Here is a 57,671-nt window from a genome sequence, read left to right on the forward strand (position 1 = left end):
TCCGCCATTTTGAGTTGCTCAGTAGGCGTTGACCAGGTTTCGGTACCCGCAGGGTGGCCAACAGTAGTTTCAGGTATTTGACTGATATTGGTCACATACGTACCTGGTTCATTTGGATCCAATGCCTGATAACCAAGAGCATAATTTCCATCCGCAACTGCACCTGAACGTCCCACAGCGCTTCTAGTCATACCTAAATCATCAAAAATATTCATTTTAACGTACTCGTCAAAACCCACTCCTGATAGTTCTTCAATTAACGCCCCAAGATATGACCAATTGGGGTTGCTATAGTTATGAAAAAGGCCTGGGGGGTTCATTAAGCGAGACTGCTGCGGATAGACTGCTTTCATATAAGTTTGCAGCGATTCATTAGACTGCAAACCTGAATCGCGAAAACCCGATTGATGCGTTAAAAGGTGCTGAATTTCAATACCTTGCCAATCAAGTGCTTGGTCCCCCGGATATTGGATTTGAGGCAAAACATTCACTAAGTTGTCGTCAATTGCTATGCTGCCTTGCTCTATTAACTGCAATGTTGAAACTGCCGTAAACATCTTAGTTGTAGAGCCCAATTGAAAAAGTGTATCAGTGGTAACCGGTTCACCAGTACCTTTAACTTTTTCTCCAAACGCTTCGGCAAAAACCACATCGCCTTCTTGGTATATTGCAATTGAAATCGCCGCAGTATTATTGCTTGTTAAATCTTGCTCAATCGTCGTTCTCAATTGCGAGAATCGATCAGGTGATGGATTGGGATTTGGAGAAGGCTCGTTTGAATTCGAACCACCACACGCTGTTAGAAAAGCGGTAAAAAAGAGTGTTCCTACTAACTTGTACATTTGATATACCCGTAAACTAATTAAGTGTGGCAAGTATATCTGTGGGCTGTAGCCAATCCTGTTTGGAACTGTAGGGAAATTGTAAGCTAATTGTAAGCTTTGCTATATGTCGCCAAAACTCACAAATATTGACTACGAAACTAATTTGGCTTGGCATTAACAGGCATCGTTAATTTAACAACTGCCCCCAAACGCTCAAGTTCACAGTGTTGCGCAACCTCGCGTAACTCAAGTTCGAGATCACCTTTGGATAAGAAGGCAATTTGAAAGCCGTGCCAATCAATAACGCGTTGCACTATCGCTAAACCCAACCCGAAGTTTTCACCGTTTCTTTTTCTACTTGAATCAAGCCGAACGAAGGCTTCAAAGACTTTTTTTAAGTCTTGTTCGGGGATACCAGGTCCATCATCACAAATTATGCAAATGATTTTTTTGTGTCCCGAACTTTGTTCAACTCTGTTGAATAAATTCACAGTGACATCACTTTTAGCGTAAGAAATCGCGTTGGTGATTAGGTTTACGTACACCCGATACATCCACGAATTATCAAATGTGGAATGTTTATCAGAAATAACTGAATTGAGCCGTAAGGAGATTCCTTTGTTTTTTGCTATAGGTTTTAAATCATTAACGATAGCTTCAAGAAAATCGTGAACATCCGTAGCACGATGTTCTAGCTGCATTCCTTTTCTTTCCATACTGGCGTAATCGAGAAACGCGTTAAGCATACCTTCAATGTTATCAACGTCTTGCTCCATACGTCGCAAGTAGCCGTTCTTCTTATCAATGTCTGATTCACTGATGCTTGCGTCTAAAGCAAAGCGGAAGCAAGCCACTGGCGTCCGTAAATCGTGTGACAGGCTATTCGCAAGCAATCGATTTTCTTCGACCAGGTGCTCAATTTGAGAGGCCATTTTATTAAAGCTGTTCTCAAGTACGTTTATCTGGGAATACTTCGCAGGCTTAACACGCACACTTAAATTGCCTTTGCCAAACTCATTTGCGAAGTGGGTTAATTTTTTAAGTCGTTGAATTAAAGGCGACATCCACAAAACCACAGCTATGCTCACTCCAAAATAAAGCAATAACGTTAGAAATAGTTCTAACTCTCGGCCCTGCTCTGCACTGTTAAACTCAGTAAGCTTAAGTAAGTACTCTGGGTGATTTGCAAGTCGCTTTAGCTGAAATAACTCATTCTCTGATGCCAGCTGAATGCCAGTGGTTTCCAGCTCCGTGATGATGTCCTTATCGAACGCAAAATCGTCGATACTAACTAACAGTAGGTCAGTATCAAATTGTTGACTAAGGTTGGCTACGGTTGACTTTAATTGTTCATTTGGCACTTCGTTTAAATGATTAATGAAACCGTCTAAAAGAACGTTTTCGGAACTGTTTTGTTGATTGTTCTGGCTCGTTGAATAATAAACAAATTCATCGATAAGCCACCCAAAACCAAACAACGACAACGTAACCGTAAGAACAATGTGAATGATGAGTTTATTCATGATTTAAATTGCGCATTACATGCCAATACTTGTGCATTACCATGCATCAGGTACAAACAAATACCCCTTACCCCAAACGGTTTTTATGCGTTCATTTTCCTCAATGTTATCACCAAGTAATTTCCGCAAATTTGATACCATCACGTCAAAACGTCGATCTAATCCATCGTACTCTCGAGACTTCAACTCTTGAAATACTTGTTCGCGGCTTACTACTGTCCCGGCGTTCTCGGCAAGCAAACAAAGGAAGTCAAATAACCCAGTCGTTAAGTCAACACTCTTGCCATTTAAAACGACTCTTTTAGATGCTTTTTTTATCTCTAAGCCTCCAAAAATAAGCGCATTTTTATCTGAACTCTCAACAACTGTTACATTGCGCAATGCTGACTTAATACGAGCCAACAGAACCCGTGGTTTCACGGGCTTGGTAATGTAATCGTTTGCTCCTACTTCTAAGCCAATAATTTCATCTATTTCGTCGGCTCTCGCTGTCAACATTATGATAGGGATTTGGCTAGACTCTCTGACGCGTTTACAAACTTCAATCCCATTAAGTCCTGGTAACATTAAGTCAAGAAGTACTAAGTCAAAACTAGCGCCATTTAGGGTATCTTGTACAGCCAATCCATCAACGAGGTGCGTAACTGCAAAGCCTTCATTTTCTAAAAAATCCTTAACCCACTGCGCAAGTGCAACATCATCTTCTACTAACAAAACATTCGCGTAACTCGACATATGTTGCTCCTACCGTCAAATTGACTTTAAAACAAACGCCAACGGCGTCTTTTTTGTGATTCTTTGTAGACCCAAGTCACAACAATTGAATCGGTGAACAACACTTCTTTGCTCTCTACATCAATTAATGAATAACTACTGGTCTTGGATAACACAAATGATCCACTAAAATCGCCCGTTTCGCGTTTTGACCAACAAAAAATTGGTCGCTCTTTGTTTTCTTGATAAAGACAAACATTTCTCGGCGCTTGTAACGTCCATGAAAATACTAAGTCCCCATAGCAATTTTTACCTTTGGCAATAACAACACAGCTGGTTGGCTTGAGTTCAAACTGACCATAATGTGTAGTGTCGGCAGCAGCGGGTAACACGAAAACAAGTACTGAGAGTATCAGTACGTAATGATAAAGATGTCTACCTTTACCAAACATACATTACACCCAAACTAAACAGCATGTGTTGATTACGTTGGTATAGAGGACTGTCGCTGAATGCCTCTGAGTAATACTTATAGGTAAAACCCGATACAAAAACCCAATCTTGGCTTAGGGGGTATTGCGCCGATACGTCCAGTGACAAACGAACCCCGAAACCTGCCTCGTAAACAGGCCGATTTGCAGTTGCCTCCTCAAGCGATATTCCAGCATGATAATCAACGACCTCATTACTAAACAGTGTCGCACCTATACCAGCGTGCAATTCCCAATTATAGACTTGGTAGGCTTGTGCATAGTATCCATCGACAATCCACCCACCATGGGTAATGTTGAATGGATCACCTGCTACATCTATCCACCATGCCTGATTGTCACCATATCTCGTAATGCGAAAGCCTTGGTTGATTTCATCATCTCTGTCCCTGATCCCACGGAGTTCCTCAGATGGCTCATTCCTTAATAGATTACCCGTATCTTCGGATAAGCCATCTAGATATGATTGACCTAAAAGAAAATCTACCTGATAGTCGACATCATCAACCAATCGGTAACCGATTGATGAGCCTCGATTACTGCGGTTAGCCTGATTGTTTGCTTCAATGAAGAACCGATCATAATAAACATCGATACCCAAAGAAATATCGATGTAATCGATAAAGTCTTCTTGTCCAGGATCGATGAATAGTTCATTTTTAAACAGCGCATCCATTCGCAAATAAAGCGTATAATTCAGCTCCGCTTTTTCTTCAACAGAACAGCGTAATGATTCTTTACCACTGAACGTTTCATAATCATTCGCGACAGCCTGTTTATGCAAGAACGACGTGATTACCAAGAAGAATATACAAGCACTTAGATAGATTTGCTTGGCCACGTTGATTCCTAAGAGGTCATCACTTTCAGCCTCTACTGACTGTAAATTTTCTGAAAGCAAGCTTAATTTCCTCCTTTGAATAAAAGAGGTCTACGATTGATGCTCGATATCTAAACATGTAGTTAAAGCCTATATGCAGTGCGCAACGCTTCATTTCACTCTTTTAATCAGTTGGACAAAAGTAGACGTTACCACTTAGGGTGACATTTGTTTGAACTGACGAGCCACCTAGGTCCCGATGGAAACTTCCGGTTTGACCTGCTCGCTCAGTCAGAATAAAAACAACGTTCCCTCCCATTTTATGTGCTTGGTTCTTTAAATCGTGCCTGGCACCAGTTTCTAAATCTTCATTTGAGGTAAATTCTCCAGTGAAAAAATCCCCCTGACTTCCCGTGATGTCACCTAAAAATTGACATTCGCTTTGAGGCTCTATTGTCGTTAGCCTCACAAGACTAGCATTTGGATCTAACGGTTTTGACGTACAAGCAGTTATCACACAAACCACACCAACAATGAATACATTTTTCATTTTTTAACTTCTCTAAAAAAACACAAGATAAAGGTACAAGTCGTTGTAACAAAAATATATTTAAAGAATGTAATTTATTGTTAATTTATCACTTACATTTGTCTGAACAGCCCCATAAACTTTGACTCTTGAGGTCTGAGCATTAACTCCACTTTACCTTGGAGATTACAATATAAGTATTTACCAGTTCATACACACAGACGATACCTTAACCAAACGTTTCAAGTTTTTTGGGTTAAGTCTTGCAGATGCCTGCTGCGTTAAGTTTCCATATTTACTGTACTTGGCTTAAATGCATTGCATTTTTGAACGCGATGCCGGCCTTGGTTCTGTTAATAACACCAAGCTTTCTCAATACTGCAGATACATGCTGTTTAACGGTGGACTCAGAAATGGCCAGTTCGTAAGCAATCTGCTTGTTAAGCAAGCCGTCTGATACCATTCGCAACACTTTAAGTTGGTGAGGGGTAAGTTGCTTTAATCGGTTTGTGAAATCATCTTGGCCAGAGTGGCCATTCACATTCGATGCAGAGGCATTTGGCATCGTAGCTGATGCACTGTGAACTGAAGACGGGATCCAAGTTTCACCGTCTAACACCGTATTTACCGCGTCAATAATGCAATCGACCGAAGCTGATTTGGGTATAAAACCGCTTGCGCCTAACGCAAACGATTTTGCCATAACATCAGGCTCTTCTTGTGCGGTAATAACAACAACAAGTACATCAGGATAGAGCGCATGTACCTCAGCAAGGCCATTTAACCCTTCATTGCCTGGCATCGTGAGATCTAAGAAAAGCAGATCGATGTCGTCATTTTCTTCAAGACTAGTGAGCGTATCGGGGAACGTGGAAGTTTCTACAAGTTCGATATGCTCCACACTAGCTAACGCATGGCACATCGCAGCCCTGAACAGAGGATGATCGTCAGCAATCAAGATTTTCACAGACATAATGCTATCAACTTGTAACTACCTTGTTAATCAACATACTACCACGCCGGTAAAAAAAGGTTAATCTTATTGGCGTATCTGTTATTGCGTATCTGTAATTGGGTAAGGCTCCGCACCACGCCCTTCACTGCTCGACATATCCGCCGGCCAACACAATCGAAAGAGGTCGAGCAAACGTGAGCACGCCTAAGCGCAATGGCCTAGGCGTGAAACGTGTTGCTGGTCTTCTTCAGAACATACCGTTTAGAATCGATAACCTACCGTAAGGTGAACTGTACGTGGGTCACCGTAATAACCGATAAGTGTCGTATCGCCACCAAGGCCCGGACCAAAGTTACCTTCATCGTCTTGCGTGACAAAGTCATAACCACCAACCAAATACTCTTCATCGGTCAGGTTTTTGACGTGTAGTCCAGCATACCAGTCGCCTTCAACGCTTTCCCAGCGCGCGCTTAAGTTCACCATACCATAGGCATCTTGTTGAATAAGATCGCTGGTTTCAAAGATAAGATAATCATCGCGATAGTAGTAGTTGGCGTTGAAAGTAATATCCCCAAAACTCGTTTCTAGTAGGTAGTTGGCATTAAGATTAAAGGTATTCTCTGGCGTACTTGCTAGACCAATCAACGGAGGGATTGCATTGTTTTTCTTAATCTCAAAGTCAATATAACCATAAGCAACGTCAAACTGAAGGTTATCCGTGGCTACCCACGTCATCTCCAACTCGGCGCCTTTTGCAGCCGTTTCTGCAGCATTGCGCAGTCGCTGGTCAAGGGCTGTTGGATCAGACAAATCTCCTTCTACACCAATATACTGACGATCTTTGTGGTCGTAAGAGAACAATGTGATATTCATACGAAGTGCGTCGGTTAAGTCACTCTTCACACCCACTTCGAAGCTGTCAACGACTTCTGGTTCAACACCAGGCTCGTTAGTCTGAGCACGAGGGTTAAACGTGCCCGATTTGAAGCCTTGTGAATAGCTCGCGAAGAACATGGTATCGCGGTCCATTTGATACTCCACGCCCACTCGCGGGGTAAAGCGCGACCAACTTTCTACCGCTGGCGCGTCTAACACTTCATCGCCATCGGTGTCTGTCCCAAGTACTTGAGGTACTAATTGTCCTTCGGGACGCACGTACCCATCAATCCAGTCGGTATAAGGATAAACATTGGCGAATACCAGACCGTTATTTACAAACGCGGTCTTTTCTTCATCGGTGTATCGGGCACCAAGCGAAAGCGATAGCTTATCGGTTACGTCATAGTTCATCTGCGCATAGGCAGCCCAGCTTTCTGAGTTATTACAACCCGTCACTTCCCGCGTTAACCCTGAGGCACCAAGCGATTGACCTAACACACCTAAAATGGCATCAAAATTACCGCAACTCTCACCATCGTAAAAATAGAGCCCTGACACTAAGCTAAACGCGTTCCCGGTATAATTCGCTTGAATCTCGTGAGTATCATTACTGTCGTCGTACTCTGCCGGTACATCAAAAATAGGCAGAGGCGTATTGTCAAAATCAATGTTGGTAGGTGAATAGCTCTCTCTATGCGAACCAATATATTTAAGCTCTAAATCATCATTCACTCTGTATCGTGCCAGCCAGTTATAGCCTTCTAACTCAACTTTATTCCATGTAGGTAAGCTGGTGTACGAATCGAAAACCGAATCAGGCACGGGCGCATCAGTTAATATACTTGGGATTAAACGGTAGCCGCCTTTCGCATTTGATGTGTCTTCGGTCTTATCCCACCCAATACGGAAAAACAAATCTTCACTCGGGTGAACTTCAAGCGTTACACGGGCTGCCCAGAGATCTTTGTTATAGTTCTCTTTATCTTGATTGGGCAACGCGCTTACCAGATATTCGCCGAAGCCGTCGCGGTTTAAGTTGGCATAACCCACGCCTAGATACACCGTGTCTTCAATCAGCGGTATTTGACCTGTCACTTTGATATCACGCTGACTGTAACTACCTACCGTAGCTTCAACGTTCATCTGCGTATCGCCGGTCATTTCCTTCGTAACGTATTTAACCGCGCCACCAATGGTATTCTTTCCGTAAAGCGTCCCCTGCGGGCCACGTAATACCTCAATACGCTGTACGTCTAACAAATCAAGTACGGCCCCTTGTGGGCGAGCAATATAAACATCGTCAACATAAATACCCACGCCTGGTTCATAGCCCCAAAGCGGGTCTTGCTGACCCAATCCGCGAATAAATGCCGTCAGGGTGGAATTGGTACCGCGACTAGTTTGTAGCGTAGTGTTGGGCGAAAACTGCTGCACTTCAGTCAGCACGCTAATCCCTTTTTCGCCAAGTTCAACCGCACCAATAGACGTGATAGCTACCGGCGTTTCCTGTAGCGACTCTACAGTTTTTCGCGCTGTCACCTCAATGCGTTCTAATTTTCCTTTTTGCGCTTCGGCATCGGCATCAGCTTGACTATCCTGAGCGAATACTGGCGCTGTGCTTAAAACGCTAGCCACCGCTAGGGCACAAAGGCTGCGAATGGGGAGCTTAACTGAATCGCTTTTGCGTTCTACTGTGCTAACAGAGGCTGAATGTGATTGGTAGGGTAAAACCAAGCCATTTGTGTGTATTGATTGAGACATAGTGAGTCCTTGTTGTTCTAAGTTCTGGTCACTGCCGGATGTATTGCCTACGGTCAAAATCACTTTAGTTAATTAATTGTTAATAGTATGTAGTACCATCGTACTATGGGATTTTGATAAAAGTAACGTCAAACTTTATGTCTGTTATGAACGCTTTTTATCTGATTTGTATACACTTTGTGGTTTTGAGTGTAAGCAAATCTTAAATCGACTTAACTGTTTCGGATCATCTGCGGTCACAGATTTTTTAAGGAATAATAACTATGTTAAGTATGATTGGCTTAGTAGGCGGTCTGTTGTTGCTTATTGTTTTGACAATACGCGGAATGAACCTCTTTATTGCTGCACCTTTGTGTGCGCTTGTAGTTGCCATTACCAATAATATCGGCGTCTTCACCGGCGACGTAAACTTCGTTCAAACCTATATGAGTGGTTTCTCTGGCTTTATCGCCTCTTGGTTTTTCATGTTTTTACTTGGTGCGTTATTCGGTAAATTCATGGAAGACACAGGAGCAGCAGATGCTGTTTCTCGCTGGATTATCACCAAAATTGGTTACAAGCGTGCCGTATTAGCTGTTGTGCTAGCTTGCGCTATTTTGACCTACGGTGGTGTAAGCGTGTTTGTGGTAGCGTTTTCTGTTTACCCTATGGCGGTGAGTTTGTTTAAAGATGCCAATCTACCCCGTCGCTTCATACCTGCTGCCATGGCATTCGGGTCGGTAACATTTACGATGACCTCCGCGGGCTCGCCAGAAATCCAAAACTGGATCCCTATAAAGTATTTGGGTACCTCCCCTTTTGCCGCGTGGGAAGTTAGCCTTGTCGTCGCCATATTCATGGCATGCTTCGGTTACTGGTGGCTTGCTAAGATGATCAGAAAAGCCGTTAATAACGGCGAGGTGTTTGAAGCCAGAGCAAGCGACCCTGAAGTGCGAGACAGAGCGCTACCCCACCCGCTTACCGGAATTGTGCCGTTAGTCGTGGTGTTAGTCATTTCGTTTCTATTCCATGAAGAACTCGCTCAGCTTGCGCTTATTCTGGCGTTAGGCGGCGGCGTACTGTGTTTGCTGGCTATTAACTACAAACATTTTCACAGTTTACCGGTTGCCATAAATGCGGGTACCACCGGCGCATTGATCGCCATAGGTAACACCGCAGCTGTTGTAGGTTTTGGCTCTATAGCAAAAAACACCGAAGCGTTTCAAACAACAGTAGCGCTTATGACCCAAATTCCTGGTAACGAGCTTATTGGTGCCGCCATTGCCGTAAGCGTGATTGCAGGGTTAACAGGAAGTGCATCTGGCGGACAAGCCATTGCCTTACCCTTGGTGGCTCCGCATTACCTTGACCAAGGCGTAGAGCCAGAACAGCTACATAGAATTGTGTCTATATCATCAGGCGCATTAGATTCGTTACCTCACAATGGCTATGTGGTTACTACCATACGCGCCATTTGTAACGAAACCCATCAGGCTGCCTACTGGGCGGTTGGTGCGCTAACAGTTGTGGTGCCAGTTATTGGGCTTGCTATGGCCATTGGCCTGTTTAGCATTATGTAGCATTAGTCAAAGCCAACGATATAGTCGAAGACCGCATGACAAATAGGTCACTCTTGCAAAATATTGCCATCTGAAAATGCGGTCTGAGAAAAGGATAAGAAAGTATGAATTGGAACAAGACGCTTGCTTCCACGTTAGTGTGGAATAAGAGCAAAGGAATCAATAAGCTATTGAAACAGCTCAGCTCACAACGAGTACAGAAACCGTTAGCATTAGCAAACTTGGTTGAGGTGTTTTTAGTTAAAAAACAGCGCTCATTGGTAGGATTATTTGCCACGCTAATGTTGACGATACATTGTCAGGGCATTGCTGGCGAACTCGAAGATACATCGTCATTGCTCAGTTCTTCAAAAGCACCTTCGTCTGAGGCAGCTTCTTCCTCGCCGAGCGCTTCGCATTCCAATGCTTCGCTGATGGTAGAAAAACGCGTTTTTGAAATGCCTCATTTCACAACCTTTGGTGGTAAACAAATTAAAAACGTAAAAGTTGGCTGGGAGGCGTACGGAACACTAAATGATGCTAAGAGTAACGTTATACTGATTACCCACTATTTTTCTGGATCTTCTCATGCCGCTGGAAAGTACGATGAAAACGATCCAGCGCCAGGCTACTGGGATAGTATTATCGGCCCCGGCAAGGCGATTGACACAGACCGCTTTTATGTAATAAGCGTTGATACGCTGGCCAATCTAAATGCTTACGACCCGCACGTTATTACAACCGGTCCTACGTCAATAAATCCAGATACAGGCAAACCCTATGGCTTAGACTTTCCCGTCGTGACAATACGTGACTTTGTCAATGTTCAAAAAGCACTTCTCGAAAGTTTAGGCATTAGCAAACTGTATGCGGTTATTGGGCCTTCTATGGGCTCTATGCAGGCTATCGATTGGGCGAGCGCTTACCCAGACTGGGTTGAACGTATGATTTCAGTTATCGGCGCAGGTCAAAGCGATGCATGGACTACCGCGGCATTGGAACACTGGGCAACGCCTATCACTCTAGATAAAAACTGGAACAACGGCGCTTATTCCAAAGAGCAAGCGCCCCTTAATGGCTTAGCTGCCTCGCTCATGTTAATTACGCAAAATGCCCTTACCCCTTCTTTTTTCAACCAAACCGGCAACACGTTAGGGTATAAAAATGTTGAGTCGGCGCCGCTTAATGACATACGTCAATCACACAGTATTGTGAACTGGCTGCGTGAGCGAGCAAAGACCCGGGCAAAATCCATGGACGCAAACCACCTTTTATATTTGGTTCGAGCTTGCCAGCTCTTCGTTGCTGGGCATCAAGGTAATCTTGAGCAAGGGCTGGCGTCGATAAAGGCGAAAACGCTGTTTATTCCAGCTCAAACTGATTTGCTTCTTATGCCCTACTTATCGCAAAGTGCACACCAAGGTTTAACTTCAATGAATAACGACAGCACATTGGTTACGCTAAATGGCAAATTAGGTCATTTGGAAGGCGTGACGAATGTATCCGCTCAGGCTCAGGCTATTCGCCAATTTTTAGAAAATGATAAGGCAGCAATGCAATGATGAAATCTACCCCCTTTTTACGCCACGCGCTTTGTCTGTCTGTATTAAGCGCACTTGCCGTTAGTGTACCGGTGTTCGGTAACGAGTCATCTGCGCAAGACGCGCTCCCTTCACTCACCATTGATTTAAATAACGTTACCGTATCTGGCTTATCGTCAGGCGGTTACATGGCAACACAATTTCAGTTAGCACACAGCGACTGGGTAAAAGGCGTTGGCGTTATTGCTGGTGGCCCGTACTTCTGTGCACAAGGTGATATAACCACTGCCCTGGCACAGTGCGTGAACAAGGTAGAGGGAGAAATTAACCTTGAAGCGCTGAATGAAAAAGCCAAACAGTATGAAACTGAAGGAAAAATTGCGTCGCTTTCCAATATGAAAGACGCAAAAGTCTGGCTTTTCCACGGTACGCAAGACACCAGAGTGATTGCACCAGTGAGCGATTTATTATTTGAGCAATACAAATTGTGGACAGACACACAAAATATTGCCTATATCAATGACAAGCCGATGGCACACCTTTTTCCTACCCAAAACAATGGGGTTAACTGCATGAAGTCAGAAAGCCCCTTCATTGGGAACTGCGACTACGATGCAGCAGGTGCCATGCTCTCTCATCTTATTGAAAATGTTTCGACACCTGACGAGTCACTGTCAGGGCAAATTCATTCAATTGATCAGCAAAAAATAGCGGGGGGCGATGCCAAAACATTAGCAAGTGAAGGTTTTGTGTATGTGCCTGAAAGCTGTGCACAAGGCGAGCCGTGCAGAGCCCATATTAGTTTCCACGGCTGTAACCAGTATGCCGATGCCGTTGGCGATGCCTACACTACCCAAACAGGGCTGAATGAATGGGCTGATGACAACAATATTGTTGTGCTTTATCCGCAAACTAAGAAGTCGTTATTCATGCCGTTAAATCCACAAGGCTGTTGGGATTGGTGGGGCTATGCCTCTGGCGATTACGCCAACAGGAACGGCGCACAAATAAACGCAGTAAAACAGCTGCTGTTTTCATTAAATAGTGCACCTTCACTAAATAAATCCAACGGAAGTAACAATGACTAAGCGCACAATATTTATCACGGGTGGAGCAAGCGGCATTGGCTTTGGCATTGCTGAGTCAATGATGAAACAAGGGCACCATGTGATCATCGCCGACATAAACGAACAGGCAGCAAAAGAGGCTGTGACTCGACTTGCGCATTTAGACGGTTCGGCCAGCGCAGTAGCCGTAGACGTGTGCGATGCAGGGCAAGTCGCAGCGCTACCTGAGGTACTAGGGAAGCATACCGTTGATGTACTTATAAACAATGCCGGTATTCAGCACGTTTCACGCATAGAGGACTTCCCTGCAGATAAATGGCAGCAGCTTATAAATATCATGCTTGTTGGACCTGCTCTTTTAACCCAAGCTTTTTTACCTGCCATGCGTAAGCAAAATTACGGGCGCATTATCAATGTAGGATCTATTCACTCGTTGGTAGCCTCGCCCTATAAGTCTGCTTATGTAGCGGCGAAGCATGGGCTGTTAGGGTTCGCAAAGACTATCGCTCTTGAAACAGGAGATTGCGATGTAACTATCAATACCCTTTGCCCTGCCTATGTGAAAACACCATTGGTGGAAAAACAAATTGCAGCACAGGCAAAAGAAAATAACCTTACCGAGGAAGAGGTAATAACAAAAATAATGTTAGAACCCATGCCTAAAAAGCAATTTGTTAGCGTTGAAGAACTTGCAGATACCGCAAGCTTCTTAATGTCGCCCAGTGCTCGCAATATAACAGGGCAAACTATGGTACTTGATGGGGGCTGGACGGCTCGGTAGTTAATGTAAAAGTTTACTAGACAAATTCTTTACTTGCCATTCGATGAGAAACTTTGGAGGATAAGTTTTACAATTCGACTGGCAAGGACTTCCACGATGATAAAAGGAATCAACATTGTACACACTCAAGATTTAGCAACTCTGCTCGAAAGGTCGCAATCTGGTGACCGGCACGCGTGGAATACGCTTTTTGAAACAGTTTACCCGTCCCTCAAGCGAATTGTAGCCAATCGAATATCTCCTCACAGAGAACACATGACAATAAGTACCACGGAAATGGTTCATAATGTTTATCTCAAATTTGAGGGACAGCAACAATTTAACTGGCAAAACAAAGCACACTTTTTTTCAATACTGGCAAGAGTTTCCAGAAGAGTGGTTATAGATTACCTTCGCTCTAAGCAATGTGAGAAGCGAGGAGCAATGTTCACTATCGAGTCTTTTGAGCCCAACTCTCAACCCATCGACTACAGCGATATCGAGCTATGGCTAACTATCAATCAGCTCTTAGAAAGCCTTCACAAGCTAGATCCAGACATTGCTGAGCTAACTGAGCTTAGATTTTTCGTTGGGTTATCTTTGGAAGAAATAGCACAGCTAAAACAAATTTCGCTCAGCACTGCAAAACGAAAATGGAGGTTTGCGCAATCATGGTTCAACCGATGCCTAGATTGCGAGACTTCTTATGCTTGAAAACTCATATAAAAACGTCAAAGAATTGTTCATAGAATGTATCGACTTGGAGGATGATGATAGAAAGGTGTTACTAGAGAAACGTTGCCTTAACAATAAAGAATTGTATCGACAAGTCACTGAACTTTTGGAGAATGATAGAAAGCTTGCGAGTAGAAATAACCCTTTTCCTCTTAACAACACCATTTTAGACAAGTGCTTGTTCTCTAGTACACAGCAAACTTTTGGGAAATACAGAATTCTAAGATTGCTTGGGCAGGGAGGCATGGGAAGTGTATTTTTAGGAAAGCGAATAGATGGCGAATTTGAAAAGCAAGTCGCTATAAAAGTAAGCCAAATTCGTCTCAAAACCGCACATCATAAATCACTCTTTCGATTAGAAAGGCAAACTTTAGCCTCGCTTGAACACCCTTCTATATGTCGACTACTAGATGGCGGAACCACTGACGAAGGGGATCCATATATAGTCATGGAGTATGTTGAAGGCGTTCCTATTACCGAATTTTGTCGCAACAAGAAACTCTCGATTAGAGAGCGATTGGAGCTACTCCTTAAAGTTTGTGAAGGAGTAATTTACGCACATGCTCACTCCGTTGTTCACCGCGATTTAAAGCCATCGAATATTCTAGTAAACCACCAAAAACAACCAAAATTGATTGATTTTGGACTTGCTCGATTAAGTTCAAGTACATCAGATATTTCTAACGACAACGGTGACAACCATACACGTATATACACGCCAGAATTTGCCAGCCCGGAACAACTACTTGGGAAAAAGCTATCAATAGCAACTGATATCTATTCACTTGGCATTATACTTTACCACCTGATCTCAGGGAAAAGTCCTTATTCAACGAATAATTTTTCGGTTAGCGAGACGATCAAGGAAAGATTGTCTCCCCCACCATCAATAAAAATGGCTCGAATTGCGAGTAATACTTGGGATAAAGTATGGGACGAAAACTACAGAATTGACGAATTAGAAGCGATTCTGCGAAAAACACTATCCTATGAAGCTCGCCACCGGTATCAAACTGTAGAGCACTTCGTAAACGACATTAATTCTTATTTAAACCTCAGACCTATAACGGCAGTTAAACCTAACCTTCGAAATAAACTTTCGCTATGCTGTAAGCGCCATAGACTCGCCAGTGCAGCTTTCTTTTTCTCTTCTATTTTAGTTTCATCTTTACTCGTTGTATTAGTTTATAAAAACAGACAGCTTGCATACGAGAAAGACCTCGCTGCGATGGAAATAGCGAGGGCTGACACAATCAACCATCTACTTTTGAGTTCTTTTACACAGGTTGATCCCTATAATGCAAAGGGGAAAGCAAAATCCGCTAAGGAAGTGATTGTCGCAGCTAGTGAGGAAATACCGCGACTAAAAAATTTATCGCCTTACGTTCGATATTCACTTAATAGAAGTATTGGAGAAGTATTTCTAAACCTAGCAGACTTTGATAATGCTAAAAAGCATCTCAAACTCGCTCAACAAAGCGGACATATTAGTCTCCCCGATGATACTGCTAAAAATGCGATTGCGCTCGGCTTTGCAGAACTCGGACTGGGTAATTTAGATAACACTGATAAATATATAAATATTGCTTTGAAGAATATAAAAAAAATAAAACATAATGAATCTGCTCGTCTATCAGCCAATACCCACTTTTTACATGCGCGTTTATATCAAGAACGCACAGAATGGGAGGAAGCAATTACTTCACATTTAAATGCAAGTGAACAATACAAAAAGTTTGAATCAACCGGAAACGATGGCGCTATTCCTAATCGCATCTATCTTGCAAAAGCGTACATCAGTAATCGTGAATATGAAAAAGCAAATAAGCTACTTTCTTCATTGCATCAACAATTGGTGGACGACAAACTTTTGCAATCGCCTCACTTTGTTCAAGTTCAAGCAACACGAGCTCATCTGTATTGGTATCAAGATAGATGGTTGGAAGCAGAAGTTCTGCTTGAAAAGCAAATAACAGATGTATCGTCACTGTATGGCGAAAACTCGGATTTGGGGATAGATACAGTTGGTATGCTAGCGTCTGTAAAATATATGCTGGCGAAAAAGGTAGAATCAAAATCCTATCACAAATTATCTATTGAAATGACCGCTAAAAAATACGGTGAACGCCACATTAAAATGACGGGATTGTTGACAAATTATGGCAACTTTCTTCAAGCAACTGGCGATTACACTGAAGCAGAAGTCACGCTTGGCAACGCGATGGCGCTCTCTCTAGAACACTTTGGAGCGAATCACGATACAACTCAGTATTCCAAGTGGGTTCTTGGAATTGTTAAGGGCCGTCTGGGAAAACTGAAGTCTAGCATATTACTTATGAAGGAAGCAGAATCTGTTTTTCGTTCAAAATATAAAGACACCGAGTATCCAATATCAGAAATACAACAAACAATCGGTATTGCCATGTTTTTTAACCAAGATTACGAGTCAGCCGAAGCATATCTCCAACACAGCCAACGGAACGCTCTAGCTAGAGATGAGCCCAATCCAAAAGTTATAAAAGAGAACTTACGTTATTTGACCAAGCTATATGAGCGGTTGGAAAATAATGAAAAGTTATTATCGGCCAACCGCTTAGTAGAGTCTGCTCTAGAAAATTTAAAATCCGAGCACTAATCTATTAATCGAATATTATCTATCTACGTGTACCAACAAAATAGCCAAGCGTAGGTGAGTCATAAATTATCTGATTCACTTCGCCAGCTTCATTGCGTACAAAGCTAACGGATAAACCTGGGATCATTTTGCTAAAGAACTCATCGATAGCTTGTGGGTACATTTCAAAACCGTTGCTACCTGAAACTTGTGCGACCAATAGTTCTCCTTTGACTTGAATAGCGATTGAAACACCTGGAAAAAAGTCGTAAATGGCCTCATATTCACCTAGAACGTCATCTCCGAGATTGACTGATTTAATATCACTAAAAACGTGACGCAGCCCTTTATTGAAAGATGGTGCCACCATTGTGTTATGAGCTTCTCCTTCAATCGTTCTATCTTCAATAAGTAAACTAGGATAGTTTCTCGCTTCTAGTGTTTGTACCAGTGCGTTAAATGGAGACAACGTTGTTTCAATGGGCTCAAGTTCTCCGACACTCAGGAATAACTTAGCTTCCAAATCATTATTGGCATTTGCGAATTCTGCTTCTTCATTGAAGATCATATATTCATCCCAAGGAAGATAAGGCGAAGCAACAATATAGTTATCAAACATCTCTCGATAGTTGAACATAGTATGAAGCGCAAATAGTCCACTCATAGACCACGTTACTAACGTTTCTTGATCAGGATTTATGTTTAAGTATCGATCTATTTTTGGCATCAGTTCATTAACCAACATGCTCCTAAAGTTTTCAGCGCCGCCCGAGTTCGGATAATCGTCAACAGTGGTTGGTGAATAATCTCGAATACGCTTGGTACCATCAGGATCCAAGTCTTCATATCCAATACCAACAATAATGGAGTCTGGAACTGTAGTATTAAGCTTTAGTGAATGATGAAGTGCGTGAGTAAAGTAGTCGGCATCTAGCAAGTAAAAAACCGGATAACCTCCTTCCTTCCTTGAATCGTAATTTTCGGGAAGTAATACATAAATCTTATAAATTTCATCTACAAAGTTTGATCTGATCTTATGATGATATCCATTTTCAAGTACCAACTTCCTTTTGAAAAAGAAATGCTCACTTCTTTCGGGTGACCATTGCTTATTATTTTTTTCCTCTTTGAGCCCTGCTGTAGCAAAACTACTTGAAATCATAAGTAAAATTAAAGCTAACGTTTTCATTGTTATTCCTCTGTGAGTATTAAAGGCAATAATTACCTCCATATATAAACACGAGAATTGAAACAAAAAGGGGTCAGCTATTTTAGAATTTAATCTCTTTATTTTTAATTCGACTCATACTTTATTCAACATGAAAAATTCGTGTTTCTAGAAAACCAAAGAACGATTATGCTCGCATTAAGCATGAAGTAATCGCTATTCCCAAAGAGATACATAAATGGCAACCATTTCTTCAATGGTAGGTACACGTGGATTATTACCGGGAGAACCTGATGCCAGAGCTTGTTCTGCCATTGTTGACGTCGCTGCAAAAAATGCCTCTTTATCAATACCGAAGTCGGCAGGCGTAGGTACCTGCAAATCTGCATTCAGTGCTTTTAGTTCGTTGATAAGCTTTTGATTCGCCACCTCATCAGAGTCACTTTGGGTAGCAACACCCATGGCGCGAGCACATTGTGCATAACGCACTGATGCACTTGGAATAGAAAAGGCGGTAACCGCGGGCAACAACATGGCATTCGACAATCCGTGAGGCACATGGAACGCCGCACCGATAGGCCGGCTCATTCCGTGAACAAGAGCCACTGAAGCATTTGAAAAGGCAGTACCCGCGAGCGTTGAGCCCAGCATCATTGATTCTCTCGCCGTTTCATTTGTTGGGTCTGCAAATACCGTACGCAGATTAGGCGCAATTAACGCCATGGCTGATAACGCCTGTGCATCACTGTAAAGATTGGCTTTGCGGCTAACAAACGCTTCAATAGCGTGAGTAAGCGCATCAATGCCTGTATCGGCTGTCACGCGGGCAGGCAAACTTTGCGTTAATGAATAATCGACCAAGGCTGCCGTTGGCATAAACCCTAAACCAACACACAACATTTTTTCTGTGGTATCTTCGTCGGTGATAATGGTAAATCGCGTTGCTTCTGAGCCCGTTCCCGCTGTTGTGGGAATAGCAATGATCGGCAGTCCCGCTTCATCTACAACCCGCGGGAATTTGTAGTCACGCATTTCGCCGCCGTACTTACCCAAAATAGCGATGGCTTTTGCGCTATCGATGGGGCTTCCACCACCTAAAGCAATGATGCTGTCATAAGCGTGGGTTTTGAACGCATCCACACCGCGATAAATAGACCTCACCGTGGGCTCTGGCACCGTATCTGAAAATACATCGGCGCTTATTCCTGCCTCTTCCAGCACCTGTACCATGGCAGCACTATATCCCAACTCAACCATTACCTTATCGGTAACCAGTAAAGGTTTATGGCAGTTGAGTCCTTTTAGCGTTTCAGCAACCCGCTGACTCGCCCCTTTCCCTATGTGCATCACTCTTGGCAGAATAATTTGATGAGACATGTTTCCCTCGCTGCGAATTCTTTTCATCAGCATACCTAGTACAACGCCCAAAGCAATGACAATGTAAAAATAATGTTACCGCCCCACTACCTCTCCAGCTTTCCTCCAAATACATACAAATGCGTGGTTGTTTCCATTGCCAAGCGTTAATGGTTAATTATTAATATCACCGTACGTGAAATGAGTGATAAACTGATTAGAACTTTTCTGTGGACTACGATTATGAAGAAACTCGGTATGATTTCGTTGCTTATAGCAATTATCGCTATAGCGATATGGCAATGGCCGAAACCTGACGCTCCTTTACTTTCATCAAACAACGTCATGCCCGCCATGGAGAATTTGCCCGACAATTTCTTTGATACACAAGTAAACCCAGTACTAACGCAGCGCTGTGTTGTCTGCCACGCCTGTTACGATGCGCCATGCCAACTAAAGATGACATCTCCAGAAGGTATAGCCAGAGGTGCTAACAAAGAAAAAGTCTATGAAGGCACACGACTCACCGCTGCCCAACCCAATAGAATGTTTCTCGACGCCCACAACGTAGACGCATGGCGAGAGCGTGGCTTTTTCGACGTGCTCGAATCGAAAGAAAAACCTAACGCTTCGCCGACCCAATCTTCGGTGCTAGCGCAAATGCTTTTGCTAAAAAAACAGCACCCTTTGCCCAACACCGCTCATTTAGGTGACAATTTCGATATAAGCTTAAATCGACAAAACCAATGCCCAACAATAGATGAAATGGGCGGGTACATAGCAGGCCAGCCCCTGGGAGGCATGCCCTACGCACTGCCAGCCCTGTCGGATGCAGAGCACTCTACACTCATTCAGTGGTTAAACCATGGTGCGCCGTTACCTTTAACCAAAGCGCTCTCACAAGAACTGAATGAGAACATAACTGATTTGGAAGTATGGCTTAATGGGGATAGCAACAAGATGCAGCTTTCCGCACGCTATATTTACGAACACTTGTTTACGTCTCACCTCTATTTCGAAGATATTTCAGAAAAAGGTAAAACGCCTCAGTTTTTTAATCTAGTGCGCTCGCGTACACCACCCGGACAAGCGTTAGATATTATTGCTACTCGCAGACCCTTCGACGACCCGGAGGTCGAGCGCGTTTACTATCGTCTACAGCCAGTGCATTCAACTATTGTGAGTAAAACACATCAAGCGTACGCCATTAATAAAACACTGATGGATAAATGGCAATCGTGGTTTGTCGACGCAGAATTTTCTGTAGAAACATTGCCATCATACAACCCCCAGGTGGCAGCCAACCCATTAACGGCCTTTACCTTATTGCCAGTAGAAAGTCGTTATCGATTTATGCTTGAGCGCGCGCAAAACACCATTATGGGTTATATCAAAGGTCCCGTGTGCAGAGGACAAGTCGCGCTTAACGTCATTAACGATCGATTCTGGGTGTTCTTTGTCGACCCAGACATTGCAGCATCTGAAAAAGTAAATGCTTTTTACGCTTCTCAAAAAGAAAACCTCCACCTTCCCGCTGAAAAAGATAGCTCAGCCCTTGCGGTAAACTGGGTTAAATACGCAAAGCGCCAAGGCGAATATATGCGTGCAAGAACCACCTTTTTGAACAATGAATTCAAAAATGAAGAGCATTTGAGTGTGTCGAGTATATGGGATGGCGACGGCGGTAATACCAATGCCAGCTTAACCGTATTTCGTCATTTCGATAATGCCACAGTTGTTAAAGGGATGGTTGGCCAGCCCACTAAAACAGCATGGGTGATTGACTATGCCTTGTTAGAGCGCATTCACTATTTACTTGTGGCTGGCTTTGATGTTTACGGCAATTATGGCCATCAGTTATTGACCCGTTTGTATATGGATTTCTTGCGCATGGAAGGTGAATCGAACTTCCTTAATCTACTTCCTCCAACTACCCGCCATGACCTTCTTGACGATTGGTATCAAAACGCAAGCCCTGAACTTACCGATTATTTGGAAGGTGATATCAACAGTTTCGAACAACCTTCTGGCATAGCGTTCGAAACAGATAATCCTCAACAAGAACTTTATCAATTGTTATCGCAATACTTGGCCAAGGTTCAACCGAACGCCTCAACCTACAATAAACGTTTGCTATCAGCTGAACAGTTCGAAGCATTAGAGCGCTTAGATTCACTTCCTGCTCAACAAGCGACGTTGATGCCTGAAACTACCATGATTGTGATTCAAGACGACAAAAACCCAGACAATATTGATGTATTCACTGCCCTTAGAAATAGCGCGCATTACAATGTAAATAGCCTATTTGAAGAAGAGGAAAACCGAGAGCCTTCTAAAGATTCCATCACGCTAGTTCATGGTTTGTTGGGCAGTTACCCTGACGCATTCTGGTATATCAATGCCTCAGAGATAACGTCTTCGATTGAGAAGCTTAAATCCATTAAAAGCGAAGCCGATTACAAAGCCCTGCTCGACGATGTTGGCATGCGCCGAACCAACCCTAACTTTTGGGCGTTTAGTGATAAATTAATGCAATGGTCAAGCGAGCGCTATCCTATTGAAGGCGGTCTTCTCGACTATAATCGGTTAGAAGATCGCTAAACCTTGCGCTGTGTGCCGTTTTACGCTTTTCTTTTGCAAAAAACCTATGCTAATGTCCAACCATTGGAAATGAAAGGACATTAGCATTCCATGCCCTATCAAACCGTTGCTTTAATTGGAAAACCTCAGCACGCTGCAACCCACGACAGCCTGAACATTCTTGCCGACTATTTATTGGCAAAAGGCTGTAAATTATTGGTTGAGGAAAGTATTGCTGAAGAGCTTGAAACCGAAAACTTCAAAAGCTGTAACCTTGTCACTATTGGCAAAGAGGCTGACCTTGCCGTTGTGGTAGGCGGTGACGGCAGCATGCTTGGTGCAGCACGTGTGCTCGCTCGCTTTGACATTCACGTTGTCGGTGTAAACCGCGGAAATCTCGGCTTTTTAACTGATATCCACCCCGATGATATTGTTCAACAACTTGACCTTATTTTTAACGGTGAATGCGTAGTAGAAGAGCGCTTCTTACTTGAAGTAGAAGTTTATCGACACGAAAAGCTTAAAAGTAACAACTCTGCTGTAAACGAAGTGGTACTTCACCACGGAAAAGTTGCCCATATGATGGAATTTGAAATTTACATCGATGAGCAATTTGTATTCAGTCAGCGCAGCGACGGATTAATAGTAGCCACACCCACAGGTTCAACGGCTTACTCTTTATCAGCGGGCGGCCCTATTATAATGCCTAAGCTAGATGCGCTAACTTTAGTCCCCATGTTTCCTCACACACTTAGCAGCCGTCCAATCGTTGTTGATGCTGACAGTCAGGTATCGATGAAAGTATCAAAGGTTAATAGTGACTCGCTACAAGTAAGTTGCGATAGCCATATTGTTCTGCCGGTGCTACCTGGCGATGAAATTCGAATAAACAAAAGCGTAGACAAACTCCATCTTGTTCACCCTAAGGGCTACAGCTACTTCAATGTACTTCGTAAAAAGTTAGGTTGGGGTAGTAAGCTTTATTAACCTCCCTGCTCCATTTAGTTGATTCCGTGTGCATTTATTACATAAGCCTGTAGCATTTTCTTGATTGCTACAGGCTTGAAAAATAAAGATTTTTTAATCTTCTCTAATTTCCTTAACGAAAACCAAGACTTATAGAAATATAAGTTTTCGGCATACCTGTTGCACCTATTACAACAAGTCGTCAGCACACGGTCTTTGTTATTTGGCCTAAATGATGTTTCGCATCCCGCTGACTTATTTGCATTCAATAGGAGATATCATGAGTAACACCAATATCAAATTTACAGCCCCTGGAATGGATAACGATGCAGCTGCCAAAACAATCAAGGTATTGGATCAGCGATTGGTTGCACTATTAGATTTACAGTTAACGTTGAAGCACATTCATTGGAATGTAGTAGGACCAAATTTTATCGGTGTGCATGAAATGTTGGACCCGCAGGTAGATGCGGTACGCGAAATGACCGACACAATTGCAGAGCGAATTGCTACATTAGGTGGCGTACCGAAAGGTACACCAAAAGCCATTGTTGAAGGTCGCAGCTGGAACGATTATGAGTTGGGTAAAGGTTTAGTACTTGACCACCTTAAGGCGCTGGATGCCGTATATGACGGTGTAAATGGTGACCATAGAAAAGCGTTAGAGCTTTTAGGTGAAATTGACCCAGTATCGGAAGATATGATTACCGGCCAACTTGCGGATTTAGAACAGTTTCAGTGGTTTGTGCGCGCACACATTGAGTCTGGCAGCGGTGAGTTACAGCAATAGAATACGTTCGCTGTGTTTGCAGATTGTAATCCGAACTATCTGCAATAGATTAAAGTTGTAATATTAAGGAGAGCTTCGGCTCTCCTTTTTACTGTTTGTCTTAATAAAACCAAAGGTAGTCAGAACGGCAAACTACTCTGCATGTATTCAAGAAATCGGTTTACTTCATAGGAGCACTTCACTACTGTTCTTTCAACCTACACAGCCTCTTTCAATTCCCCCTCCACGGCGAGTTCAAATATAGGTTACTCATAACCCCCCTTCACAATAAACAATCTATATATCTGATTTTATGAAACTTATCATCCACATCGGTTATTTTTAAATAAATTTTTTACGACTTAACTTTACACAACACAAATACTGTATATATTATCAGTTACTGTATATATCATCATGTTCAACTTTTTCGAGTGTGGTTATGTTAGCGCATCTTTCTATTTCAAATTTTGCTGTTGTAAAACAATTATCGGTTCAACTGGAAAACGGGTTGACTGCTATAACCGGCGAAACCGGTGCAGGTAAATCCATCGCCATTGATGCTTTAAGTTTGTGCTTAGGCGAGCGCGCTGATGCCAATGCGGTGCGAAAAGGCAGCGCAAAAGCGGAGATCATTGCTCACTTTTCTTTAAACGGCAATGTATTAGCTAAAGCCTTCCTCGATGAACATGAGCTCACCTCAGATGAAGATGAGAATAGCTGCTTTATTCGCAGAGTTATTTCAAAGGAAGGCCGTTCAAAAGCTTTTATCAACGGTATTCCCGCCTCACTTCAGCAGTTAAAAGGCTTAGGCCAGTTTTTGTTAGCCATTCACGGTCAAAATACTCACCTACAGTTGCTGAAAGAAGACCATCAAAGGGAATTAGTCGATGGTTACGCTAAGCACAACGACATATTAGTGCAAGTTAGAGAAACCTACTCTCTTTGGCGTGATAAGCAGCGCACGTTAAAGGCGCTTCAAGAACAAGCCCAGCAGCGCGAAGACAGAATTCAGCTGTTAACTTATCAGGTTCAAGAACTTGATGAATTCGCCATTGAAGAGGGTGAATTTGAAGAGTTAGAAATAGAGCACAAACGCCTGAGTAACGGGCAAAGCCTTTTAGAGCAAGCACAGACCAGCGTATACAATTTATATGAAAGCGATGAAGGCAACGCTCTGTCAGTTATACAAGGCAGTATTGAACGTTTAGGCGAATTAGAGACGCACGACGCTAGTTTAACGCCAATCATTGCAATGCTTAATGATGCAGCAATTCAAGTAGAAGAAGCGGCAGGAGAGCTACGTAGCTACTGCGATCACTTAGAGATCGATCCACTTCGCTTACAGCAAGTTGAGGCGCGCTATGCGAAGGCGATGGAACTTGCCCGTAAACATACTGTGATGCCAGAAGGACTTTATCAGCATCATCAAGAGCTAGCCGCAGAATTCAATGCTTTATCGGAACAGGAAACACTGTTAGGTACGCTTGAAAGCGAAGTAGAAGAAGCACGAGCAACGTATTTAACCGCGACCAAAGCGCTTTCTGAGAGCAGGCAACGTGCTGCTGGTAAGCTAAGCGAAGATATTGAAGTGCAAATTCGCCAAATGAATATGCCCCACGCAAAAGTGGATATTCAGATTCAATACGACGAACTTAAGAAGCCTGTGAGCACAGGTCTAGATACCGTAGAATTTAAAGTGTCTACCAACCCTGGTCAAGATGCAGACAAATTAGAAAAAGTCGTATCAGGTGGTGAACTTTCTCGTATAGGACTGGCTATTCAGGTTATCGCGAGCGGCCATCACGCTACCCCTACTATGATTTTCGATGAAGTCGATACGGGCATTAGCGGCCCAACAGCATCAATCGTTGGCGGGCTTTTACGTAAATTAGGTAAACAATCGCAAGTAATGTGTGTTACCCATCTACCTCAAGTAGCGGCACAGGCACATAATCAATTGTTTGTTACCAAGCTTACCGACGGGGAAAGTACTGAAACCCAGATGTTGGCGCTGACTAAGCAAGACAGGATCGATGAGCTTGCAAGACTATTAGCCGGTGATAAAGTAACCAAATCGGCGCTAGCGAATGCAAAAGAACTGCTTAAAAGCGCAGCATCGAACTAAAATGCAGTTGATTGGTCATAGTTGTCAATGTAGCATGCCTTCGCGCTTGCAATAAAACAGTCTCGAAATTCGCTTTAGCGAAGTTCATTGACACTAACAAAGGCAATACTGGACAAATTAACGCATGAAGTTGCAACACCTATTAGTAATTCTTGGTATCACACTAACATCAACCGCTTGTTCGAACTGGATTTATCGAATCGACGTTCCTCAAGGAAACTTCCTTGATCAAAGAGATGTGGAAAAGCTGCGCGTTGGAATGACAAAAGAACAAGTTATTTATGTACTAGGTAACCCTGTTGTTCAAGACTCATTCGACGATGACACTTGGTACTACGTTTACGATATGAAGCGCGGTATGAAAAAGCGTGGTGAAGATTTTCAAAAGCAAATGGTGATTAACTTTGTAGACAACAAAGTGACAACGGTTGAAGGTGACTTCGAGTTATCTGAAGACTTCAATACACCGCTTGATAACTAATTTTGCTTAAAAGGTAGCGTTTCTCGCTACCTTTTTGTTTCTAATACCCTTCATAAAAACGTCTGTTTTTTTAGAGATATATCGCTTACCTACTTGAGGTTTATATGGAACATAGTTTTTGGCACAGTAAATGGCAAAAGAACGAGATTGGATTTCACGAACCTGAAGGGAATGCACTTTTAGTAAAGTATGCGTCTTTTCTGTTTGGCGACGATAGTCCTAGCACATCTTTAAAGCGCATTTTTGTACCACTATGTGGAAAGACCCGTGATATTGGTTGGTTACTCTCCAAGGGTTGTGAAGTGGTTGGTGCTGAGCTAAGCGAAGTGGCTATTATACAGCTGTTTGAAGAGCTAGGTGAAGAGCCTACCGTTACCACTACTTCCAACGGTAAAATTTACGCTAAAGACGGTTTAACCATTTACGTGGGTGATATCTTTAAACTTACATCAAGCGACTTAGGTGACGTTACGGGCATTTACGATAGAGCCGCTTTAGTCGCGCTGCCTAGCCCGCTTCGCGAGCAATATGCTGCGCATTTAATGGCCATTACTCAATGCGCCCCCCAGCTAATCATTTCTTTCGAGTATGACCAGAATGAAATGGCCGGCCCTCCATTTAGCGTGAACGAAAAAACCATTGACGCTCTTTATTCAGTGGACTACAACATTCAAAGGTTAGAGCGCTCGGTGCTTGAAGGCGGTTTGAAAGGCAAAGTAGACGCTGATAATTTGGTATTTGCACTAACGGCGAAGTAGACTTTTTTAAAGTTTGTTGCCTATACAAAGCGTTGAAATGGTTGCTTTATAGTTTGCGTTTTAGCGCTGATTAACAGCGACACTTAAGCTGTTCATACCCACACCAGCTAATGCGACTTGCTTAAATAAATGACTAGAGGCCAAGTAGGGCCTCTATGCTAAACAATATTGCACCTATCAACCCGCCTACGATCGTGCCGTTTATGCGAACTTTTTGAAGATCGCGGCCAATATTCAACTCTACCTGTTCAGCCATTTCACGTTCATCCCAACTATTTATGGTGTCGCGAATGTGACGGGTTAGAAATTCAGCCAACTCAGGCGCCATATATTTAGCCGCTTCTCCAATGTGCTTATTGAACGCTTTTGCTAGCTCACTGTCTTGCGTTAACGTGGTACCCAAATCGTTTAAAAGGCTCGACACCTTTGTTTCTGCTTTACCATTTTGCTGTTCAAGAGACGTTAAAAGCCATTGATGAAACTTGGCCCATGATTGCTGAACATACGCGTTTAACGCTGGGTCACTAATAATTTTTTCCCGATAGCTGTTTACCTTTTTCTCCATTAACGGGCTGTGCTGTAGTTCGTAGAGGAATTCGTGTACTTGCTCATCAAATGCATGGCGAATGGGGTGATGCTCATCTTCGTATACATCTTCCAAAATACTTGAAACCGCTTTAACAGCTATGAGTGCCCCCTGCTCGCTTAGCCAACTAGACGGCAATAGCTTTTCAATACGACTGTATTCAGTTTTTAGCCAGACTACTAACGTATCTGCTATGTAGATTTGGGTTTCTGGCTCTGCAAGCAGTGAGGCCAATTTCCCTAACACCTTATCAAGCACTACCTGATGCTGGCGCTCTTTCGTAACGGCGCTTAACGAGGTTGCCATCAATTGCCTAAGATCAAGTTGGTTAATGCCCCTCTGTGCGGTTTTAGCGATAAACGCTTTCACAGGTTTGTCATCGAGCACGCGAAGAACGCCTGCAAAAGCATCGCATAGAAAGCGACTTAAACGGGTAGCGTTTCTATCTTGTGACAACCACCTTCCCGCGCCCTTTGCAGGGTCGCTGTCCCGAATTAGCTTCTCTATTGCTTCAGGATGAAAGAACTTTTCCTTAACGAACAATGATAGATTATTAGCAATAACAGACTTGTTACTAGCCACGATATTGGTGTGCGGAATGGGGTACTTCGCTGGAATTGGCTTAAATAATGCCGTCACTGCAAACCAGTCAGCTAGACCACCGATGAGCGCCGCCTCACTAGCCATCTTAATAAGCCCCAACCACCATGCTCCTTGCAAGTTTGGATAAAACTTGGGAAGTAAAACCGTTAAAACAAATACACTTGCGGCAAAAATCAAACAGGCCAATGCAAGCCTTTTAGCCTTATTCAATTGCGTGTACTTGTCCTGCATAAACTACTCCGTTTAAATTACTCGATTACCATCTTGGTCTATAAGTGGTGTGCCGTCTTCTTTAGCAAAAGGGCCTTGTGGCCATACAGGCAAAATATTCAGTACAGCTTCACTTGGCCGGCATAATTTCACTGTTTCTTTCGCGTTATTCGAATAAGAATTACCTTCAACTCTCCCAAGAGGTAAAGAAACTGCTTTTTCGTGTTCACCTTCGGGAATGCAAACAATAGGCCTATTCACTAAAACGGGATGTTCCAGCATCAATTCAAAGATGATTTCGTTACTCACTGTTTCATCAAGTAACCCTAATTCAGCAGCAGGCGACTTTGTTGTGCGAAGCGCTTGTCGAGGGTTAAGGTTAGCTGCATTCAATAAATAAGTTAGTTGTTCACGTTCCCACCCAACACGTAAATACTCAATAACCTGCACCTCATACCCAGCGGCCTTGATCACCGCCAGTACATTCCTAGACGTGCCGCACTCTGGGTTGTGATAAATCTTTATCATCGCCACCTAACCTCACTAAAAAATAAAAACCACATGTACCAACATACTATTAAAATTCGAGGACAGACACTCGCATAGGCTAACACCTTGCCTGTACTCGTTGGACACACACTCAAATAGCTACCTGTACTTCTTGGACACACACTCAAAAAAGCAGCTTGTAACCAAATACAATTCGAGGACGGACACTCACATAGGCTAAAACCTTGCCCGTACTCTTTGGACACACACTCAAATAGCTACCTGTACTTCTTGGACACACACTCAAAAAAGTAGCTTGTAACCAAAAAGATGTATTCACATTGAGTGTCTGTCCCCTTCTGAAATCCCTTCTGAGCCTAGAGCCATGTGGTACAAAATGGTCAAATTCGCCATCCGATGGCAGATGAAACTATAAAATTAGTCATTACACTATTAAGGCAGTCTCCCCCCTTTGGCATATTAAACTAACCTTTTGATTTAAAATACTTTTTAAGAGTGGCATGATACGTGAAATGTATTTTATAAATACACAATAAAATTTGTGTTTGATATTAATACCGTTAAAGCGTGTTATTAAGTATTTATAAAATAATCAAGGATATAAGAATATGAAAAAGTCTATTATTGCCAGTGCAGCTATGCTGCTATCAGCTTCATTACTTACGGGCTGCGTTATCCATGTTGGCGACGCTAGTGCATTAGAAGGCAGCGATTTCAGTTCTATTCTAGGCAATATTGACATCGCTGAAGGGAAGCACGCTGGCGATATTTCTTCTGTTAATGGCAATGTGGAAATTAGCGATCATGGTGGCGCGGATGAAGTCAGTATCGTTAACGGCAATCTTGAAATGGGTAGCCATGTGTCTGTCCGAAATATCGACATTGTAAATGGCGATGTAAATGCAGCTTCACACCTCAATGTGCTTAAGGGTGTAGAGACCGTGAATGGAAATGTTACGCTTCCTACGCAAAGTGCAATTGGCGGTAGCGTTGAAACAGTGAATGGAGACATAACAGCCGTCGATACAACCATTGAAAAACACATCAAAACACTCAACGGCGATATTACTTTGTCTGGCTCTTCTCACGTTTTAGGCGATATCGTATATAAGGAAAGTGAAAGCGCTTGGGGCAAGAAATCAGACAACAAACCTACCCTATCGATTAGTGCATCGGTTACTGTAGACGGCAACATTGTTTTGCACCGCCCTGTTACCTTAGACATTGAAAGCGACGAACTTAAGCAAAAAGTCATTGTAAGCTACGGCAGTGCACAGTAACGTATTGGCTTAATCATTTAAGCTTACCTACTGGAAATGCATGACTGAACAAGAAAAGATGCTTGCTGGCGATTTATACTTTCCGTCAGACAAAACATTATCGGCATTGCGCAAGCAATGCCGTATGCAATTAGACGAGCTCAACACAACTTGTCAAAGTGACCACAAAAAGCGTACAAGACTACTAAAAGAGCTGTTTGGTAGTACTGGAAAAAGACTTTACATCGAGTCTTCATTCAAATGTGATTACGGCGAAAATATTCACGTAGGCGAAAATTTTTTCGCTAACTTCAATTGTGTGATTTTAGATGCAGCGAAGGTCACGATAGGTGATAACTGCATGATTGCGCCTCAAGTCGGCTTGTACACCGCTACGCACCCATTAGATCCTGTACAAAGGGCAACCGGCATCGAGTTCGCCAAGCCCATTACTATTGGCGATAATTGCTGGATTGGTGGTATGGCGGTCATAAACCCTGGCGTAACGTTAGGAGACAATGTGGTTGTGGCCTCTGGCGCGGTGGTAACTAAGTCTTTTGGCGACAATGTGGTCATAGGTGGTAACCCTGCCAAAGTCATCAAAGAAATAGAGCAAGCCGAATAGAGCATGTGATGTTTTCGGTATCACATGCCTTAAAAAACACCTTTACACGAGTCCATACCAAGTCACATCTATCGATTTAATCTGAACCGGTAATTCAAAGACTCTTCAGGGGCCGCCATTAATACCTCAAAGGCGGCCCCTGATTTTAGCCCAGTACACAGAGCTAGGTAAAATTAAACGCTATCCCGTTCGTAGTCTAAAGACAAACGCTCTCTATAAATCGTTAATCCCAGTCTGGAGCAAAATCTGGGTTTACAATTCGGTCGCCGTTATCAAGATCATCAATAAGCGCGAGCTCTGAATCAGTTAAATGTACACCACCGTAAGCTAAATTCTCCGCCAAGTGTACTTTACTGGTTGATGAAGGGATTGCGTAAATGTGACGTTTCTCCATCCACGCCAGAACAACTTGCGCTGGCGTCGCATCGTGGTTTTGCGCTATTCGCAATAAAGTTTCGTCCTTCATTACTTTTCCTACCGCAAATGGCATATATGCAGTCGCTTTTATGCCTTTTTCCTTACACGCTTCAACAACTTTCTTATTTTGCATGAAAGGATGGATTTCAATTTGGTTGGTGTAAATCTCGCCTTTACCAATAACCTTTTCGGCCTTATCTAACAAATCAATAGTGAAATTAGACACCCCAATATGACGAGTAAGCCCTTGCTCTTTCGCCTTTGCAAGATTGCCTAAGTAACTTTCGAGTGAAATATCATTGCCAGGATATGGCCAATGGATAAGAAGCAAATCAACATATTCTAGCTTCAGCTTTTCTAAGCTTTCGTGAACATTTGGAATAAAATGGGTATCGCCCAATGACTCGTGCCACACCTTGGTGGTGACAAACAGTTCGCTTCTATCAAGGCCGCTGGTTTTTATGGCATCGCCTACTTGTGCTTCGTTGTCATAAAATTGTGCGGTATCAATGTGTCTGAAACCAACCTCTAGCGCTTTACTGACTGACTCACGGGCCTCGTCACCTTTCAACCGAAACGTTCCCATTCCTAACTGAGGCATATCTTTCATTACTATCTCCTTTTCCGTTTTGGTCTTACCCTACTTGACGTAGCAGCTTCACACTTTGCTACGCCATCGCTTAGAAAGAAGATCGTAATCATCGTGACTGAAATCAGAATTAAATGGGGGACAAACCTAGTGATTAAGTTGAAGAATGCACGTCACTGAAATAAAAAAGCCGCTAGCGAACGCTTGCGGCTTTGAGTAATCACTTACACGTCAAGAATAAATTAACTATTACTTACGTTTGGCGGGACGCCCAGCTCGTTTATTTAAGCCTTGTTGCTTACGCACTTTATGCTTTTTAACCGAGCGACGCATGCGACTTAAACGCGCGTGGTCAAGTTTGCCCTGGCGCACATTAACCATAGTTTGCGTTTCATCCGGCAGTTGAACATGGCTACGAAGCGCGTTCACGTCTTCTAATCCTAGTTCTACCCACGCACCTTGGGGTAGACGCTTTTGCAATTCAATTGGGCCATACTTAACACGGATCAAACGGCTTACCTGCACGCCTTGCGACTCCCAAAGACGACGCACTTCGCGGTTACGCCCTTCTTTCAACGTTACGTTGTACCAACGGTTCATGCTTTCATCTTCAGCATGCTGCGGCGTAGGCGCACCTGAAATTGTCAGGAACTTTGCTTCGCCGTCTTCCAGCTCTACACCTTTTTGAAGGGTATGTAGTGTTTTGCCTGTTACCTCACCGAATACACGTACTGCGTATTCGCGTTCTACTTCGCACTTAGGGTGCATTAGGCGGTTGGCTAATTCACCATCGTTAGTGAATAACAGCAGGCCACTGGTGTTCATGTCTAGACGACCAACGGTGATCCAGCGCCCTAATCGAATGGCGGGAAGGCGGTCAAATACCGTATCGCGACCTTCAGGGTCGTGACGGCTACACAATTCACCTTCGGGTTTGTTGTACATCAACACACGGCAAATTGGCTGTTCTGTTTGACGAGATAGCAAATGACCATCAACACGAATTTGTGCGGTGTGATCGACTCTATCTCCTAATGTTGCTTTGGTGCCATCGACCGATACTCGGCCTTCTTCAATCCAACGTTCCATTTCTCGTCGCGAGCCTAGCCCTTGGTTAGCCAGTACTTTTTGCAACTTTTCAGTCATGGGTTTTCACTCTTTAATTGCTTGTTTACGGTCGCACGGTCTATTCGGACGGTGCCTCATTTAACACCTTAAGCGGCGAGTCTGACGCAACGCTTTCAGCCATGTTTTCGAAAGCATCAGCATTGGGCAAATCGCTCAACGACGTCATCGAAAAATAGTCTAAGAAGCCTTTGGTAGTTGCATAAAGCGCTGGTCGCCCAGGCACTTCTTTGTGACCTACTACCTTTACCCAGTCTCGTTCTGTGAGTGTCTTTATAATATTACTGCTTACCGCCACGCCCCTGACCTGCTCTATTTCTCCGCGGGTTATAGGTTGACGATAGGCAATGAGTGCCAAGGTTTCGAGCATTGCTCTAGAATACTTTGGCGCATTTTCCTGCCACAATTTGCTTAACCACGGGCTTAACGCATCTAACGACTGAAAGCGATAGCCACTTGCTACTTCCACCAATTGAATGCCTCTTGGCTGATAGTCTAACTTTAGTTCGTTAATCACCTTACTCAAGGTTCTATCAGCGACGGTAAATTCATTGAGTACCGTTTCTTTTAAATGCTGCTTTGAAATAGGCTTATCAGCAACAAATATTGCTGCCTCTACCAATTGTTTAAGCTGCGCCGTGTTAATTTTCTTCATGGGCACCTAATTTTACATGAATTTTTGCATAAGGACCTGCCTGAATGCATAAAATTAGCTGTTCTTTTACTAATTCTAAAATTGCTAAGAAGCAAACCACTACCCCAGCTTTACCTTCTTCAACCGTAAATAGGCGTTCAAGTGGCGTATATTCTGTTGTTGTGAGTAACGACAAGATGAGCGACATGCGCTCTCGCGTGCTCAGTGCTTCCCGTGCAATGGTATGGTGTTCAAACGCTTCAGCGCGCTTCATGGCCGCACTGAACGCCAATACAATTTCAGCTAAAGACACATCGGGCTCAATGCGAATTGGCGCCACATTCTCACTTAGTTCAACGTGAGTGGTGAAAATATCCCGTTCAAGTCTAGGCTGAATATCTAAATCTTCTGCCGCTTGCTTTACTAGCTCGTATTCTTTTAATCGGCGAATAAGCTCTGCGCGAGGGTCTTCTTCTTCGTCGGAATCGTCACTGCGTTTAGGCAATAGAAGCCTGGACTTAATTTCTGCCAATATGGCTGCCATCAGCAAGTACTCTGCCGCCAGCTCTAATTTTAGCGACATCATGGCATCCACATACTCCATATACTGTTTGGTAACATCAGCGATGGGCAGTGTGGTGATATCAAACTTTTGTTTTCTAATCAGATAAAGTAGTAAGTCGAGCGGCCCTTCGAAGGTTTCTAATATGACCTCTAGGGCATCGGGGGGAATGAAGAGATCTTCAGGCTTTTCAATTAGCGCTTCGCCATTAATAAACGCAAGTGGCAACGGCTGCTGAACAGGTGTCGAAAGCCCCTTCTCAACAGAGGCCTCATTATCGTTATTATTGTCTTCAACAAGCTCTGACACAGTTCCACAACCGTTTTTACGCGCTAACAAAGCGGCGATTATTGATATTATTATTTACGCGTTCGCACGAGGGCTTAGTTTGCGTTGCTTTACATCAAAGAACAACAACCCTTGGCTATTTAGCTTCTTAGCTTACGGAATCCTATAATAACTTTCACCTACAACTAGCAAAAGAAGCTATTTAAAATAACCTATTTAAAACAGTCTTTTCAAAAAGTCAGCCTAACGAAAATTACTCAAAGGGAGACGGATCGCCCGTGCCATGTCGCACAATTACTGGCGTGTCTTCCGACAAATCAACCACGGTAGTGGGCTGCTCACCAATGTAACCACCGTGAATAATAAGCCCAACTTGCTTTTCTAAGTTGTCGCGAATGACATCCGGGTCTGATTCGGCCATGGTGTTACCTGGCAAAATCAAAGACGTAGACATCAATGGTTCGCCCAGCTCCTCCAATAATGCAAGTGCAATGGCGTTATCGGGCACGCGAATTCCAATGGTTTTACGTTTAGGGTTTTGCAAACGCTTTGGTACTTCGCGGGTCGCTTTCAACACGAAGGTGTAACGCCCTGGCGTGTTGTTCTTAATTTGTCTGAACGCCGTGTTGTCTACCTTTGCGTAAATTGATAGCTCAGACATGTCTCGGCACATTAAGGTAAAGTTGTGATCTTTATCGATTTGACGAATACGACACAACTGCTCAAGCGCCTTTTTGTCTTCCATTTGGCAACCTATGGCGTAGCCTGAGTCTGTCGGATACACCACCACTGCTCCCTCTCGAATTAACTCACAAGCCTGACTAATGAGGCGCTTTTGCGGGTTGTCGGGGTGCACATAGAAAAATTGACTCATAATTACTTCCTTTTCTTAAACGCGCAGAACGATACTACTTTGCCAACGAGGTAAGTGTCTGTCCACTCGTAAAGCTTGCTGGTTAAGCTCGTGGGTAAAACTCGCTTTTAAGCTTTTGAGCTTTTTACTAACCAACTCTCGGCATTTAAATTAGCGATAGTGCTCATCAACCGTACGTGTACCATTTGCCTTACCTTGCCCATTTATACCGAGAGCGTTGGAAATTAGATTTCCTTAGCTCTCGGCCATCTGCCCTTCAAATTGTTTCCAATTATGCCATACGGGTGTGAGCTTACTGCTAATGCCGAGGTTCTTACCCAGCTCAGTCCAACGAGACGGAAAGTGAAAATCAGAGCCCGCCGATGCTAGTAACTGATGGGTTTCTGCAAGCTCATTAATAAGCTCTTGTTTGGTTTTATTGATACCTGGGAATGCGGTTTCAATGGCGTCGCCACCGGCTTGTTCGAACAAGGCCACCAAGCGCCGTAGCCACTTCGCTGTCATATCATAATGAGCAGGATGAGCCAGTACAGCTTGTCCACCTGCATCGTGGATCCACTCGATAGCCGTTTCGATGCTTGGCCACTCTGCTTTAACTGCAGCTCGTTTGCCTTTGCCAAGATACTTTTTAAACGCGGCGTCCATACTTGGCACACCGTAGTTGTTTACTAATACGCGCGCAAAGTGCGCCCGTGTCACCTGGCCAACGCCCGCTAGCGCTTTTGCTCGCGTTAGAACACCTTCAAACCCACACTTTTCGAGCTTATCAGCAATTTTTTCAGCTCGAGCTTCTCGGGTTTGAGACTGGCCTTGCAGCCGCTCAAGAAACGTTGGGCAGTGTCTGTCCACATTTAATCCAACTACATGGATATCGAAACTGTGCCAAGTGGTGGAAATTTCAACACCATCAATAATGGTTAATGCACGTTTTTGCTTCGATTGAGTAGCATGTGCTTCTTCCAAACCGGCTACGGTATCGTGGTCGGTAACGGCAAGCGCATCCACCTGCATGGTGTGCGCGCGAAGGATTAATTCTTCTGGCGTTAGGTGGCCATCAGAGAATTTTGTATGACTGTGTAGATCTATTTTCAATGTCTTATGCAAATTTTAGGTTGACACAAACGGCAATTTGTTTTCTTCTATACACACAAAGTATACGTACTAACCGCTTCAAATCCTATTGAAGTTTGGAAAAACAACGAGTAATTCATGCATTCATACAATATTTCAACAGCAATGACAGTTGCAGCTTGGTGGTGGCACTCCCTAACTTAACGGGCGGTGTGCACTGTAGTGCGTGAATGAATACACATAAAGGCCCGTTTATACGGGCCTTTTTTTTGTCTTTTTGCAGTTGGAGAGTAGCAAAAATGAGTTTAGCGGAACTGGGGATTTCCCCAGGTAAGGTAGAGACAATTGAGCAGGTGGGACACTATGTCGATGATCCACTTGCCGCGTTTGCCCACCTTTGTGGCAATAAAAATAACGCACTGCTTTTAGAGTCGGCAGAAATTGATTCTAAAGACGATTTACAAAGCTTGTTAATGGTTGACGCAGCACTGCGCATGGAATGCCGGGGCAACCGCGTTGAAGTGAAAGCACTGACAGGCAACGGCGCTTCAGTGTTACCTTTATTTGTTGACCACGCCCCTGACGGCCTACACATCAAAGAAAGGACAGACACTTCAATTACGTTGGTGTGTGATGAAGCCGACGGTGAACTTGACGAAGACAGCCGCTTAAAGGCCGCAAGCGTAATGGACGCGCTTCGCATTGTTATCAATAAGATAACGCCAATCCGCCAACATCCCCACGCGGTTTTCTTAGGCGGTGTATTTGCCTACGACATGCTAGCAGGCTTTGAAAAATTACCCGATGTTGCAGAAGGTGAAAATGACTGTCCAGACTTTGTATTTTACTTGGCAGAGACCTTAATTACCGTTGACCACCAAACCCGCGAGACACATTTAATTGGCAGTGTTTTTAGCGGACAAGACGTTGCCCAGCAATACTTTGCCATTGCTCAGCGCTTAGAAGCCATTCATCAGCAGCTACACGATATGCCTGCCAAGCCCGTGCTAGTGGGTGCAAATACTGTAAAGATTACTGATGTAGAAAGTGAAGCACAAAGTGGACAGTCACTCGTTTGCGACTCAGAACACTCAAACGAAACCGAAAACGGACAGTCACTTTCTTCTTTTGACCCAAGCGTTGAAGTGAGTGTTGATTTAAGTGATGAACAGTTTTGCAACCATGTGCTGGACTTAAAACAGCACATTTTAGCTGGCGACATTTTTCAGGTTGTGCCCTCGCGCACATTCTCTCTCCCCTGCCCGTCGCCACTACTTGCTTACGCTAAACTTAAAGAATCAAACCCAAGCCCTTACATGTTTTACATGCAAGATACCGCTTTCAGCATATTTGGTGCCTCTCCTGAATCAGCGCTTAAATACGAAAGAGAAAGTAATCAGGTAGAGATCTACCCAATTGCCGGTACCCGTCCACGCGGCAAGCGCCCTGATGGCAGTATAGACAGAGATTTAGACAGCCGTATTGAGCTTAACCTTCGCGAAGACACCAAAGAAAAGTCTGAGCACATTATGCTGGTTGACCTTGCCCGAAACGATGTGGCAAAGGTGAGTCGCCCAGGTACGCGCTATGTGAAAGACTTGCTTAAAGTTGACCGTTACTCTCATGTGATGCACTTGGTGTCACGCGTGGTTGGTCAACTACGTGACGACTTAGATCCACTGCACGCTTATCAAGCCTGCATGAATATGGGCACCCTAGTTGGCGCACCAAAAGTAAGCGCAGCGACGTTAATTCGTGAAGTAGAGAAAAAACGCCGCGGCAGTTATGGCGGCGCGGTTGGCTACTTGAATGGTCAAGGCGATATGGACACTTGTATAGTCATTCGCTCAGCGTTTGTGAAAAACGGCACGGCTTATATTCAAGCGGGTGCAGGTGTAGTATATGACTCGGTTCCACAAGCTGAAGCTGATGAAACCCGCGCTAAGGCACAAGCGGTAATCGGTGCAGTAAAAGCAGCGCTACAAGAAGAAGCTGAAAGTATCAACGTTGCATTAAATGAAGGAGGCAACGCATGAATCAGCAAGTGACCACCCTATTTTTGCTCGACAATGTAGACTCATTTACCTACAACCTTGTGGACGAACTGCGCACCTTAAACCTAGACATTAAGGTCTATCGCAACACGGTTTCTGCAAATGCTCTGTTTGAAAGAATGCAGGAACAAGCAACGAAAGGCCCAGTGCTTCTTATGTTGTCACCAGGTCCAGGCGCACCAAGTGAAGCCGGCTGTATGCCTGAGCTACTTAAAAAAGTACACGGCGTGTTCCCCGTAATTGGTATTTGCTTAGGCCATCAAGCTATTGTTGAGCATTACGGCGGCACCGTAGGTCGCGCCAGCCAAGTTATGCACGGCAAGTCTTCTGCTATTACCCATTCTGAGGACGCCATGTTCAAAGGCTTACAGCAGCCCTTACATGTCGCACGCTACCACTCTTTAGTGGCACATTCATTGCCTGAAAACCTTACTGTTTGCGCATCTACAATAAACGATGACGGCAGTGAGGCCGTAATGGCAGTTTACAACAGCGAAGATCGCATGTTGGGTTTCCAATTTCACCCAGAATCTATTTTAACAGCCCACGGCAGTTTGCTGTTAAAGCAAAGTATTGACTATTTAACGTTACAGGGAGCGAACCATGCTTAACGCAGGCCCTCTACTAGAACAAATTATGTTGCGAGAATCACTGTCGCAAACCGAGGCATACAGCTTGTTTAACAGCATCATGCACGGTGAGCAAAGCGAGGTGATGATTGCTTCAGTGCTGACTGCGCTGAAAATGAAAAAAGAATCTCCCAGCGAAATTGCGGGTGCGGCGAGTGCCATGGTTGCCAATGCACTGCCCTTTCCCACACCGTCTTATGAGTTTGCAGATATCGTTGGTACAGGCGGAGATGGCCACAACACCATTAATATTTCCAGTGCAGCCGGTGTAGTTGCCGCATCTTGTGGCGTGAAGGTGGCGAAACACGGTAATCGCAGTGTTTCGAGTAAGTCTGGCTCTGCTGATTTATTTCGCCAGTTTGGTCTTAATTTAGAAATTAGCCCAGAAACATCCCGCAAGTGCTTAGATGAAGCAAATTTCACATTTCTTTTTGCACCGGTTTATCACGCCGGTATGCGCCATGCAGCCCCCGTGCGCGCTGCGATGAAGACCAGAACCTTGTTTAATATACTGGGGCCGCTGGCAAACCCGGCGGGTCCAACTCACGGCGTTTTCGGCGTATACTCGCCTGAACTGCTTGAACCTTACGCAAAAACCCTTATGCTGCTTGGCCAACACCGCGCAATGATAGTGCATGGCGATGGCTTGGATGAACTGGCGCTTCACGGCGAATCAATGATTTACGATCTTGAGCATGGCGATATTCGCAAGCTTACCGTTACCGCCGAAGACTTCGGTTTACCTCATTATCCTCTTTCTGCGATTGAGGGCGGTGAACCTGAAGAAAACAGACAATTTGTTGAAGCAGCGCTAAACGGCGAAGGTAAAGAGGCGCACCGTGCCGCTATCGCCATGAACTGCGGGGCACTGTTGAAAGTAACCGGCAAAGCCTCAACCTTCAAAGAAGGGGCTGAAATGGCGATGAACGCTATGGCCGAAGGGTTACCCATGCAGTTATTAACGAAGGTTGCCAAAATTACTCAGGAGGTAAGCACGAATGGCTAATGTGCTTGAGAAAATTGTTGCAGACAAACGAGAAGAAGTGGCCGCACGCAAAGAAGCACTGCCGCTAGAAAACTTCAAGGCGAATCTAGTTCCTTCCGAAAAGAGTTTATTTGCCACACTTAGTGAACCAAACGCAGGCTTTATCTTCGAATGCAAAAAAGCATCGCCTTCAAAAGGCCTTATTCGAGAGCATTTCGATTTAGACGAGATTTTAGCGGCTTACACGCCTTATGCTGCCGGTATTTCTGTGCTGACAGACGAGAAGTACTTCCAAGGTAAATTTGAGTACTTAGCTTATGTTACTGAGCGTGTTGCTCAGCCTGTGCTTAACAAAGATTTCTTCGTTGATACCTATCAAGTGTATCTAGCCCGTCACTATAATGCCGACGCAGTGCTATTAATGCTTAGTGTGCTAAATGATGACGAATATCGCGAGTTGGCAAGCGTTGCCAATGCTCTGTCATTAGACATTCTTACCGAAGTAAGTAATGAAGAAGAAATGGAGCGCGCTATTGCCCTTGAAGCCAACATCATTGGTATCAATAATCGCAACTTACGCGACCTTTCTACCGATTTAGCGACCACCGAACGCCTTGTGCCCATGCTTGAAAAAGCCACGCACGACTACGTGGTTATTTCAGAGTCGGGCATATACACACACCAAGACGTGCTTCGTTTAGCGCCTGTATCCCAAGGCTTTTTGGTGGGCAGTGCGTTAATGGCAGAGTCTGACCTACCGCGCGCTGTGAAAACGTTAGTGAATGGCGCAGTTAAAGTGTGCGGGCTTACCAGCCCCGAACAAGCACAAATGGCGTTTGATAAAGGCGCAAGCTTTGGCGGGCTAATCTTCGCTGAAAAATCGCCACGCTGTGTGAGCGAAGCACAGGCTTTGACTATAACGCAGAGCATTGACGGTGCTTTTGTTGGTGTGTTCGTTAATCACGACATTGATGAAGTGGCATCACTCACCACCTCGCTTAACCTTTTTGCCGTGCAGCTTCACGGCAGCGAAGATGACACCTACATTTCAGCGCTTGCTGCCAAGCTTCCAGAAGGTTGTGAAATTTGGAAAGTCGAAGGTGTTAAAGCAACCTCTTCTGGCGCTCTACCAGAAACAGTGGACAGACACTTAAATAATAGCCTTATCAGCCGCGTTCTTCTGGATTGCCAAGTAGGCGATGCAAAAGGCGGTACAGGCGAAGCCTTCAACTGGCAGTTATTAAATGATATCGAAGCGAAGCATAAGTTAGTGCTTGCTGGCGGTATTAACGCCCAGAATGTTGCAGATGCTATTGCAACCGGCTGTGGTGCTATTGATGTAAATTCAGGTGTAGAAACCGCACCCGGCGTGAAAAGCGAAGAAAAACTCGATGCGCTTTTTGCCATTTGCCGCCGTTACTAATTTAAATACAGGACAACGTAATGAACCAGTTAGATACAAAATTTGGTGAATTTGGTGGCATGTACGTGCCCGAGCTACTTATTCCAGCACTAGACCAACTGGAAAAAGCATTTTTGGATGCCAAGGACGACCCGACATTTAACGAGGAGTTTTTATCTCTGTTAAAAGACTACGCCGGTCGCCCAACGTCAATGACGTTAACTCGCAATCTGGTAAGTAACCCAAAGGTGAAGTTATACCTAAAGCGTGAAGACCTATTACACGGTGGTGCACACAAAACTAATCAGGTGCTAGGCCAAGCGCTACTTACCAAACGCATGGGTAAAAAAGAGGTTATCGCCGAAACTGGCGCAGGCCAACACGGTGTTGCAACCGCGTTAGCATGTGCATTATTGGGGCTTAAAGCACGTATTTATATGGGTGCGAAAGACGTTGAACGTCAAGCGCCAAACGTGTTCCGTATGAAGCTTATGGGCGCAGAGGTTATTCCTGTAAACGCAGGCTCAGGTACGCTTAAAGATGCCGTAAACGAAGCCATGCGCGACTGGTCAGCGAACTATGATAAAGCGCACTATTTGTTAGGCACAGCCGCGGGTCCTCACCCGTTCCCGACCATTGTTCGTGAATATCACCGCATGATTGGTGAGGAAACTCGTGCACAAATTATGGAAAAAGAAGGTCGCTTGCCTGACGCAGTAGTAGCATGTGTGGGCGGAGGCTCAAATGCTATCGGTATGTTTGCAGACTTTATTGATGAGCCATCTGTACGCCTAGTTGGCGTTGAGCCTGCGGGTAAAGGTGTGCACACCAAAGAGCACGGCGCAACTATCGTGACGGGTACAAAAGGTATTCTTCACGGCGCATACACCTTCATTATGCAAGACAAAGAAGGTCAGATTGAAGAGAGCTACTCAGTTTCTGCTGGTCTGGACTACCCTGCTGTTGGCCCTCAGCATGCTTATCTTCACGACATTGGACGAGCGGAATATGTGGCCGCCACCGATGAAGAAGCGCTGAACGCATTCCAATTGCTTGCAAGAAAAGAAGGTATTATTCCTGCCCTTGAATCGTCGCATGCTTTAGCGCACGCACTTAATATGGCGGATGAAGCGGAAGAAGAAACCATCATCGTAGTTAACTTATCAGGTCGTGGTGACAAAGATTTAGCGCACGTTATCAACATTTTAGGGGACGATTTATAATGGATAGATATGCACAGATGTTTGCCGGCCTTGATGAAAAGAACCAAGGCGCTTTCGTACCTTTTGTAATGGTAGGTGACCCCGACTTAGCGCAATCTGAAGCCATCATTTGCCAGCTAGTAGAAAGCGGTGCTGACGCACTTGAGTTAGGTATACCTTACTCTGACCCCATCGCCGACGGCCCTACAATCCAAGCTTCTGCCATTCGCGCTTTAGGTAATAAGGTGACGGTAGCCGATTGCTTGGGTGTTATTTCACGTGTTCGTGCAAAATATCCAGACGTGCCTATCGGCTTGCTGCTGTACAGCAACTTAGTCATGGCCCAAGGCATCGAAAATTTTTACAATAAAGCACAAGACGCGGGCGTTGACTCAATTTTGGTCGCTGACGTTCCTATTCGCGAAGCGGCTCCTTTTCAACAAGCAGCCGAAGCCACTGGCATTTCACAAATTTTGATTGCACCACCTAATGCTACTGACGAAACTATGGAAAAAATCGGGGAATACTCGAAAGGTTACACGTATTTGCTGGGTCGTGCGGGCGTTACTGGCGCAGAAACTGCGGCAAACGTGCCCGCTTCAGAGCTTATTGAGCGCTTGAACAAACACAAAGCAGCACCAGCATTGTTAGGCTTTGGTATTTCTACACCGGAACAGGTTAAATCTGCTATTGACGCAGGTGCCGCTGGCGCAATTTCAGGCTCGGCGACAGTGAATATTATCGCTGCCAATTTATCGGACAGTCACAAAATGCTAAGCGAGCTCGGCAGCTTTGTTGAAAGCATGAAAGCAGCTACGGCAAAAGGATAAACGTATGCTATATATGATTTGTGCAACCGATGTGGCGGACAGTCTAGAAAAACGCCTAGCGGCGCGACCTGCTCACCTTGAACGTTTGAATGCATTAAAAGATGCGGGCCGTTTAGTTATGGCAGGCCCCTTCCCTGCTGTAGATAGCCTAGATCCAGGCCCAGCCGGATTTACTGGTTCGCTAGTAGTAGCAGAGTTTGATTCACTAGAGGCTGCTCAAACATGGGCAGAAGCCGACCCGTACATCGAAGCTGGTGTTTACGAAAGTGTTGTAGTTAAACCTTACAAAAAGGTTTTGCCTTAATTTTTAGCTAAACGCTAAGTAGCAAACTGCGATAAATAACGAAAGCCCCTTGAGACCGAATAGCTCCGGTTTTAAGGGGCTTTTTTGTTGCTTCAACAGTAACAAAGCTAACACTTATTTATTAAACTAGTGTGGACAGTCACTCACTTGCTAGACTAATGAGAAACTAGTGTGGACAGTCACTCATTTGCTAGACTAATGAGGACACACACTCGTAATTGTTTGCCAAGCTTCATTTGGTTGATAATGGACGGTCACTTAATAATCAGCCAACAATCGCAATAAACAATCCCTTGTGGACAGGCACTCGCTCCTCTGAGTAAGTGTCTCAGCGCCTCAAAGCTTCGTCATAAAATTGGCCCATAATACTGCGTTTAAAGATCGACCTTTTCGTGTTCACCCATCTCTTCTGGCTTTACCGTTTTACCAGCAAGCATTTTAAACATGCCTTTGAGTGAAGGGTCTGCATCCCACACTTCTGCATCTATAAGTTCGAAGCGAAGCATTAATAAAGAAGGATCATCTTTACCTTTCTCGAACCATGCTTCTACTGGATTAGACCAGTATTTATCAATCACCTCTTTACGTGATTCAACAGTGAGGTTGCCTCGTATACAAGCAAATACATCATGACCTTTGGATGCAAAATGAACCATGGCTTTTCCACCTTTTGCAATGCGGTTGTCTCGACTAGTGTAAAACCAAAACTCGCTATCAGCGTCTTTATCAAGTTGGGCGTACATAGGCTCGGCATGCATATCCTCGCCAACCAGACTTACCATAACTTTTGGACTATCTGACATTGCTTTCCACATTGTTTTCTTAATATCGCTAGACATAGCTCCTCCTTGTTGAAAATAAGTGTCTGTCCTACGTTTCTATTGAATGGATCAGTTGAACAAAACGCCTTATTTTCATTTTATTGATTCATCTGAAGCTTATGCCTCGCACGTGGCATGCCAAAAAAGTCAATATCATCCTGCTCAGCTGCCAAAAGAGTTATTGAGAAACGTAAGCTCTTAACTACAAGCCAGTTAGGTACAGCTTTGGACACACACTCGTACATCCAAATGAGCGTTGTGAACTATTTATCAAAAAACGAGGACAGTCACTCGTTTGCACGATAAACATTGGTCCCCCTTAATGACAATCAACAAAGTGGACAGACACTTTTTCAAAGTAGGAGTAAAGATTACTCAATATGACTTCCGGCCTCATAGCAATTAAGTGTCTGTCCACAATATTTGCTTTTTCGTAAATGCCATTTACTTAAGGCTTATATACAGCTTTTGCTCCGCAAGGTAGACTAAACCTAGTTCAGAATGGGTTCAGTTAACCAAGTTATACTTATCTGTAGTTTGGCCTGAGTGGGATAATAATTGTGAGGTTATATGAAATTATCGCTTCGTGTTGCAGTAGTTTGTTTAGTGTTAGCTTTGTCTAACACAGCGCCAGCTTTGGCGTTTCAAGACTCTGGCGGCGATATATCAAAAAGCGAAGCTGCTGAGCGAGCTCGCGTTGCTGTAAATGGACGCGTCTTAAAAGTTGAACAGACCTCAAAAAACTACCGGGTAAAAGTACTTAAAAAGTCAGGGCGAGTAGTATCAGTAGACGTAGACAAACGCTCAGGCAAGGTAAAAACAAATAAAGATAAGGACTAACATGCGTATCCTCGTAGCCGAAGACGATAGCAGATTATTAACCCAGCTTGATGCGCTCCTTCAGCAAAATGGCTATAGCGTAGACCTCGCAGATAATGGTGAGCACGCGCTTTTTCTCATTAAAGAATATAGCTATGACCTGGCTATCGTCGACATCGGCATGCCAAAGCTAGACGGATTTGAGGTTATACGAAAAGCCCGTCAAGCTGATATTTCCTGCCCTATACTCATTTTAACTGCTAGAGATAGGTGGCAAGAGAAAGTGGAAGGCCTTGATGCCGGAGCCGATGACTACCTCACCAAACCCTTTCATAACGAAGAGTTACTTGCTCGAACAAAAGCACTAATTCGACGAGCTTCAGGACAAGCGAACCCAACCATTCAGTTCGGTCCTATCTCGCTGGATACCGTTAGTGAAGAACTATCGTTAAACGGTCAAGCTCTGGATCTAACAGCTTACGAATACAAAGTCATGGAGTACCTTATGCTTAACCCGCAAAAGGTCATCTCAAAAACAGAGCTAACTGAGCACATTTATGACCAAGATTTCGATTTAGATAGTAATGTCATAGAAGTTTTCGTAGGAAGACTCCGGAAAAAGCTAGATCCTACAGGTGAATTAAAGCCAATCGAAACCCTTCGAGGTAGAGGCTACAGGATAAATAGAAGTTTATGAGGCAGCTGTCGCTTCGCCTTCGAAGTATCTCTTTAGCGATTGTTCTTCTGGCGTTCTTTGCGCCCTTCACTGTTGTTATCTTAGATGAGGCGTACACAGATAGCCTTACGCAAGCCAAGATGAGTGAGCTCAGGTTAATGAACTTGGGTTTGCTATCGGCTTTCGAATTAGATGGCGACCTACCCTATATGCCTGAAATTTTATACGAAGAGCAGTTAAACCTTCCTGGGTCGGGTTATCTTGGCGTAATTGTGTTTCGAGACGAAGTTATTTGGCAATCAGCCTCAGCTCTTGAGTATACCTTTGCACCACCTGAGATAGACGTTGCAGTCGGTAACGAGTTATTTTTGGATTCTCATACACCTAAGTTTGAAGAAGATTCCGAGTTTTTTGTATACGCCTTTACTGCGGAATTTGCTTCAAGTAGAGACTTCGAGCCTGTTCGGTTTTATATATTTAACAATAAAGCACTTTTTGAAGCAGAGCGGAATACGTTCTTAGACACAACGTGGCAGTGGATTTTCACGCTCTGTATAGCACTCCTAATTTTTATTATTATCGGGATTAGCCTAGTACTTCTTCCTGTTAGGAAGTTAATTGACGAAATTTCACAAGCCTCAAGTGGACATAAACGCCAGTTAGAATCACGCTATCCAGTTGAATTCGATTCCTTAAAACAATCCATTAATGGTTTGCTTCAAACTGAGGCCGCCCAAAGGGCGAGATATAAAAACAGTTTAGGAGACTTAGCACATAGTTTGAAAACGCCTTTGGCGGTGGCATCGGGCACTAGTGGTTTACCCGCTGAGGTAAACGAAGCACTACAGCAAATTGACAGAATAATTAAACGTCAGTTGAAACGAGCGAGTGCAGGAAAATCTGGTTGGCAACACGCTATCGATATATTACCTGTTTTGTACAAACTCGCCGATGCGATGGACAAGGTCTACCAAGATAAAGCCCTTACCATTGAGTTAGAAATGGATGAGGACACTCAGTTTAAAGGAGACGAGACCGACTTCATGGAACTATGTGGCAACCTATTAGATAATGCATGCAAGGCGGCGAACAATAAGATTATCGTATCAGCGTCGAAGTGTGCTGGTTGGCTAACGATTAAAGTAGAAGACGACGGCCCTGGTATTCCTGACGACAAAAAGGTGCTTTTGTTAGAGCGAGGAACTCGACTTGATACCTATACAGAAGGCCACGGTATAGGCATGGCGTTGGCGGCCGATTTAGTTTCAATCTACGAAGGTAGAATGCTCATCGAGGACAGTTCGCTTGGCGGTGCTCGTATCGTTATTCAATTTCCCAATCACGAATAGTGCTTTAAAAAGTACAACGAAGTTTGTGCATGATCGTTAAATCCTTGAGCTTTCAATTGCCCAAATATGAGAGTGAATATGAGAGTGGACAGACACTTGAGTTCCTACAAAAATTTGGGGCGTATGGAAAGTGGACAGACACTTAATCTTGCACAAAAGTTTGGGGCAAACAAACACATTCTCAATTGACTGTTTAGCTAGAGACCAATAAGAGATTTTTTTAAATCGATTGAGTGTCTGTCCACTTTCTATTTACACTAAGTTACGACGCAGACTTCTCACCTTCACTCGATAACAGCACCGCAAGCCACTTGCTCTCCTCGCGAGACTCTAGAGCTATTTTTACCACCATGGTTAACGGAACTGATAGCAACATTCCAACGGTGCCTAGCAGCCACCCCCAAAATATTAGCGAAAGGAATACCACAAGTGTAGAGAGCCCCATGCCTTTACCCATCAATCTGGGTTCCACCATATTACCCATGATAGTATTAACAAGCACAAAGCCAAGCGCTGCAAAACCTGCTGAGGCAGGGCCAAGTTGAACAAAGGCTATCAACACTGCAGGCACAGCAGCGATAATTGAGCCAATGTTAGGAATAAAGTTGAGCATGAAAGCCAACACAGCCCAAAGCATGAAATGATCTACTCCCATCACATACAGCCAAATACCAATAATCAGACCTGTTCCTAAACTGACCACAGTTTTTATCGCTAAGTAACTGTTCACAGAACGAATAAATCTGTCGATATGCTTTAGTTTCATTCCAGGATCGGCAAGGGCAATATGCAACCGGCGTGGAATACTGTCAGCTTCAAAAAGCATGAAAATGACAGTAAGAAGAATAAGAAAGAGGTTTGAAAGTACGCCGCCCATTCCGCTGATGAAATTTGTTGCTACGGACATAGCCGTTGCGGGGTCAAGGTGAGAAGCAATTAACTCTCGATTGATGTGAATATTAAACTCAGCCAATTTGGACACAACCCAGGCAAACTCGGTATCAAGCTTACTTCTATATTCTGGCAAATTTTCTCGAAACTCGGTCATAGACTGGCCAACTAAACCAGCTAAAAGAAAACCAAAAACAACGATAAGCAGTATAACAAAAGTGATAGAGAGCCATTTAGGCACGCCGAATTTCGAAGTCCAACGTATTATTGGGCTACATGCGATCGCTATAAAAATAGAGAGAAAAAACGGTACCATGATCGTACTGGCGGCTTTAATACCAGCCATCACCACTACTAAACATGCTAAAACTATAAGAATTTTTGCTGTTGGCGAGCGTAGTTCCATTGACATTTTGTGCTACATTCCTGACTGAAACGACAACACTTTACAACGACTTATAAACAACTACAAACAAGAGACTTCAATGAACTTTAATCTTGCCACTATTAAAATTAAAAACTTAAGACTACGTACGTACATCGGCATCAATGAAGATGAAATAAAAAACAAGCAGGACGTTGTTGTTAACGTGAAAATTGATTATGACGCAGAAAAGGCGACTAACACCGACGATATGAGTGATGCGCTTAACTACAAAACGATTACAAAGGCAATCATCAAGCTTGTAGAAGACAACCGCTTTTCTCTTCTGGAAAAACTTACCGCCGATGTGTTAAGCATTGCAGCGGAACATTCTTCGGTGCGCTACGCTGAGGTTGAGGTCGACAAGCCACATGCCCTTAGATTTTCTGATTCCGTGTCCCTGACACTATCTTGCAATAAGACGGGATAAGGTCATACCTCGAGGAGCTAATTGTGAACATTCTTTTGACCGGTGGAACAGGGCTGATAGGAAGCGAATTTATTCGTCAATATTCTCGAGAACATGAATTTACGGTGATTTCTCGCGACTTTGCAAAAGCAAAGAGCAAATTGGGGGATAACGTCAAAATCGTCGAGAACGTTTCTTCGATAGAAAATTTTGAAAGTTTCGACGCAGTAATTAATTTAGCTGGTGAGCCTATCGCCGATAAGCGCTGGACAGACACTCAAAAGAAAATAATTTGCAATAGCCGCTGGGACATCACTTCTGAGCTAGTCTCAAAAATAAATAGTTGTGATGCGCCTCCGCCTGTTTTCTTATCGGGCTCCGCGATTGGTTACTACGGCAATCAAGGAGACAAGCTTGTAACTGAAGAAACTCCTCCTCATAACGAGTTCACCCATGAACTGTGCGCTAAATGGGAGACTATTGCCCAAAGTGTAGATCAAGCTAAGACACGTGTCGTAACGCTTCGAACTGGTGTAGTTCTCACCGAAAAAGGCGGAGCGTTAGGGAAAATGGCACTACCGTTTAAATTGGGAGCCGGAGGTACACTTGGGAGTGGTAGTCAGTATTTGGCCTGGATCCACTTACAAGATATGGTGCGTGCTATCTCCTTCTTGCTAGAGAATAGTGAATGTTCTGGTGCATTTAATTTAACGGCACCGGAGCCTGTCACGAACAAGATGTTCTCTAAAGCGCTCGCAAAATCACTTGACCGACCTTGCCTGTTCAATGTTCCGGGCTTTGTTATGAAAATAGCAATGGGCGAATCGTCGACGATGATACTTGAGGGGCAACGGGTCATTCCTCAAAAGCTTACTACCGCCGGCTTCAGTTTTGACTTCCCTTCTATCGACGAGGCGCTAAGAGAAATATATCGCGCATAGTTGAATTACTTAAATTAGCTACGTGCCTTGTGGACAGTCACTTGAATTGCTAAGCAGGTGTGTGTCCACATTTATTGCACAACATTATCGCGAGGCACTTTGCTTAGTCACAAACCTCAAAAACTTCTATTTACTTTAAAACCAGAGTACTTCTTAAATTCTTCGCGAAAACCACTCTTTCGTAATTAGCGAACTTTGCTGTGAAATACGCAGTGGACAGACACTCATTTGAATTGAGTGACTGTCCACTGCCCTTAATCTAAACGGCACTTAACCAAGTGTCTGTCCATTTTGAATTAACGCGCCTTCTAAATACAAAAATACCTAAACCATATTCCGCAGCATCTGACTGGTATTAAGTGTAAGCAAACGCCAGCATCCAAACGCACCTAATATGCCTACAACGACAGCGCCAACGCTTGGCGCTATTGCCCAGTATTCTGGGTGTAAGCTTGCTTCCATTTGGAATACAGAGGTTTGAAGTAAATAAAGGCTCAACTCATTGGCCATTGCTGCCATAAAGCCTGCTACTACACCAATGATAACAAACTCAAAAATAACACTTTTTCTTATCAACGCCCCCTTTGCACCGAGCGTCCGAAGTATGGCTATTTCCTGTCTGCGTTCATCCATACTCGCCTGTACTTGTGCAATCAATACCAGACTGCCCGCTAACAATACCAGCACCAAAATAAATTCAACGGCAACAGACACCTGATCCACAATCTCTCGCAACTGATTAATTCGAGCATCAACGTCGAACATAGTTATTGATGCAAACGGTTTAAGTAGGTTTGTTAACTCTGCCTTTCTCTCGGTAGGAAGGTAGAAACTAGTAATATAAGTTGGGCTAAATGCGGCCATTGCCTCGGGGTGAATAACGAAGAAAAAGTTAGGCTGCATAGTCTGCCAATTCACAGTACGAATACTCGTTACTTTCGTTTCGACAATCTCGCTTCCCACATTAAAAGTAAGCCGATCGCCCATTTTAATGTTCAACCTTTCTGCAACGCCTTCTTCAACGGAAACCGGGAACCATCCTTCGCTGTATTGTTTATCCTCATCGCCATGCCAGTTCCCGTCAATGACCTCGTTTTCTTTTTGAAGCGTGTTGCTCCAAGTTAGGTTTGCTTCTCTGCCTAAACCTCTCCGGCCTTCTCGATTCGGCTCATCTTCTTTAGAAACCTCGGTGTTTACCCCTTCTCCATTTACCGAAACAAATCGGCCTCGAATGACAGGATAAAACTCTTCAATTTTTACGCCATTGTCAGCGAAGTGTCTGTCCAACTCGGGTTGAATATCCGGCGTAATGTTAATTAAGAAGTAATTCGGTGTACCTTCTGGCAATTGCGAGCGCCATTGTGAAACCATATCGTTGCGCATTACCAGCACCACTAAAAGCAACATAATGGTGACGGAAAAGCTAATAAGCTGCACGCTGTTGTCCATTGCACGTCGCTTAATACGTGCCCATGCCAACTGCCACGCCCCCATTCTTCCACTGCCCAACTTGCGTCCCACAGCAATTAAGATATACGTAGCACCAAGCAATCCAAGCACAAGCGCAGCGCCAGAAACGAAAAGAATAGCGCTAATTTTTAAATCTCGACTATACATCCACATCAGTAAGAATATTGCGCCACCTGAAGCCACGAACTGAATGCTTCTGGAACGTAAACTCGCTGATATGTCTTTTCTTAATACGCGAAGCGGGGGAACTGAAAAAAGCTGCAACAGAGGATATAGTGAAAAGAGCAAAGCACACGTCGCACCTGTAGCAACGGCGATTAAAAGCGGGCGCCAATGCCACACATCAAGAGACACATCCACCCTATCCGCTACAAGTGAAACCACCACTTGCTGACCGATAAAACCGATAACGAGGCCGATAAAAATACCAAGCCCAGTGATAAATAAAATTTGGAACAAATAGACTTTTCGAATGGTGCTGCTTGTTGCCCCCAAGGTCTTCATTATTGCTACGGGATCAAAGTGACGTTGAGCATAACGCTGAGCAGCAACAGCAATGGAAACGGCCGCTAATACTATTGCCAACAAACTCGCTAACAGAAAATAGCGCTCAGCACTTGCGACAGAACGCCCTATCGCTGACTCGTCATCTTCGACTGTACGCCACGAGTGTAAGTCGTCATTTAATTGGGGCAATAACCAGGTATTGAAGTTTTCTATGTCACCCGCATCACCGGCAAAAAAGCCCACATAACGAGCGCGACTCCCTGGCCCGGTTATCGCAGTTTTTTCCAAGTCGTTTAAGTTAATTAGCGCAATAGGGTCAGTATTAAACACGCTAAAGCCAGCATCGGGAATATCTACCAACACACGGGTGACGGTAAAAGTGCCATCACCAATATCGATGCTATCGCCAATAGAAAGCCCCAAGCTCTGAAAAAGCCGAGACTGTACCCATGCTTCGCCAGATTTTGGTAATTCTGCAGTATTGCGTTTTTCTCCAAAAGGCTGGTCAGTAATATTGACCGTCCCTTTCAGTGGATAAGCGTCATTCACGGCTCGTAAATCAACAAGCGACATCTCGTCGCCTTTAAATACCATTGAACGTGTTGCCACCTGCTTTGCCGTCTCAAGGCCCTGTTCTCGGGCTCTAGCCAACCATTCCTCGTTTATAGGGTCATCTGAGCGAAGCTGAGCATCTGCTGCAATGAAGGCCGCAGACCGAGACTTTAGTGCGCCCTGTAAACGCTCACTGAAAAGAGACAGCGACAACACGGCCGCCACAGATAGCACAATGGCCAGCAATATGATGGTCAGTTCACCACGTCTAGCCTCATGCTTGAAAAGCCGCCAAGCTAAATTAAAAGACGTCGACATCTAAACCGCATCTTTTTTATTCATTGTGTTCGCGCCCGTCGTTTCAATGAGTTCTCCAGCATTCATAGTGAGTTGCCTGTCACAATGTTCCGCAAGCTCGTTATCATGAGTTACGAGTACGAGTGTTGTGCCTTTTTCTCTATTCATCTCGAACAACAGCGCTTCGATTTTTTCACTATTTTTGGCGTCTAGATTGCCAGTAGGCTCATCGGCGAAAAGAATTTTGGGAGAGGTAATAAATGCTCGCGCTATGGCAACGCGCTGCTGCTCGCCCCCCGACAACTGATTAGGGAAGTGATGCGCGCGATGTTTCAAACCGACTTGCTCTAGAATATCCAAAGCTAGTGCCTTTGGGTTATCAAGCCCTGCAATTTCTGCCGGTAGCATCACATTTTCCAAGGCTGTTAAGCTTTGAACTAACATAAAGCTTTGGAAAATGAAGCCTACTTTATTTCCTCTTAAAATTGCGCGCTCTTCTTCATTCATACTGTGAAGTGCTTCACCATCTAAGAAAATTTCCCCTTCTGTAACTTGGTCAAGTCCAGCTAACAAGCCCAAAAGGGTTGACTTACCCGAGCCTGACGCGCCAATAATGGCAACGGACTCACCAGACTTGACTTCAAAAGAAATAGGACGAAGGATCTGCAGTGAACCTTCACTCGTATCCACTACTTTGGTTACAGCATTAGCTTTTATCATAAGAGGTCATCAATTCGTGTTTGTTAAATTTCGTTATTTGTTCGCGTTTTTACTTATTCTTTTAATACCCTTTCAAGCGCTATCAGATCAAGCCGAGCAGAGCGACACAAGCGAAAATGCGGTTTTACTTATCTTAGGTGACAGTTTATCCGCGGCTTATGGATTACAGCAACATGAGGGTTGGGTCAGTTTGTTACAAAAGATGTGGCAAGACGACAACATTCCGATTGATATTGTAAATGCTGCGGTAAGCGGAGAGACTACTGACGGTGGTTTAGCGCGATTTCCCCGTTTATTAGAGCAACACAACCCTACCCATGTATTGATTGAACTGGGCGGTAATGACGGCCTTCAGGGCCATAATATCGGTAAGATTAGGGATAATTTAGATTCACTGGTAAGTGTTGCGAAGGAGAGTAATGCCGTAGTGTTTCTGCAAGAAATGCAAATTCCTTCTAATTATGGCAAGCGCTATACGCAGATGTTTACTCAAAACTTCAATAAAGTAGCGGAAGCTCAGGACGTTCAAAAAATTCCATTTTTCCTTGAAGAAATAGCGCTAAATAAGGACTTAATGCAAAACGATGGTATTCATCCAAATGCTGAGGCACAGCCTTTGATCGCTAATTTTATGGACAGACACTTAAGAAGTTTAATTCTTAGCGCTCAATAATTGTGCTAATCTTATTAAGTGATTTTTTAAATGCGAGGTTTGTTTATGGACGTTTCTTCTGTTAATTCGTCTCCTGTTTCCACTGTCTTAGAATCGCCACAGCGACCTATTCAACAGGTTGAGCCCCGTAATGTGCAAGAAAGTCGCGAGACTCAGCCCCAGAGCACACAGCAGACCTCAAGCACTAACGATGGGCGTGTGGGTTCTAGGGTTGACGTGTTTGTATAACTTGCCCTTTAAATTAAATTGTTAGGGACAGACACTCGTTGGTACTTTTGCTTAGTCCTCTAGCTAGTAGAGGCGGCTTTGCAATAAGGAAATTAGAAAGGACAGAAACCCGGCGAATAAGGGTGTCTGTCCTTTTTCTTTTGGGTCAAATAGACTTAACGATTGACGTCTATCCGTTATGAAATTCGAGTGTCTGTCCACGATTGCCAGTTCTGAGATTTGATCGAAAGAGCATTCATGAAAATTAACCGTCCCTAAAACTGTCCCAAAGACCACTTAAAATTGACGCCGTAAATCTCATAATGTCAATAAATAACTATGGGATACGGATATGCCTCTACCTCGTTACAAGCAAATAAATACTGATGTTACACCTTATTACCACTGCATTTCTCGCTGCGTGAGGCAATCTTACCTTTGTGGTCGCGATGCCCGCACTGGCATAAACTATGAGCATAGAAGAAAGTGGATTCAAGACAGGCTCCATAAGCTTTCTCAAGCTTTTGCCATCGACCTATGCGCCTACGCTGTTATGCACAATCACATTCATGTGGTATTACATATAGCAAAAGGCAGAGCTGAAGGCTGGACGATGGATGAGGTCTTGCTTCGGTGGAGGATGTTTTATAAATGCCCGCCCGTAGTGCAGCGATATTTAGAAAACTTTGATTCTGTAACGTCAGAAGAACTTGCTGAATTGAAATCATTATCTGTTTTATATCGAGAGCGACTTCAAAGCATCAGCTGGTTTATGCGTATGCTCAATGAATATATTGCTCGAAGAGCTAACAAAGAAGATGAATGTAAGGGCTATTTCTGGGAAAGAAGGTTTAGGTCACAAGCTATACTCGATGAGAAAGCACTGGCCAGTGTAATGGCTTACGTCGATTTAAATCCCATTCGAGCAAAAATAGCGACGACGCTAAGCAACTCTCACCATACTAGTATCCAATATCGCTTGAATGCCAAACGCTCGAATAAAACGCCTAAGTTTTTGATGCCCTTTAGCGATAGTCACCACAAGAACACCGTGCCGTTGCCCTTCGCATTTACCGATTATTTGCAGCTTATCACTGATACGATGAATGCGGAGAGTAATAAGGATACCTGCAAAGTCCCAAAGCTTCCTAACCGCTTGTTAAGTAAGCTTGGAATGACAAAAGAGAACTGGCAGCTAGTAACTAGTAATTTTGAAACACTTTTTACTGGGCCTGTCGGTTGCCCTGAGATGATGGAAAATTTCGCCAGATGCTGCCAAAGAGCATGCCGCCCAAACGTTGCAAATGCTCAAAGGTATCTGTCGTGAACCTCTAACACCATTGCAAAAGTACCTGGCTAAATATCGGCTTGGCGTGCAAGCACATCAACAATGTCCTGAGATTTCGTTAGGCGCCTTATGTCGTTGAACAGAACTTCAGCTTCAGGGTATTGTCTTTTCAGATAGCCGCACCATTGCTTAATTCGGTTGGGGTAATATTTGCCCTTATCACCAAAAATTTCGTAGCCAGAGTACTGAATCAGCAAAGCAGCCAGTTCAGACCATGGCATAGGTGCTACACCCTCTTTAATACTCAGCGCCAAATTAGGCATTGCCAATGCACCTCGTCCAATCATAAGGTTGGTACACTCTGATTGGCTCTGACATCGCTTAGCGTCTTCAGCGTTCCAAATTTCACCATTTGCAACAAGTGGAATATCGGTGTGTTGCTTTATCTTCGCTATCCAGTCCCAATAAGCCGGTGGTTTATATCCCTCCGTTTTGGTCCGCGCATGAACAACGAGCTCAGAAGCGCCCGCTTCAGTGATAGCTATAGCATTCTCGATAGCTAAAGATTTGTCTTCAAAACCTAGTCTGATTTTGGCTGAAACTGGGATTTCTGCAGGAACAGCGTCCCTTACAGCTTTCACAATGTCATAAAGGGTTTGGGTTTCTTTCAACAAAACCGCCCCGCCCTTACTCTTATTAACTGTTTTGGCAGGGCAACCAAAATTTAGGTCAACACCAGGAGAGCCCAGCTCTATTGCTGTTTGTGCATTCTCTGCAAGCCACTGTGGATGTTGTCCTAATAATTGAACTCGGACAGGCACACCTGCCGGAGTTTTGCCTCCATTGTGAAGCTCAGGGCAAAGTCTATAAAACGTTTTCTTTGGTAACTTTTGATCGACCACTCTTACAAATTCAGTAACGCACTGATCGAAACCACCCACGCGAGTGAGCATATCTCTCATTAAGTGGTCGACAACGCCCTCCATAGGGGCAAGCATTACTTTCATTGCAAAAATCTCAGTTTATAGAACATAAAATCGGCGCGGGAGTTTAGCAAAAAGCACTTATATCAGCCAGGCTTTGATGCTTAGTTTTTCAACTTCTGTGACTGTCTACTTAAGGTGCATTCAAGGTGGTTTTAAATTGCAGCTGTTTAAATCTAGTAAGTGACTGTCCGCTAGACACTTTCTCTAGACACTTTACTTCATGTGGGAGTGATGCAGGCTTCTAATTCTATACGAATAGAAAAGCTTGTGTGTCTGTCCATACGTAGAAAGTTCTTGATAGAAGTTCGCACTTAGCCTATTTACGAGGCTGTAACTGGGTAGCGGCTTCCTTTTCTAAATTTTCAAGGCGAGTGAATACGGCCTTCTTTTGATTATCGGTGTATGTCCGCCAATTAATGATTTCTTCAATCGTACGTTTACACCCAATGCAAATGTCTTCTTCGGTTAATTTGCACAAGGCTACACAGGGGGAAATTAAGTTCATAAAGCTTCTGTTTTATCCAGACCGTCTTTTTTACTCTTTACTCGCGAAGCTGCGATAGCTGCCATTGTAGTTTCTGATAGCTCTTTATTGGACCACAAACAGACATGACAACCAAAGCGCGATTCAAGATATGAGGAAAACTCAGTGTCTGTCCCACAGTCATACCTTACTAAATTTTGCTTTTTACCGTCGTAAATAACCGCAGAATAAGTAAACACAAAGAGCCTCCTAAAAAAGAGGCTCAAATATACATCTAGACGTCTAAACGTTCAAGCGTCTAATTTAAATAATCGAGTGCAGCGCAAATTGCGGCCACCTGAGCATCATTGCAATTTTCGGGTGTCGCATTATCGCTATCGGGATAGACTTCTGTGGTTGTGACGTACTGAGCATCTGTCATACCTCCACAAAGGTACAACG

General features: G+C 43.9%; 54 protein-coding genes (2 of these 54 only partly in view). 28 read left to right on the top strand and 26 right to left on the bottom strand.

Annotation, left to right across the window (positions count from 1 at the left end; all coding sequences use genetic code 11):
- The 8 genes from MHN02_RS11915 to MHN02_RS11950 all read right to left on the bottom strand — a co-directional run.
- Positions 1 to 842, bottom strand: the 5' portion of a protein-coding gene (locus MHN02_RS11915; protein WP_239246251.1) for a serine hydrolase domain-containing protein. Its footprint begins 628 nt before the window's first position; the window shows 842 of its 1,470 coding nt (coding positions 1–842); the start codon lies at positions 840 to 842; the stop codon falls past the left edge of the window.
- A gap of 140 nt (positions 843 to 982) precedes the next feature.
- Positions 983 to 2,347, bottom strand: a complete 1,365-nt coding sequence (locus tag MHN02_RS11920; protein WP_239246254.1) for an ATP-binding protein — start codon at positions 2,345 to 2,347, stop codon at positions 983 to 985.
- 36 nt (positions 2,348 to 2,383) lie between these two features.
- Entirely contained in the window at positions 2,384 to 3,082 is a 699-nt protein-coding gene (locus MHN02_RS11925; protein WP_239246257.1) for a response regulator transcription factor, read from the bottom strand.
- A 26-nt stretch (positions 3,083 to 3,108) separates the two neighbouring features.
- Positions 3,109 to 3,513 (bottom strand): DUF3019 domain-containing protein, encoded by a 405-nt coding sequence (locus MHN02_RS11930; protein WP_239246260.1) that lies wholly within the window; start codon positions 3,511 to 3,513, stop codon positions 3,109 to 3,111.
- Positions 3,503 to 4,354 (bottom strand): MipA/OmpV family protein, encoded by an 852-nt coding sequence (locus tag MHN02_RS11935; protein ID WP_239246263.1) that lies wholly within the window; start codon positions 4,352 to 4,354, stop codon positions 3,503 to 3,505. Before MHN02_RS11935 ends, MHN02_RS11930 begins: the two co-directional genes overlap by 11 nt.
- Before the next feature lie 202 nt (positions 4,355 to 4,556).
- Entirely contained in the window at positions 4,557 to 4,922 is a 366-nt protein-coding gene (locus MHN02_RS11940; protein WP_239246266.1) for a DUF4156 domain-containing protein, read from the bottom strand.
- 274 nt (positions 4,923 to 5,196) lie between these two features.
- Positions 5,197 to 5,874 (bottom strand): response regulator transcription factor, encoded by a 678-nt coding sequence (locus MHN02_RS11945; protein ID WP_239246269.1) that lies wholly within the window; start codon positions 5,872 to 5,874, stop codon positions 5,197 to 5,199.
- 243 nt (positions 5,875 to 6,117) lie between these two features.
- Positions 6,118 to 8,496 (bottom strand): TonB-dependent receptor, encoded by a 2,379-nt coding sequence (locus tag MHN02_RS11950; protein ID WP_239246272.1) that lies wholly within the window; start codon positions 8,494 to 8,496, stop codon positions 6,118 to 6,120.
- Positions 8,497 to 8,759: 263 nt separating this feature from the next.
- Here MHN02_RS11950 and MHN02_RS11955 point away from each other — a divergent pair, with 263 nt between their 5' ends.
- The 6 genes from MHN02_RS11955 (at position 8,760) to MHN02_RS11980 (ending at position 16,772) form a co-directional block, all read left to right on the top strand.
- Entirely contained in the window at positions 8,760 to 10,055 is a 1,296-nt protein-coding gene (locus MHN02_RS11955; RefSeq protein ID WP_014976110.1) for an SLC13 family permease, read from the top strand.
- Positions 10,056 to 10,159: 104 nt separating this feature from the next.
- Positions 10,160 to 11,596 carry a homoserine O-acetyltransferase gene (locus MHN02_RS11960; RefSeq protein ID WP_239246274.1) on the top strand — a complete coding sequence of 479 codons (1,437 nt, stop codon included), beginning with the start codon at positions 10,160 to 10,162 and terminating at the stop codon, positions 11,594 to 11,596.
- Positions 11,593 to 12,663, top strand: a complete 1,071-nt coding sequence (locus tag MHN02_RS11965; RefSeq protein ID WP_239246277.1) for a PHB depolymerase family esterase — start codon at positions 11,593 to 11,595, stop codon at positions 12,661 to 12,663. The genes MHN02_RS11960 and MHN02_RS11965 overlap by 4 nt, the downstream gene beginning before the upstream one ends.
- Positions 12,656 to 13,423: a 3-hydroxybutyrate dehydrogenase gene (locus tag MHN02_RS11970; RefSeq protein ID WP_168533246.1), complete on the top strand. Its 768-nt coding sequence runs from the start codon at positions 12,656 to 12,658 to the stop codon at positions 13,421 to 13,423. The genes MHN02_RS11965 and MHN02_RS11970 overlap by 8 nt, the downstream gene beginning before the upstream one ends.
- A gap of 96 nt (positions 13,424 to 13,519) precedes the next feature.
- Positions 13,520 to 14,116 (top strand): ECF-type sigma factor, encoded by a 597-nt coding sequence (locus MHN02_RS11975; protein ID WP_239246279.1) that lies wholly within the window; start codon positions 13,520 to 13,522, stop codon positions 14,114 to 14,116.
- Entirely contained in the window at positions 14,109 to 16,772 is a 2,664-nt protein-coding gene (locus MHN02_RS11980) for a serine/threonine-protein kinase (protein ID WP_239246281.1), read from the top strand. The genes MHN02_RS11975 and MHN02_RS11980 overlap by 8 nt, the downstream gene beginning before the upstream one ends.
- Positions 16,773 to 16,791: 19 nt before the next feature.
- Here the strand turns inward: MHN02_RS11980 and MHN02_RS11985 are convergent, their stop codons facing one another.
- The gene (locus MHN02_RS11985) at positions 16,792 to 17,940 is read right to left on the bottom strand and encodes an alpha/beta hydrolase-fold protein (protein WP_239246283.1); all 1,149 of its coding nucleotides are present in this window, start codon (positions 17,938 to 17,940) and stop codon (positions 16,792 to 16,794) included.
- 195 nt (positions 17,941 to 18,135) lie between these two features.
- Positions 18,136 to 19,323, bottom strand: coding sequence for an iron-containing alcohol dehydrogenase (locus MHN02_RS11990; protein ID WP_239246285.1), 1,188 nt, complete (start codon positions 19,321 to 19,323; stop codon positions 18,136 to 18,138).
- A gap of 210 nt (positions 19,324 to 19,533) precedes the next feature.
- Here MHN02_RS11990 and MHN02_RS11995 point away from each other — a divergent pair, with 210 nt between their 5' ends.
- The 6 genes from MHN02_RS11995 (at position 19,534) to tmpT (ending at position 26,957) form a co-directional block, all read left to right on the top strand.
- The gene (locus MHN02_RS11995; protein WP_239246310.1) at positions 19,534 to 21,876 is read left to right on the top strand and encodes a fatty acid cis/trans isomerase; all 2,343 of its coding nucleotides are present in this window, start codon (positions 19,534 to 19,536) and stop codon (positions 21,874 to 21,876) included.
- Positions 21,877 to 21,966: 90 nt separating this feature from the next.
- Complete coding sequence (gene nadK, locus MHN02_RS12000) at positions 21,967 to 22,842, top strand: NAD(+) kinase (protein WP_014978845.1); 876 nt, start codon at positions 21,967 to 21,969, stop codon at positions 22,840 to 22,842.
- Positions 22,843 to 23,101: 259 nt separating this feature from the next.
- Positions 23,102 to 23,611, top strand: a complete 510-nt coding sequence (gene dps / locus MHN02_RS12005; RefSeq protein ID WP_014976104.1) for a DNA starvation/stationary phase protection protein Dps — start codon at positions 23,102 to 23,104, stop codon at positions 23,609 to 23,611.
- Between the two features lie 421 nt (positions 23,612 to 24,032).
- Entirely contained in the window at positions 24,033 to 25,718 is a 1,686-nt protein-coding gene (gene recN / locus MHN02_RS12010) for a DNA repair protein RecN (protein ID WP_014978844.1), read from the top strand.
- A 124-nt stretch (positions 25,719 to 25,842) separates the two neighbouring features.
- A complete protein-coding gene (bamE, locus tag MHN02_RS12015) occupies positions 25,843 to 26,199 on the top strand; it encodes an outer membrane protein assembly factor BamE (RefSeq protein WP_012517879.1) in 357 nt (118 codons plus the stop codon).
- A gap of 104 nt (positions 26,200 to 26,303) precedes the next feature.
- Positions 26,304 to 26,957 carry a thiopurine S-methyltransferase gene (tmpT, locus tag MHN02_RS12020; protein ID WP_014978843.1) on the top strand — a complete coding sequence of 218 codons (654 nt, stop codon included), beginning with the start codon at positions 26,304 to 26,306 and terminating at the stop codon, positions 26,955 to 26,957.
- Between the two features lie 133 nt (positions 26,958 to 27,090).
- Here the strand turns inward: tmpT and MHN02_RS12025 are convergent, their stop codons facing one another.
- Together MHN02_RS12025 and MHN02_RS12030 are read right to left on the bottom strand one after the other, a co-directional pair.
- Entirely contained in the window at positions 27,091 to 28,377 is a 1,287-nt protein-coding gene (locus MHN02_RS12025; protein ID WP_014978842.1) for a DUF445 family protein, read from the bottom strand.
- A 12-nt stretch (positions 28,378 to 28,389) separates the two neighbouring features.
- Complete coding sequence (locus MHN02_RS12030) at positions 28,390 to 28,884, bottom strand: arsenate reductase family protein (RefSeq protein ID WP_239246287.1); 495 nt, start codon at positions 28,882 to 28,884, stop codon at positions 28,390 to 28,392.
- A 590-nt stretch (positions 28,885 to 29,474) separates the two neighbouring features.
- Between MHN02_RS12030 and MHN02_RS12035 the strand changes: the two genes are divergently transcribed.
- Both MHN02_RS12035 and MHN02_RS12040 read left to right on the top strand, forming a co-directional pair.
- Entirely contained in the window at positions 29,475 to 30,146 is a 672-nt protein-coding gene (locus tag MHN02_RS12035) for a hypothetical protein (protein ID WP_239246289.1), read from the top strand.
- Between the two features lie 40 nt (positions 30,147 to 30,186).
- A complete protein-coding gene (locus MHN02_RS12040; protein WP_039230376.1) occupies positions 30,187 to 30,750 on the top strand; it encodes a sugar O-acetyltransferase in 564 nt (187 codons plus the stop codon).
- A 223-nt stretch (positions 30,751 to 30,973) separates the two neighbouring features.
- Here the strand turns inward: MHN02_RS12040 and dkgB are convergent, their stop codons facing one another.
- The 6 genes from dkgB to MHN02_RS12070 form a co-directional block, all read right to left on the bottom strand.
- A complete protein-coding gene (dkgB, locus tag MHN02_RS12045) occupies positions 30,974 to 31,777 on the bottom strand; it encodes a 2,5-didehydrogluconate reductase DkgB (RefSeq protein ID WP_239246291.1) in 804 nt (267 codons plus the stop codon).
- Between the two features lie 228 nt (positions 31,778 to 32,005).
- On the bottom strand, positions 32,006 to 32,902 hold the full coding sequence (rluB, locus tag MHN02_RS12050; protein ID WP_014948949.1) for a 23S rRNA pseudouridine(2605) synthase RluB: 897 nt from the start codon (positions 32,900 to 32,902) through the stop codon (positions 32,006 to 32,008).
- Positions 32,903 to 32,942: 40 nt separating this feature from the next.
- Complete coding sequence (scpB, locus tag MHN02_RS12055) at positions 32,943 to 33,536, bottom strand: SMC-Scp complex subunit ScpB (protein ID WP_014948948.1); 594 nt, start codon at positions 33,534 to 33,536, stop codon at positions 32,943 to 32,945.
- Positions 33,523 to 34,386, bottom strand: coding sequence for a segregation/condensation protein A (locus tag MHN02_RS12060; RefSeq protein WP_168533234.1), 864 nt, complete (start codon positions 34,384 to 34,386; stop codon positions 33,523 to 33,525). The genes scpB and MHN02_RS12060 overlap by 14 nt, the downstream gene beginning before the upstream one ends.
- A gap of 232 nt (positions 34,387 to 34,618) precedes the next feature.
- The gene (locus MHN02_RS12065) at positions 34,619 to 35,239 is read right to left on the bottom strand and encodes an L-threonylcarbamoyladenylate synthase (RefSeq protein WP_014948946.1); all 621 of its coding nucleotides are present in this window, start codon (positions 35,237 to 35,239) and stop codon (positions 34,619 to 34,621) included.
- A gap of 234 nt (positions 35,240 to 35,473) precedes the next feature.
- Positions 35,474 to 36,331, bottom strand: coding sequence for a PHP domain-containing protein (locus MHN02_RS12070; RefSeq protein ID WP_039225723.1), 858 nt, complete (start codon positions 36,329 to 36,331; stop codon positions 35,474 to 35,476).
- A 278-nt stretch (positions 36,332 to 36,609) separates the two neighbouring features.
- Between MHN02_RS12070 and MHN02_RS12075 the strand changes: the two genes are divergently transcribed.
- The 7 genes from MHN02_RS12075 to MHN02_RS12105 are packed head-to-tail and all read left to right on the top strand — an operon-like array spanning position 36,610 to position 43,716.
- Complete coding sequence (locus MHN02_RS12075) at positions 36,610 to 38,346, top strand: anthranilate synthase component 1 (RefSeq protein WP_171338172.1); 1,737 nt, start codon at positions 36,610 to 36,612, stop codon at positions 38,344 to 38,346.
- Positions 38,343 to 38,975 (top strand): aminodeoxychorismate/anthranilate synthase component II, encoded by a 633-nt coding sequence (locus MHN02_RS12080; protein ID WP_101563971.1) that lies wholly within the window; start codon positions 38,343 to 38,345, stop codon positions 38,973 to 38,975. The genes MHN02_RS12075 and MHN02_RS12080 overlap by 4 nt, the downstream gene beginning before the upstream one ends.
- Positions 38,968 to 39,999, top strand: coding sequence for an anthranilate phosphoribosyltransferase (gene trpD, locus MHN02_RS12085; RefSeq protein WP_014948943.1), 1,032 nt, complete (start codon positions 38,968 to 38,970; stop codon positions 39,997 to 39,999). Before MHN02_RS12080 ends, trpD begins: the two co-directional genes overlap by 8 nt.
- The gene (gene trpCF / locus MHN02_RS12090) at positions 39,992 to 41,401 is read left to right on the top strand and encodes a bifunctional indole-3-glycerol-phosphate synthase TrpC/phosphoribosylanthranilate isomerase TrpF (RefSeq protein WP_239246293.1); all 1,410 of its coding nucleotides are present in this window, start codon (positions 39,992 to 39,994) and stop codon (positions 41,399 to 41,401) included. The genes trpD and trpCF overlap by 8 nt, the downstream gene beginning before the upstream one ends.
- 20 nt (positions 41,402 to 41,421) lie before the next feature.
- Positions 41,422 to 42,603 (top strand): tryptophan synthase subunit beta, encoded by a 1,182-nt coding sequence (gene trpB, locus MHN02_RS12095; RefSeq protein WP_014976090.1) that lies wholly within the window; start codon positions 41,422 to 41,424, stop codon positions 42,601 to 42,603.
- The gene (gene trpA, locus MHN02_RS12100; RefSeq protein WP_239246296.1) at positions 42,603 to 43,412 is read left to right on the top strand and encodes a tryptophan synthase subunit alpha; all 810 of its coding nucleotides are present in this window, start codon (positions 42,603 to 42,605) and stop codon (positions 43,410 to 43,412) included. The genes trpB and trpA overlap by 1 nt, the downstream gene beginning before the upstream one ends.
- A 4-nt stretch (positions 43,413 to 43,416) precedes the next feature.
- Positions 43,417 to 43,716: a YciI family protein gene (locus MHN02_RS12105; protein WP_171338169.1), complete on the top strand. Its 300-nt coding sequence runs from the start codon at positions 43,417 to 43,419 to the stop codon at positions 43,714 to 43,716.
- A gap of 374 nt (positions 43,717 to 44,090) precedes the next feature.
- Here the strand turns inward: MHN02_RS12105 and MHN02_RS12110 are convergent, their stop codons facing one another.
- Positions 44,091 to 44,555, bottom strand: coding sequence for a pyridoxamine 5'-phosphate oxidase family protein (locus MHN02_RS12110; protein ID WP_014978828.1), 465 nt, complete (start codon positions 44,553 to 44,555; stop codon positions 44,091 to 44,093).
- Positions 44,556 to 45,107: 552 nt separating this feature from the next.
- Between MHN02_RS12110 and MHN02_RS12115 the strand changes: the two genes are divergently transcribed.
- The 3 genes from MHN02_RS12115 to MHN02_RS12125 are packed head-to-tail and all read left to right on the top strand — an operon-like array spanning position 45,108 to position 47,381.
- A complete protein-coding gene (locus MHN02_RS12115; protein ID WP_014948937.1) occupies positions 45,108 to 45,377 on the top strand; it encodes a PepSY domain-containing protein in 270 nt (89 codons plus the stop codon).
- 1 nt (position 45,378) lies between these two features.
- The gene (locus MHN02_RS12120; protein ID WP_014948936.1) at positions 45,379 to 46,053 is read left to right on the top strand and encodes a response regulator transcription factor; all 675 of its coding nucleotides are present in this window, start codon (positions 45,379 to 45,381) and stop codon (positions 46,051 to 46,053) included.
- On the top strand, positions 46,050 to 47,381 hold the full coding sequence (locus tag MHN02_RS12125) for an ATP-binding protein (RefSeq protein WP_014978827.1): 1,332 nt from the start codon (positions 46,050 to 46,052) through the stop codon (positions 47,379 to 47,381). Before MHN02_RS12120 ends, MHN02_RS12125 begins: the two co-directional genes overlap by 4 nt.
- A gap of 262 nt (positions 47,382 to 47,643) precedes the next feature.
- Here MHN02_RS12125 and MHN02_RS12130 read toward each other — a convergent pair whose 3' ends face one another.
- Positions 47,644 to 48,684 carry an AI-2E family transporter gene (locus MHN02_RS12130; protein WP_014948934.1) on the bottom strand — a complete coding sequence of 347 codons (1,041 nt, stop codon included), beginning with the start codon at positions 48,682 to 48,684 and terminating at the stop codon, positions 47,644 to 47,646.
- Between the two features lie 73 nt (positions 48,685 to 48,757).
- Between MHN02_RS12130 and folX the strand changes: the two genes are divergently transcribed.
- A complete protein-coding gene (gene folX / locus MHN02_RS12135; RefSeq protein ID WP_012517852.1) occupies positions 48,758 to 49,126 on the top strand; it encodes a dihydroneopterin triphosphate 2'-epimerase in 369 nt (122 codons plus the stop codon).
- 23 nt (positions 49,127 to 49,149) lie between these two features.
- A complete protein-coding gene (locus MHN02_RS12140) occupies positions 49,150 to 50,046 on the top strand; it encodes a TIGR01777 family oxidoreductase (RefSeq protein WP_014978825.1) in 897 nt (298 codons plus the stop codon).
- A 324-nt stretch (positions 50,047 to 50,370) separates the two neighbouring features.
- Here the strand turns inward: MHN02_RS12140 and MHN02_RS12145 are convergent, their stop codons facing one another.
- Together MHN02_RS12145 and MHN02_RS12150 are read right to left on the bottom strand one after the other, a co-directional pair.
- On the bottom strand, positions 50,371 to 52,893 hold the full coding sequence (locus MHN02_RS12145) for an FtsX-like permease family protein (protein WP_239246298.1): 2,523 nt from the start codon (positions 52,891 to 52,893) through the stop codon (positions 50,371 to 50,373).
- A complete protein-coding gene (locus tag MHN02_RS12150; RefSeq protein ID WP_239246300.1) occupies positions 52,894 to 53,592 on the bottom strand; it encodes an ABC transporter ATP-binding protein in 699 nt (232 codons plus the stop codon).
- Positions 53,593 to 53,608: 16 nt separating this feature from the next.
- Between MHN02_RS12150 and MHN02_RS12155 the strand changes: the two genes are divergently transcribed.
- Positions 53,609 to 54,265: an arylesterase gene (locus MHN02_RS12155; protein WP_049586851.1), complete on the top strand. Its 657-nt coding sequence runs from the start codon at positions 53,609 to 53,611 to the stop codon at positions 54,263 to 54,265.
- A 559-nt stretch (positions 54,266 to 54,824) separates the two neighbouring features.
- The gene (locus tag MHN02_RS12160) at positions 54,825 to 55,799 is read left to right on the top strand and encodes a transposase (RefSeq protein ID WP_239246302.1); all 975 of its coding nucleotides are present in this window, start codon (positions 54,825 to 54,827) and stop codon (positions 55,797 to 55,799) included.
- Positions 55,800 to 55,828: 29 nt separating this feature from the next.
- On the opposite strand, the gene dusC is transcribed toward MHN02_RS12160, so the two are convergent.
- From dusC to MHN02_RS12180, 4 genes are all read right to left on the bottom strand, one after another.
- Complete coding sequence (dusC, locus tag MHN02_RS12165; RefSeq protein WP_061485318.1) at positions 55,829 to 56,767, bottom strand: tRNA dihydrouridine(16) synthase DusC; 939 nt, start codon at positions 56,765 to 56,767, stop codon at positions 55,829 to 55,831.
- A gap of 295 nt (positions 56,768 to 57,062) precedes the next feature.
- Entirely contained in the window at positions 57,063 to 57,251 is a 189-nt protein-coding gene (locus MHN02_RS12170; protein WP_039230420.1) for a DUF1289 domain-containing protein, read from the bottom strand.
- Positions 57,248 to 57,469: a hypothetical protein gene (locus MHN02_RS12175; protein WP_049586856.1), complete on the bottom strand. Its 222-nt coding sequence runs from the start codon at positions 57,467 to 57,469 to the stop codon at positions 57,248 to 57,250. The genes MHN02_RS12170 and MHN02_RS12175 overlap by 4 nt, the downstream gene beginning before the upstream one ends.
- A 59-nt stretch (positions 57,470 to 57,528) precedes the next feature.
- A protein-coding gene (locus MHN02_RS12180) for a M14 family metallocarboxypeptidase (RefSeq protein WP_239246304.1) crosses the window boundary here: on the bottom strand, positions 57,529 to 57,671 show its 3' portion. It continues 763 nt past the right edge of the window; the window shows 143 of its 906 coding nt (coding positions 764–906); its start codon lies beyond the right edge, outside the window — the gene reads right to left on this strand; the stop codon is at positions 57,529 to 57,531.

Source organism: Alteromonas sp. CNT1-28, from assembly GCF_022348345.1.
Classification (GTDB): domain Bacteria; phylum Pseudomonadota; class Gammaproteobacteria; order Enterobacterales; family Alteromonadaceae; genus Alteromonas; species Alteromonas macleodii.

Bases quoted from the DNA above. Each gene is read 5' to 3' on its own strand.
- MHN02_RS11920 (WP_239246254.1), bottom strand. From the start codon at position 2,347: ATGAATAAACTCATCATTCACATTGTTCTTACGGTTACGTTGTCGTTG.
- MHN02_RS11925 (WP_239246257.1), bottom strand. From the start codon at position 3,082: ATGTCGAGTTACGCGAATGTTTTGTTAGTAGAAGATGATGTTGCACTT.
- MHN02_RS11930 (WP_239246260.1), bottom strand. From the start codon at position 3,513: ATGTTTGGTAAAGGTAGACATCTTTATCATTACGTACTGATACTCTCA.
- MHN02_RS11940 (WP_239246266.1), bottom strand. From the start codon at position 4,922: ATGAAAAATGTATTCATTGTTGGTGTGGTTTGTGTGATAACTGCTTGT.
- MHN02_RS11945 (WP_239246269.1), bottom strand. From the start codon at position 5,874: ATGTCTGTGAAAATCTTGATTGCTGACGATCATCCTCTGTTCAGGGCT.
- MHN02_RS11950 (WP_239246272.1), bottom strand. From the start codon at position 8,496: ATGTCTCAATCAATACACACAAATGGCTTGGTTTTACCCTACCAATCA.
- MHN02_RS11955 (WP_014976110.1), top strand. From the start codon at position 8,760: ATGTTAAGTATGATTGGCTTAGTAGGCGGTCTGTTGTTGCTTATTGTT.
- MHN02_RS11960 (WP_239246274.1), top strand. From the start codon at position 10,160: ATGAATTGGAACAAGACGCTTGCTTCCACGTTAGTGTGGAATAAGAGC.
- MHN02_RS11965 (WP_239246277.1), top strand. From the start codon at position 11,593: ATGATGAAATCTACCCCCTTTTTACGCCACGCGCTTTGTCTGTCTGTA.
- MHN02_RS11970 (WP_168533246.1), top strand. From the start codon at position 12,656: ATGACTAAGCGCACAATATTTATCACGGGTGGAGCAAGCGGCATTGGC.
- MHN02_RS11975 (WP_239246279.1), top strand. From the start codon at position 13,520: ATGATAAAAGGAATCAACATTGTACACACTCAAGATTTAGCAACTCTG.
- MHN02_RS11980 (WP_239246281.1), top strand. From the start codon at position 14,109: ATGCTTGAAAACTCATATAAAAACGTCAAAGAATTGTTCATAGAATGT.
- MHN02_RS11985 (WP_239246283.1), bottom strand. From the start codon at position 17,940: ATGAAAACGTTAGCTTTAATTTTACTTATGATTTCAAGTAGTTTTGCT.
- MHN02_RS11990 (WP_239246285.1), bottom strand. From the start codon at position 19,323: ATGAAAAGAATTCGCAGCGAGGGAAACATGTCTCATCAAATTATTCTG.
- MHN02_RS11995 (WP_239246310.1), top strand. From the start codon at position 19,534: ATGATTTCGTTGCTTATAGCAATTATCGCTATAGCGATATGGCAATGG.
- nadK (WP_014978845.1), top strand. From the start codon at position 21,967: ATGCCCTATCAAACCGTTGCTTTAATTGGAAAACCTCAGCACGCTGCA.
- dps (WP_014976104.1), top strand. From the start codon at position 23,102: ATGAGTAACACCAATATCAAATTTACAGCCCCTGGAATGGATAACGAT.
- recN (WP_014978844.1), top strand. From the start codon at position 24,033: ATGTTAGCGCATCTTTCTATTTCAAATTTTGCTGTTGTAAAACAATTA.
- bamE (WP_012517879.1), top strand. From the start codon at position 25,843: ATGAAGTTGCAACACCTATTAGTAATTCTTGGTATCACACTAACATCA.
- tmpT (WP_014978843.1), top strand. From the start codon at position 26,304: ATGGAACATAGTTTTTGGCACAGTAAATGGCAAAAGAACGAGATTGGA.
- MHN02_RS12025 (WP_014978842.1), bottom strand. From the start codon at position 28,377: ATGCAGGACAAGTACACGCAATTGAATAAGGCTAAAAGGCTTGCATTG.
- MHN02_RS12030 (WP_239246287.1), bottom strand. From the start codon at position 28,884: ATGATAAAGATTTATCACAACCCAGAGTGCGGCACGTCTAGGAATGTA.
- MHN02_RS12035 (WP_239246289.1), top strand. From the start codon at position 29,475: ATGAAAAAGTCTATTATTGCCAGTGCAGCTATGCTGCTATCAGCTTCA.
- MHN02_RS12040 (WP_039230376.1), top strand. From the start codon at position 30,187: ATGACTGAACAAGAAAAGATGCTTGCTGGCGATTTATACTTTCCGTCA.
- dkgB (WP_239246291.1), bottom strand. From the start codon at position 31,777: ATGAAAGATATGCCTCAGTTAGGAATGGGAACGTTTCGGTTGAAAGGT.
- rluB (WP_014948949.1), bottom strand. From the start codon at position 32,902: ATGACTGAAAAGTTGCAAAAAGTACTGGCTAACCAAGGGCTAGGCTCG.
- scpB (WP_014948948.1), bottom strand. From the start codon at position 33,536: ATGAAGAAAATTAACACGGCGCAGCTTAAACAATTGGTAGAGGCAGCA.
- MHN02_RS12065 (WP_014948946.1), bottom strand. From the start codon at position 35,239: ATGAGTCAATTTTTCTATGTGCACCCCGACAACCCGCAAAAGCGCCTC.
- MHN02_RS12075 (WP_171338172.1), top strand. From the start codon at position 36,610: ATGAGTTTAGCGGAACTGGGGATTTCCCCAGGTAAGGTAGAGACAATT.
- MHN02_RS12080 (WP_101563971.1), top strand. From the start codon at position 38,343: ATGAATCAGCAAGTGACCACCCTATTTTTGCTCGACAATGTAGACTCA.
- trpD (WP_014948943.1), top strand. From the start codon at position 38,968: ATGCTTAACGCAGGCCCTCTACTAGAACAAATTATGTTGCGAGAATCA.
- trpCF (WP_239246293.1), top strand. From the start codon at position 39,992: ATGGCTAATGTGCTTGAGAAAATTGTTGCAGACAAACGAGAAGAAGTG.
- trpB (WP_014976090.1), top strand. From the start codon at position 41,422: ATGAACCAGTTAGATACAAAATTTGGTGAATTTGGTGGCATGTACGTG.
- trpA (WP_239246296.1), top strand. From the start codon at position 42,603: ATGGATAGATATGCACAGATGTTTGCCGGCCTTGATGAAAAGAACCAA.
- MHN02_RS12105 (WP_171338169.1), top strand. From the start codon at position 43,417: ATGCTATATATGATTTGTGCAACCGATGTGGCGGACAGTCTAGAAAAA.
- MHN02_RS12110 (WP_014978828.1), bottom strand. From the start codon at position 44,555: ATGTCTAGCGATATTAAGAAAACAATGTGGAAAGCAATGTCAGATAGT.
- MHN02_RS12115 (WP_014948937.1), top strand. From the start codon at position 45,108: ATGAAATTATCGCTTCGTGTTGCAGTAGTTTGTTTAGTGTTAGCTTTG.
- MHN02_RS12120 (WP_014948936.1), top strand. From the start codon at position 45,379: ATGCGTATCCTCGTAGCCGAAGACGATAGCAGATTATTAACCCAGCTT.
- MHN02_RS12125 (WP_014978827.1), top strand. From the start codon at position 46,050: ATGAGGCAGCTGTCGCTTCGCCTTCGAAGTATCTCTTTAGCGATTGTT.
- MHN02_RS12130 (WP_014948934.1), bottom strand. From the start codon at position 48,684: ATGTCAATGGAACTACGCTCGCCAACAGCAAAAATTCTTATAGTTTTA.
- folX (WP_012517852.1), top strand. From the start codon at position 48,758: ATGAACTTTAATCTTGCCACTATTAAAATTAAAAACTTAAGACTACGT.
- MHN02_RS12145 (WP_239246298.1), bottom strand. From the start codon at position 52,893: ATGTCGACGTCTTTTAATTTAGCTTGGCGGCTTTTCAAGCATGAGGCT.
- MHN02_RS12150 (WP_239246300.1), bottom strand. From the start codon at position 53,592: ATGATAAAAGCTAATGCTGTAACCAAAGTAGTGGATACGAGTGAAGGT.
- MHN02_RS12160 (WP_239246302.1), top strand. From the start codon at position 54,825: ATGCCTCTACCTCGTTACAAGCAAATAAATACTGATGTTACACCTTAT.
- dusC (WP_061485318.1), bottom strand. From the start codon at position 56,767: ATGAAAGTAATGCTTGCCCCTATGGAGGGCGTTGTCGACCACTTAATG.
- MHN02_RS12170 (WP_039230420.1), bottom strand. From the start codon at position 57,251: ATGAACTTAATTTCCCCCTGTGTAGCCTTGTGCAAATTAACCGAAGAA.